Source organism: Rothia aerolata, assembly GCF_014635585.1.
Classification (GTDB): domain Bacteria; phylum Actinomycetota; class Actinomycetes; order Actinomycetales; family Micrococcaceae; genus Rothia; species Rothia aerolata.
In genome coordinates this window covers 937,838-993,832 of sequence record NZ_BMDC01000001.1, presented here as the reverse complement: position 1 = coordinate 993,832, position 55,995 = coordinate 937,838, and the positions used below count along the sequence as shown (strand labels likewise).

Annotated in this window: 62 protein-coding genes (2 of these 62 only partly in view); 53 read left to right on the top strand and 9 right to left on the bottom strand. The window is 58.2% G+C overall.

What is annotated here, in order from left to right; translation table 11 throughout:
- Positions 1-2,339, bottom strand: the 5' portion of a protein-coding gene (locus tag IEV00_RS04465; protein ID WP_188359087.1) for a hypothetical protein. Its footprint begins 841 nt before the window's first position; the window shows 2,339 of its 3,180 coding nt (coding positions 1-2,339); it begins with the start codon at positions 2,337-2,339; the stop codon falls past the left edge of the window.
- Between the two features lie 479 nt (positions 2,340-2,818).
- On the opposite strand from IEV00_RS04465, the gene rpsJ reads away from it, so the two are divergent.
- From rpsJ to glmM, 35 genes are all read left to right on the top strand, one after another.
- Positions 2,819-3,127: a 30S ribosomal protein S10 gene (rpsJ, locus tag IEV00_RS04460; RefSeq protein WP_188359086.1), complete on the top strand. Its 309-nt coding sequence runs from the start codon at positions 2,819-2,821 to the stop codon at positions 3,125-3,127.
- Between the two features lie 14 nt (positions 3,128-3,141).
- Positions 3,142-3,798, top strand: coding sequence for a 50S ribosomal protein L3 (rplC, locus tag IEV00_RS04455; protein WP_188359085.1), 657 nt, complete (start codon positions 3,142-3,144; stop codon positions 3,796-3,798).
- 5 nt (positions 3,799-3,803) lie between these two features.
- Entirely contained in the window at positions 3,804-4,427 is a 624-nt protein-coding gene (gene rplD, locus IEV00_RS04450) for a 50S ribosomal protein L4 (RefSeq protein ID WP_188359084.1), read from the top strand.
- Entirely contained in the window at positions 4,427-4,732 is a 306-nt protein-coding gene (gene rplW, locus IEV00_RS04445; protein WP_188359083.1) for a 50S ribosomal protein L23, read from the top strand. Before rplD ends, rplW begins: the two co-directional genes overlap by 1 nt.
- 39 nt (positions 4,733-4,771) lie before the next feature.
- Complete coding sequence (rplB, locus tag IEV00_RS04440; protein WP_188359082.1) at positions 4,772-5,608, top strand: 50S ribosomal protein L2; 837 nt, start codon at positions 4,772-4,774, stop codon at positions 5,606-5,608.
- Positions 5,609-5,620: 12 nt separating this feature from the next.
- Positions 5,621-5,902: a 30S ribosomal protein S19 gene (gene rpsS / locus IEV00_RS04435; protein WP_168614572.1), complete on the top strand. Its 282-nt coding sequence runs from the start codon at positions 5,621-5,623 to the stop codon at positions 5,900-5,902.
- 63 nt (positions 5,903-5,965) lie between these two features.
- The gene (gene rplV / locus IEV00_RS04430; RefSeq protein ID WP_188359081.1) at positions 5,966-6,331 is read left to right on the top strand and encodes a 50S ribosomal protein L22; all 366 of its coding nucleotides are present in this window, start codon (positions 5,966-5,968) and stop codon (positions 6,329-6,331) included.
- A complete protein-coding gene (rpsC, locus tag IEV00_RS04425) occupies positions 6,332-7,123 on the top strand; it encodes a 30S ribosomal protein S3 (protein ID WP_188359080.1) in 792 nt (263 codons plus the stop codon).
- Positions 7,124-7,540, top strand: a complete 417-nt coding sequence (rplP, locus tag IEV00_RS04420) for a 50S ribosomal protein L16 (protein WP_188359079.1) — start codon at positions 7,124-7,126, stop codon at positions 7,538-7,540.
- 5 nt (positions 7,541-7,545) lie between these two features.
- On the top strand, positions 7,546-7,788 hold the full coding sequence (gene rpmC, locus IEV00_RS04415; RefSeq protein WP_188359078.1) for a 50S ribosomal protein L29: 243 nt from the start codon (positions 7,546-7,548) through the stop codon (positions 7,786-7,788).
- A complete protein-coding gene (gene rpsQ / locus IEV00_RS04410) occupies positions 7,785-8,057 on the top strand; it encodes a 30S ribosomal protein S17 (RefSeq protein WP_188359077.1) in 273 nt (90 codons plus the stop codon). Before rpmC ends, rpsQ begins: the two co-directional genes overlap by 4 nt.
- A 383-nt stretch (positions 8,058-8,440) precedes the next feature.
- Positions 8,441-8,812, top strand: a complete 372-nt coding sequence (gene rplN, locus IEV00_RS04405; protein ID WP_188359076.1) for a 50S ribosomal protein L14 — start codon at positions 8,441-8,443, stop codon at positions 8,810-8,812.
- Between the two features lie 3 nt (positions 8,813-8,815).
- Positions 8,816-9,151 (top strand): 50S ribosomal protein L24, encoded by a 336-nt coding sequence (gene rplX / locus IEV00_RS04400; RefSeq protein ID WP_188359075.1) that lies wholly within the window; start codon positions 8,816-8,818, stop codon positions 9,149-9,151.
- Positions 9,151-9,711 (top strand): 50S ribosomal protein L5, encoded by a 561-nt coding sequence (gene rplE / locus IEV00_RS04395; protein WP_188359074.1) that lies wholly within the window; start codon positions 9,151-9,153, stop codon positions 9,709-9,711. The genes rplX and rplE overlap by 1 nt, the downstream gene beginning before the upstream one ends.
- Positions 9,712-9,788: 77 nt before the next feature.
- On the top strand, positions 9,789-10,187 hold the full coding sequence (gene rpsH / locus IEV00_RS04390; RefSeq protein WP_188359073.1) for a 30S ribosomal protein S8: 399 nt from the start codon (positions 9,789-9,791) through the stop codon (positions 10,185-10,187).
- Between the two features lie 25 nt (positions 10,188-10,212).
- Positions 10,213-10,749, top strand: a complete 537-nt coding sequence (gene rplF / locus IEV00_RS04385) for a 50S ribosomal protein L6 (protein ID WP_188359072.1) — start codon at positions 10,213-10,215, stop codon at positions 10,747-10,749.
- 2 nt (positions 10,750-10,751) lie between these two features.
- Complete coding sequence (gene rplR, locus IEV00_RS04380; protein WP_188359071.1) at positions 10,752-11,111, top strand: 50S ribosomal protein L18; 360 nt, start codon at positions 10,752-10,754, stop codon at positions 11,109-11,111.
- Positions 11,111-11,797 carry a 30S ribosomal protein S5 gene (gene rpsE, locus IEV00_RS04375; protein WP_188359070.1) on the top strand — a complete coding sequence of 229 codons (687 nt, stop codon included), beginning with the start codon at positions 11,111-11,113 and terminating at the stop codon, positions 11,795-11,797. Before rplR ends, rpsE begins: the two co-directional genes overlap by 1 nt.
- A 3-nt stretch (positions 11,798-11,800) precedes the next feature.
- Positions 11,801-12,007: a 50S ribosomal protein L30 gene (gene rpmD / locus IEV00_RS04370; RefSeq protein WP_188359069.1), complete on the top strand. Its 207-nt coding sequence runs from the start codon at positions 11,801-11,803 to the stop codon at positions 12,005-12,007.
- Positions 12,008-12,009: 2 nt separating this feature from the next.
- Entirely contained in the window at positions 12,010-12,465 is a 456-nt protein-coding gene (gene rplO / locus IEV00_RS04365; protein WP_188359068.1) for a 50S ribosomal protein L15, read from the top strand.
- A gap of 228 nt (positions 12,466-12,693) precedes the next feature.
- Positions 12,694-14,004 carry a preprotein translocase subunit SecY gene (gene secY / locus IEV00_RS04360; protein ID WP_188359067.1) on the top strand — a complete coding sequence of 437 codons (1,311 nt, stop codon included), beginning with the start codon at positions 12,694-12,696 and terminating at the stop codon, positions 14,002-14,004.
- Positions 14,001-14,564, top strand: coding sequence for an adenylate kinase (locus IEV00_RS04355; protein WP_188359066.1), 564 nt, complete (start codon positions 14,001-14,003; stop codon positions 14,562-14,564). Before secY ends, IEV00_RS04355 begins: the two co-directional genes overlap by 4 nt.
- A 91-nt stretch (positions 14,565-14,655) precedes the next feature.
- Complete coding sequence (map, locus tag IEV00_RS04350; RefSeq protein WP_188359065.1) at positions 14,656-15,492, top strand: type I methionyl aminopeptidase; 837 nt, start codon at positions 14,656-14,658, stop codon at positions 15,490-15,492.
- Between the two features lie 70 nt (positions 15,493-15,562).
- Positions 15,563-16,744: a 23S rRNA (adenine(2503)-C(2))-methyltransferase RlmN gene (gene rlmN / locus IEV00_RS04345; protein ID WP_188359064.1), complete on the top strand. Its 1,182-nt coding sequence runs from the start codon at positions 15,563-15,565 to the stop codon at positions 16,742-16,744.
- Between the two features lie 182 nt (positions 16,745-16,926).
- Positions 16,927-17,148 carry a translation initiation factor IF-1 gene (gene infA / locus IEV00_RS04340; RefSeq protein WP_188359063.1) on the top strand — a complete coding sequence of 74 codons (222 nt, stop codon included), beginning with the start codon at positions 16,927-16,929 and terminating at the stop codon, positions 17,146-17,148.
- 148 nt (positions 17,149-17,296) lie between these two features.
- Positions 17,297-17,410 carry a 50S ribosomal protein L36 gene (gene rpmJ, locus IEV00_RS04335; protein ID WP_188359062.1) on the top strand — a complete coding sequence of 38 codons (114 nt, stop codon included), beginning with the start codon at positions 17,297-17,299 and terminating at the stop codon, positions 17,408-17,410.
- A gap of 169 nt (positions 17,411-17,579) precedes the next feature.
- A complete protein-coding gene (rpsM, locus tag IEV00_RS04330) occupies positions 17,580-17,948 on the top strand; it encodes a 30S ribosomal protein S13 (RefSeq protein WP_188359061.1) in 369 nt (122 codons plus the stop codon).
- Between the two features lie 72 nt (positions 17,949-18,020).
- Positions 18,021-18,425, top strand: coding sequence for a 30S ribosomal protein S11 (gene rpsK / locus IEV00_RS04325; protein WP_188359060.1), 405 nt, complete (start codon positions 18,021-18,023; stop codon positions 18,423-18,425).
- Positions 18,426-18,570: 145 nt separating this feature from the next.
- Positions 18,571-19,566 (top strand): DNA-directed RNA polymerase subunit alpha, encoded by a 996-nt coding sequence (locus IEV00_RS04320; protein WP_188359059.1) that lies wholly within the window; start codon positions 18,571-18,573, stop codon positions 19,564-19,566.
- Positions 19,567-19,668: 102 nt separating this feature from the next.
- On the top strand, positions 19,669-20,352 hold the full coding sequence (gene rplQ / locus IEV00_RS04315) for a 50S ribosomal protein L17, sunset domain variant (RefSeq protein WP_188359058.1): 684 nt from the start codon (positions 19,669-19,671) through the stop codon (positions 20,350-20,352).
- Between the two features lie 93 nt (positions 20,353-20,445).
- The gene (truA, locus tag IEV00_RS04310) at positions 20,446-21,402 is read left to right on the top strand and encodes a tRNA pseudouridine(38-40) synthase TruA (RefSeq protein ID WP_229723055.1); all 957 of its coding nucleotides are present in this window, start codon (positions 20,446-20,448) and stop codon (positions 21,400-21,402) included.
- A gap of 279 nt (positions 21,403-21,681) precedes the next feature.
- Complete coding sequence (gene rplM / locus IEV00_RS04305) at positions 21,682-22,125, top strand: 50S ribosomal protein L13 (RefSeq protein WP_188359057.1); 444 nt, start codon at positions 21,682-21,684, stop codon at positions 22,123-22,125.
- Between the two features lie 32 nt (positions 22,126-22,157).
- Positions 22,158-22,655, top strand: a complete 498-nt coding sequence (rpsI, locus tag IEV00_RS04300; RefSeq protein WP_188359056.1) for a 30S ribosomal protein S9 — start codon at positions 22,158-22,160, stop codon at positions 22,653-22,655.
- A 541-nt stretch (positions 22,656-23,196) separates the two neighbouring features.
- Positions 23,197-24,234, top strand: coding sequence for a polyphosphate kinase 2 (gene ppk2, locus IEV00_RS04295; RefSeq protein ID WP_188359055.1), 1,038 nt, complete (start codon positions 23,197-23,199; stop codon positions 24,232-24,234).
- 24 nt (positions 24,235-24,258) lie between these two features.
- Positions 24,259-25,620 carry a phosphoglucosamine mutase gene (gene glmM, locus IEV00_RS04290; protein ID WP_188359054.1) on the top strand — a complete coding sequence of 454 codons (1,362 nt, stop codon included), beginning with the start codon at positions 24,259-24,261 and terminating at the stop codon, positions 25,618-25,620.
- Between the two features lie 85 nt (positions 25,621-25,705).
- Here the strand turns inward: glmM and mscL are convergent, their stop codons facing one another.
- The 3 genes from mscL to coaA all read right to left on the bottom strand — a co-directional run bounded on the left by mscL (position 25,706) and on the right by coaA (position 27,991).
- Positions 25,706-26,095, bottom strand: a complete 390-nt coding sequence (gene mscL / locus IEV00_RS04285; protein WP_188359053.1) for a large conductance mechanosensitive channel protein MscL — start codon at positions 26,093-26,095, stop codon at positions 25,706-25,708.
- A 139-nt stretch (positions 26,096-26,234) separates the two neighbouring features.
- The gene (locus tag IEV00_RS04280; protein WP_188359052.1) at positions 26,235-27,017 is read right to left on the bottom strand and encodes a M15 family metallopeptidase; all 783 of its coding nucleotides are present in this window, start codon (positions 27,015-27,017) and stop codon (positions 26,235-26,237) included.
- 23 nt (positions 27,018-27,040) lie between these two features.
- A complete protein-coding gene (gene coaA / locus IEV00_RS04275) occupies positions 27,041-27,991 on the bottom strand; it encodes a type I pantothenate kinase (RefSeq protein WP_188359051.1) in 951 nt (316 codons plus the stop codon).
- Positions 27,992-28,110: 119 nt separating this feature from the next.
- On the opposite strand from coaA, the gene glmS reads away from it, so the two are divergent.
- The 3 genes from glmS to IEV00_RS04260 all read left to right on the top strand — a co-directional run bounded on the left by glmS (position 28,111) and on the right by IEV00_RS04260 (position 31,473).
- Positions 28,111-29,994, top strand: a complete 1,884-nt coding sequence (gene glmS / locus IEV00_RS04270; RefSeq protein ID WP_188359050.1) for a glutamine--fructose-6-phosphate transaminase (isomerizing) — start codon at positions 28,111-28,113, stop codon at positions 29,992-29,994.
- 69 nt (positions 29,995-30,063) lie between these two features.
- On the top strand, positions 30,064-30,507 hold the full coding sequence (locus tag IEV00_RS04265; protein ID WP_188359049.1) for a holo-ACP synthase: 444 nt from the start codon (positions 30,064-30,066) through the stop codon (positions 30,505-30,507).
- 24 nt (positions 30,508-30,531) lie between these two features.
- Positions 30,532-31,473, top strand: a complete 942-nt coding sequence (locus IEV00_RS04260; RefSeq protein WP_188359048.1) for an ADP-dependent NAD(P)H-hydrate dehydratase — start codon at positions 30,532-30,534, stop codon at positions 31,471-31,473.
- Here the strand turns inward: IEV00_RS04260 and IEV00_RS04255 are convergent.
- The 3 genes from IEV00_RS04255 to IEV00_RS04245 form a co-directional block, all read right to left on the bottom strand.
- Positions 31,470-32,960: a sugar transferase gene (locus IEV00_RS04255; RefSeq protein ID WP_188359047.1), complete on the bottom strand. Its 1,491-nt coding sequence runs from the start codon at positions 32,958-32,960 to the stop codon at positions 31,470-31,472. The two genes, IEV00_RS04260 and IEV00_RS04255, sit on opposite strands and share 4 nt — an antisense overlap.
- A gap of 224 nt (positions 32,961-33,184) precedes the next feature.
- On the bottom strand, positions 33,185-33,946 hold the full coding sequence (locus tag IEV00_RS04250; RefSeq protein WP_188359456.1) for a phosphatase: 762 nt from the start codon (positions 33,944-33,946) through the stop codon (positions 33,185-33,187).
- Between the two features lie 24 nt (positions 33,947-33,970).
- Positions 33,971-35,188: a glycosyltransferase gene (locus IEV00_RS04245; RefSeq protein WP_188359046.1), complete on the bottom strand. Its 1,218-nt coding sequence runs from the start codon at positions 35,186-35,188 to the stop codon at positions 33,971-33,973.
- A gap of 132 nt (positions 35,189-35,320) precedes the next feature.
- Between IEV00_RS04245 and alr the strand changes: the two genes are divergently transcribed.
- The 5 genes from alr to tsaD are packed head-to-tail and all read left to right on the top strand — an operon-like array spanning position 35,321 to position 39,378.
- Positions 35,321-36,472, top strand: a complete 1,152-nt coding sequence (alr, locus tag IEV00_RS04240; RefSeq protein ID WP_188359455.1) for an alanine racemase — start codon at positions 35,321-35,323, stop codon at positions 36,470-36,472.
- 1 nt (position 36,473) lies between these two features.
- Positions 36,474-37,079: a tRNA (adenosine(37)-N6)-threonylcarbamoyltransferase complex ATPase subunit type 1 TsaE gene (tsaE, locus tag IEV00_RS04235; protein WP_188359045.1), complete on the top strand. Its 606-nt coding sequence runs from the start codon at positions 36,474-36,476 to the stop codon at positions 37,077-37,079.
- A 37-nt stretch (positions 37,080-37,116) separates the two neighbouring features.
- Positions 37,117-37,794 carry a tRNA (adenosine(37)-N6)-threonylcarbamoyltransferase complex dimerization subunit type 1 TsaB gene (gene tsaB, locus IEV00_RS04230; RefSeq protein ID WP_188359044.1) on the top strand — a complete coding sequence of 226 codons (678 nt, stop codon included), beginning with the start codon at positions 37,117-37,119 and terminating at the stop codon, positions 37,792-37,794.
- Entirely contained in the window at positions 37,794-38,285 is a 492-nt protein-coding gene (gene rimI / locus IEV00_RS04225) for a ribosomal protein S18-alanine N-acetyltransferase (protein ID WP_188359043.1), read from the top strand. The genes tsaB and rimI overlap by 1 nt, the downstream gene beginning before the upstream one ends.
- Positions 38,278-39,378, top strand: coding sequence for a tRNA (adenosine(37)-N6)-threonylcarbamoyltransferase complex transferase subunit TsaD (tsaD, locus tag IEV00_RS04220; protein ID WP_188359042.1), 1,101 nt, complete (start codon positions 38,278-38,280; stop codon positions 39,376-39,378). The genes rimI and tsaD overlap by 8 nt, the downstream gene beginning before the upstream one ends.
- 26 nt (positions 39,379-39,404) lie before the next feature.
- On the opposite strand, the gene IEV00_RS04215 is transcribed toward tsaD, so the two are convergent.
- Together IEV00_RS04215 and IEV00_RS04210 are read right to left on the bottom strand one after the other, a co-directional pair.
- Positions 39,405-40,550, bottom strand: coding sequence for a glutamate--cysteine ligase (locus tag IEV00_RS04215; protein ID WP_188359041.1), 1,146 nt, complete (start codon positions 40,548-40,550; stop codon positions 39,405-39,407).
- Between the two features lie 103 nt (positions 40,551-40,653).
- A complete protein-coding gene (locus IEV00_RS04210; RefSeq protein WP_188359040.1) occupies positions 40,654-41,892 on the bottom strand; it encodes a class I SAM-dependent methyltransferase in 1,239 nt (412 codons plus the stop codon).
- A 208-nt stretch (positions 41,893-42,100) separates the two neighbouring features.
- Here IEV00_RS04210 and groES point away from each other — a divergent pair, with 208 nt between their 5' ends.
- The 10 genes from groES to guaA form a co-directional block, all read left to right on the top strand.
- Positions 42,101-42,394, top strand: a complete 294-nt coding sequence (gene groES, locus IEV00_RS04205) for a co-chaperone GroES (RefSeq protein WP_188359039.1) — start codon at positions 42,101-42,103, stop codon at positions 42,392-42,394.
- A gap of 35 nt (positions 42,395-42,429) precedes the next feature.
- Positions 42,430-44,019, top strand: a complete 1,590-nt coding sequence (gene groL, locus IEV00_RS04200; protein ID WP_188359038.1) for a chaperonin GroEL — start codon at positions 42,430-42,432, stop codon at positions 44,017-44,019.
- A gap of 178 nt (positions 44,020-44,197) precedes the next feature.
- Complete coding sequence (locus IEV00_RS04195) at positions 44,198-46,276, top strand: acyltransferase family protein (protein WP_188359037.1); 2,079 nt, start codon at positions 44,198-44,200, stop codon at positions 46,274-46,276.
- A 56-nt stretch (positions 46,277-46,332) separates the two neighbouring features.
- The gene (locus IEV00_RS04190) at positions 46,333-48,450 is read left to right on the top strand and encodes an acyltransferase family protein (RefSeq protein WP_188359036.1); all 2,118 of its coding nucleotides are present in this window, start codon (positions 46,333-46,335) and stop codon (positions 48,448-48,450) included.
- A 6-nt stretch (positions 48,451-48,456) separates the two neighbouring features.
- Positions 48,457-50,556, top strand: coding sequence for an acyltransferase family protein (locus IEV00_RS04185; protein WP_188359035.1), 2,100 nt, complete (start codon positions 48,457-48,459; stop codon positions 50,554-50,556).
- 80 nt (positions 50,557-50,636) lie between these two features.
- Positions 50,637-52,151 carry an IMP dehydrogenase gene (gene guaB, locus IEV00_RS04180; RefSeq protein ID WP_188359034.1) on the top strand — a complete coding sequence of 505 codons (1,515 nt, stop codon included), beginning with the start codon at positions 50,637-50,639 and terminating at the stop codon, positions 52,149-52,151.
- 75 nt (positions 52,152-52,226) lie between these two features.
- On the top strand, positions 52,227-53,360 hold the full coding sequence (locus IEV00_RS04175; RefSeq protein WP_188359033.1) for a GuaB3 family IMP dehydrogenase-related protein: 1,134 nt from the start codon (positions 52,227-52,229) through the stop codon (positions 53,358-53,360).
- A 98-nt stretch (positions 53,361-53,458) separates the two neighbouring features.
- On the top strand, positions 53,459-54,409 hold the full coding sequence (locus IEV00_RS04170) for an SURF1 family protein (RefSeq protein WP_188359032.1): 951 nt from the start codon (positions 53,459-53,461) through the stop codon (positions 54,407-54,409).
- A gap of 40 nt (positions 54,410-54,449) precedes the next feature.
- Positions 54,450-55,013, top strand: a complete 564-nt coding sequence (locus tag IEV00_RS04165; RefSeq protein ID WP_188359031.1) for a DUF3817 domain-containing protein — start codon at positions 54,450-54,452, stop codon at positions 55,011-55,013.
- An 87-nt stretch (positions 55,014-55,100) separates the two neighbouring features.
- Positions 55,101-55,995, top strand: the 5' portion of a protein-coding gene (gene guaA, locus IEV00_RS04160; RefSeq protein ID WP_188359030.1) for a glutamine-hydrolyzing GMP synthase. 692 nt of this gene lie beyond the right edge of the window; only the first 895 of its 1,587 coding nucleotides appear in the window; its start codon is at positions 55,101-55,103; its stop codon lies off the right edge, out of view.

Below are 55,995 nucleotides of genomic sequence, written 5' to 3'. Positions count from 1 at the left end.
GCAAGAAGTTTGGCTAGCACAAAAGCTATGAGCCCCATCTCGAAATTAAACAGGAAGGTGGGTTCTGCCTCTGCTGCTCGTAGAAGATAGGGCACCCCCAGCATAAAGGCATTTGCTAATGCAAGGCCCAGAAACGCATCACAGGCCCCTTTTTTACGTTTCCACCAGAGGAGTGCAGGTAGCAGGGGAGTGACTGCAATGTAGAGGGTGGAAACCACCGAAAGGTCAGCTTCAACGGTAAAGGATCCAATCGAGATTAATAATGAGGAACCGAGGAAAACCAGACCGAGAATAGTTTCGATGAGGGGGAACCGTGATGAGGCAGAGCCCCGATCATACATGAACCAAGAAGCGAGCGAGAGCACAATACCGATAGTGAGCAAAGCATCGATGAGTACTTCTTCTGAAAAATCCTGCTGAACCAGAATGTCAAGGGCTGCAATAACAAACAGTACCCGGGCACAGACGCTGCAGAAAATCAGCGGAATATCGGGGATGAGGCGGGGGAGAACCACATGAAGGACTGCCAAAAGACCGATAATAACCAGGCTGAGTAGGAGGTTAAAGCCAAAGACAAAACTCAGCACCACCGCCACTAGCCAGCTACCGTGGGCGACAAAGATATTGCTCAGTCGTTCTGCCGGGGTCTGAGCAAAAGGCTTTTGAGGGTGCTCGCTCACCTCTGTTTGCACGAGTGCCTGGGCAAGAAGAAAGACCGCAATCATGGTCAGCGACAGGTAAATGGCAACGGCCAGTGTCAGCGCAGCGGAGATTAGCGTGAATTCGAAGGTCTCAAGAGCACCCACCATATTTTCCCGCCGAGAGGCGATCAGCATGGTGGAAAAACCGGTCACCGTGACAAGGATCCAGACTAGCGTCTGGGGAAATAGGGTATTGCCGACAGAGTGTACCCGCGAAAGAACCACAGCTTGCCACAGGCCGAGGGCAGAAACGCAGATGGCGAAGATAAGGGCTATGTAGCCACTGTCTAGAGCTGGAACACTCAACCACACCGCTATTAAGCAGGCTAGAACGGCCAGAGAAATTGAAAGAACTCGGAGGACTGCGCGGAGGGCAGCGCTCTTCTGAGAGAGCACCCAAAAGGCCAGAGCTGCGCTGAGGAGAACAAACGGTAGACCTGCGTAGAGAAGCGGTAGGCCGGTGAGCACAGTTGCTGTAGAAATCAGTATGAGGGCCGTCTTGAAAGGTAGCTTACCGGCTACACAGGCCAAAACAAGGATGAGCACCACAGGAATAATCCAGGCAGGTAACAGTAAGCCCTCCCCGTTTTTAGGCAGTGCCCAGAAGTAGGAGAAACTGCCCCGGGCAGAAGTCTCAGGTGTTGCGTACCTGCCCAGGAAGAATAGATGCCCAAAAATTCCGCAGCAGGTAGCGACCAGAGATCCTGCCAGTGTCACCCCGGTGTCTTGAAGATAACTGATGGGTTCAATCGACAGCTTGAAAAAGAGAATGGCAAGGGCAGAGAGGGCCAGAACCACAGCAATCGCATCAAAGACCACGAAGGAAAGGTGCTCGTACCTAGAGGTTTCAAATACATACAGGGCAGCAAAAGAAACGGCTAAGAGCGGGTACAGCCTAAACTGCAGGTAGATCCAGAGATCAACCGGTTTGCGCAAAAAGACACAGCTATAGATGCTGGCAAGGGCAAAAATAACTGCCAGCTCCCAGAGCTCAAAGCGGGCGTTCAAGGTCAGCGCGGCGATGGAGGTTACCGGTACAAAAATCCGAGAGGCATCGAGAAAGCCCCGTGTGATGGGAGTAGGAAGATAGCGGGGGAAAGCCCTCAAAAACAGTCCCAGCACAGTAGCCAGCGCCAAGAGCGCAATGAAATACCAGATCAGGGGTAAATTAAGTACTTTGGTGGCAGAGAGCGTATCAGAAACCAAAAACGTGATTACGAGGTAGGCCATCGCGCGTACCCGCATGAGCGCCGTCCCCAACAATATCGCACCGGTTCCTACCAGCGAGGTCATTAACCAGATCACCGGGCCGTCGTGGTAGACCATCCGGTAGACGGCTAAGCCGGTGAGAGGAATCAGCGCAATACCCGTTGCGGTAAACGAGTACGAAGCGAGCCTAAGCTTCGGAACCCACAGGTAGGTGGAAATACCCGAAGCATAAAAAAGGATGGTTCCCAAGAGCAAAGCAGCCAAACTGAGAACAGGCGAAGAAGCAGTTGCCACCAGTAGAGCGGCTGCACCTACCAGGAGCAGGGCACCGACATAGAGAAGAACATTGAGAGCAAAATTCTCAAATGACCTTTTGCGTGTGGGCGCTTTCGGAGTTTTAACAGCGTTATTGGGGCTGGGAATACTCATCCTCGAAATACTCTCACAATAAATTTTTAGGGGAACCATAAAAGCTGATCTTTACCTCTCAAATCTAGCCCATCGAGAAGCAAAAAATACCTCAATGAGGACTCAACCTGTGAAACCAGGCACTTTGAGAAAATAAAGGTTGCGTGCAGGTAAGGCGTCTGTAAGAATAGAACACGTTGTTCAAGCGTTTTTGTCTCCAAATTCCCGGCTTCAACACCCGGTTGATCAAGCAGACAGAAACCCAAATATGACCCGGTTCCGACAGATCAAGGGATAATTGCGCTTATTAAGCGCGACACGCCCGAGTTCGGGGGTCGGTGCTTGGGCGGGTTGAGGAACCCGGAAAAATCCGGATTCAGCTCGTTACAGGCGGCGCGAAAGCAGTAGCACCACACAGTGCGAAAACTTTACCTTAAGCGCCACACAAAGGGGGCAAAAGCCCCGTTACAGGGAAGTAGACAAGAAAGAGAGTCCGACAGATGGCGGGACAGAAAATCCGCATCCGTCTGAAGTCATACGACCACGAGGTCATTGATTCTTCAGCTCGGAAAATCGTTGAGACAGTTACGCGTGCAGGCGCGACGGTAGTTGGCCCGGTGCCGCTGCCCACCGAAAAGAACGTTTACTGTGTTATCCGTTCGCCTCACAAGGACAAGGACAGCCGCGAGCATTTCGAAATGCGTACGCACAAGCGTCTGATCGACGTCGTTGATCCGACCCCTAAGGCTGTTGATGCCCTCATGCGTCTTGACCTTCCGGCAGACGTGAACATCGAAATCAAGCTGTAGAGGATCGCATCTAAATGACTAACAAAAATGAGCGCCAGGTGAAGGGCCTGCTGGGCACCAAGCTCGGCATGACTCAGATCTGGGACGAGAACGGCAAGTTTGTGCCCGTTACCGTTGTCAAGGCTGATTCAAACGTCGTCACCCAGCTGCGCAACAATGAAACCGATGGCTACGAAGCTATCCAGATCGGTTTCGGTTCCATTGAAGCTCGTAAGGTAACCAAGCCCCTGGCTGGTCACTTCGAGAAGGCTGGTGTAACCCCCCGCCGTCACCTCGTCGAAATTCGCACTTCTGATGCTGCAGAGTACTCCCTCGGTCAGGAACTGAGCGTAGAGCTCTTCGAAGAAGGCCAGAAGGTCGACGTAGTTGGTAAGACCAAGGGTAAGGGCTTCGCAGGTGTAATGAAGCGTCACGGCTTCGCAGGTGTTGGCGCATCACACGGTCAGCACAAGAACCACCGTAAGCCCGGTTCCATCGGTGGCGCATCCTACCCCGCACGTGTGTTCAAGGGTATGCGTATGGCTGGCCGTATGGGCGCAGCTCGTCACACCACTTTGAACCTGACTATCCAGGGTGTAGATACCGAAAACAACGTTCTTCTGATCAAGGGTGCAATCCCCGGTTCTAAGGGCGGCGTTGTTCTGGTTCGCACCGCTGTGAAGGGAGCCTAATCACAATGGCTGTCAAGACTGTCAAGGTAGACCTGCCTGCTGACCTGTTCGATGCACAGGCATCCGTGCCTCTGCTGCACCAGGTCGTTGTAGCTCAGCTCGCTGCAGCACGCCAGGGTACCCACAAGACCAAGAACCGCGGCGAAGTTTCCGGCGCAGGTCGTAAGCCTTTCAAGCAGAAGGGCACCGGCCGCGCACGTCAGGGCTCCATCCGCGCCCCCCACATGACCGGTGGTGGCGTCGTCCACGGCCCGACCCCGCGTAACTACGCTCAGCGTACCCCCAAGAAGATGATTGCAGCTGCACTGCGCGGCGCTCTCTCTGACCGCGCCCGTAACGGTCGCGTTCACGTTGTAGAGAACCTGGTTGAGGGCACCAAGCCTTCCACCAAGGCAGTAAAGGCATCACTTGCTTCGCTGACCGACCGCAAGAACGTTCTGATTGTTATCGATCGCAAGGAAGACGTTGTTGCACTGTCAGCACGCAACCTGGTAAACACCCACGTTATCTACGCAGATCAGCTGAACACCTACGATGTTCTGGTTTCCGATGACGTTGTTTTCACCAAGGATGCATACGACGTATTCGTCGCAGTTGCTTCTAAGGCTAAGAAGGAGGCCGCTAAGTAATGAGCGTCTCTATCAACAAGGATCCCCGCGACGTGATTATCGCTCCCGTCGTGTCGGAAAAGAGCTACGGTCAGCTCGACGAGGGTAAGTACACCTTCATCGTTGACCCCCGCTCCAACAAGCTGGAAATCAAGCAGGCTATCGAAAGCATTTTCGATGTCAAGGTTGCTTCCGTCAACACCGCAAACCGCGTGGGCAAGCGCAAGCGCACCCGCTTCGGTTGGGGTGCTCGTAAGAACACCAAGCGCGCGATTGTGACCCTCAAAGAAGGCACCATCGACCTCTTCGGCGGTCCGGCAGCATAAGCAGCCGGAGACCACTTTAGCGAAGGAAAGAAATACTAAATGGGTATTCGTAAACACAAGCCGACGACCCCGGGTCGCCGCGGTTCGAGCGTTTCCGACTTCACCGAAGTCACTCGTTCAACCCCGGAGAAGTCCCTGCTTCGTCCGCTGCACAAGACCGGTGGCCGTAACAACACCGGCCGCATCACCACTCGTCACAAGGGTGGTGGCCACAAGCGCCAGTACCGTCTGATCGACTTCCGTCGTCACGACAAGGACGGCGTCAACGCACGCGTTGCACACATCGAGTACGATCCCAACCGTACCGCTCGTATTGCACTGCTGCACTATGTTGATGGCACCAAGCGTTACATCATCGCTCCCAACAAGCTGAACCAGGGCGACATCGTCGAGTCAGGTCCTTCCGCGGATATCAAGCCCGGCAACAACCTGCCCCTGCGTAACATCCCTGTTGGTACCGTGATTCACGCTGTAGAGCTTCGCCCCGGCGGCGGCGCTAAGATGGGTCGCTCCGCAGGCGCTTCCATCCAGCTCGTTGCTAAGGAAGGCAAGTACGCTCAGCTGCGTCTGCCCTCCGGCGAAATCCGCAACGTTGACGTTCGTTGCCGCGCAACCGTCGGTTCCGTTGGCAACGCAGAGCAGTCCAACATCAACTGGGGTAAGGCTGGTCGCAACCGCTGGAAGGGCATCCGCCCGACCGTTCGCGGTGTCGTCATGAACCCCGTTGATCACCCCCACGGTGGTGGTGAAGGTAAGACCTCCGGTGGTCGCCACCCGGTTAACCCCAACGGTAAGCCCGAGGGTCGTACCCGTCGCCCCAACAAGGAAAGCGACAAGCTCATTGTTCGTCGCCGTCGTACTGGCAAGAAGCGCTAAGGAGCCTGAAACATGCCTCGTAGTTTGAAGAAGGGCCCTTTCGTTGATCAGCACCTTTTCCTGAAGGTTGCAGCTCAGAACGAGAAGGGCACCAAGAACGTAATCAAGACTTGGTCCCGCCGCTCGATGATTATCCCCGACATGCTCGGACACACCATCGCAGTGCACGACGGACGCAAGCACGTACCCGTGTTCATCACTGAGTCGATGGTCGGCCACAAGCTCGGCGAGTTTGCACCGACCCGCACTTTCCGTGGCCACGTGAAGGACGACCGTAAGGGTAAGCGTCGCTAATATCGGGTTACCGATATTAAGCAACGTTTAACCTTTCGGCACAAGACGAAAGAAAGTTAGGCAATGGAAGCTAAGGCATCAGCGCGCTATGTACGCGTAACGCCTATGAAGGCACGCCGCGTCGTCAACCTGATCCGTGGTAAGCAGGCGGAAGAGGCTCTGGCGATTCTGAAGTTCGCTCCTCAGGGCGCTTCAGAACCGGTATTCAAGATTGTTGCATCGGCTGTTGCAAACGCTCGCCAGAAGGCAAACACCGAGGGTGTTTCCTTCAAGGAAGAAGAGCTTTTCATCAGCGAAGCATATGTGGATGAAGGCCCCACCATGAAGCGTTTTCAGCCTCGTGCACAGGGTCGCGCATACCGCATCAACAAGCGCACCAGCCACATCACTGTGGTAGTCGCTACCCCGGAGAAGGAGGAGGGCCGATAAATGGGTCAGAAAATTAACCCCAACGGTTTCCGACTTGGCATCACTACCGGACACGTCTCCAAGTGGTTCGCAGATTCCAACAAGGAAGGCGAGCGCTACGCTGACTTCGTTCGCGAAGACGTCAAGATTCGCGAGCTCCTCTCAGAGGGTATGGAGCGCGCAGGTATCGCTAAGGTAGAGATCGAGCGTACCCGTGACCGTGTACGTGTGGACATCCACACCGCACGCCCCGGTATCGTCATCGGTCGCCGCGGCGCAGAAGCTGACCGCATTCGCGGTGAGCTGGAGAAGCTGACCGGCAAGCAGATTCAGCTGAACATCCTCGAGGTTGCTCAGCCCGATCTCTCCGCTCAGCTGGTTGCACAGGGTATTGCCGAGCAGTTGGCATCCCGTGTTGCATTCCGCCGCGCTATGAAGAAGGCAATCCAGTCCGCACAGCGTGCAGGCGCTAAGGGTATTCGTATCCAGTGCTCCGGCCGCCTGGGTGGCGCTGAAATGTCCCGTTCAGAGTTCTACCGCGAAGGTCGTGTGCCCCTGCACACCCTGCGTGCGAACATCGATTACGGTTTCTTCGAAGCAAAGACCACCTACGGCCGTATTGGTGTGAAGGTTTGGATCTACAAGGGCGACTTGACCGATAAGGAACTTGCTGCACAGCAGGCTACCTCAGGTAACCGTCGTGGCCGTGACGGCGATCGTCGTCGTGGCAACCGTGGTCCCCGTCGCGAACGCCGTAACGACAACGCTTCAGCAAACACTGAAGCCAAGACTACAGAAAACGGTGAGGCATAAATGCTTATTCCCCGTCGAGTAAAGTACCGCAAGCAGCACCATCCCAAGCGCACCGGCTACGCCAAGGGTGGCAACACCGTGGCATTCGGTGAGTGGGGTATTCAGGCACTGACTCCTGCATACGTCACCAACCGCCAGATTGAAGCTGCACGTATTGCAATGACCCGTCACATCAAGCGCGGCGGTAAGGTGTGGATTAACATCTTCCCCGACCGTCCCTTGACCAAGAAGCCTGCTGAAACCCGTATGGGTTCCGGTAAGGGTTCACCCGAATGGTGGGTTGCTAACGTCAAGCCCGGTCGAGTCATGTTTGAACTCTCCGGTGTATCCGAAGAAGTGGCTCGCGAGGCTATGCGCCTGGCAATCCACAAGCTCCCGATGAAGGCACGCGTAGTGCGTCGCGAAGGTGGTGAGTAAGCGAAATGGCAGTTGGATCAAAGGATCTGAGCATCGACAAGCTCGTTGAGCTGAACGATGAGGCTCTGGCAGAAGAGCTGCGTAAGTCGAAGGAGGAACTGTTCAACCTCCGTTTCCAGGCAGCCACCGGTCAGCTTGAAAATCCCGGACGTATTCGTTCCGTAAAGCGCGATATTGCACGTATTTACACCGTGCTGCGCGAGCGTGAACTCGGTATTCGTCCCTCAACCGAAGGTGAAACCAAGTGAGCGAAGTAAAGACTGAAGAGCGCGGCTACCGCAAGACTCGTCGCGGCTACGTTGTCTCCGACAAGATGGACAAGACCGTAGTCGTTGAAATCGAGGAGCGCGTTAAGCACGCACTGTACGGTAAGGTTATGCGCCGTAGCGCAAAGCTCAAGGCACACGATGAGCAGAACACCGCTGGTGTTGGCGACTTCGTGTTGCTGGCAGAGACTCGTCCGCTGTCTGCTTCCAAGCGCTGGCGCGTTGTCGAGATTCTCGAGAAGGCTAAGTAAGTCTTTCTGAGACTCTGACCAAGAGCGAAGATAAGGGGCCTCTCCTAACGAAAGTTAGGGGAGGCCCTGTGCTTTCCCTCATAAACTACTGCAATTTCGCGGAATATCGGCCAGAATTGACTCTGGTCATTCTTTATTGCTAGGCGAAAACCTGGTAGAATTTTGACTCTGTGTGGCGTCACGGCCGCATGTAATTCAGATTTTCGTGCCAAAGCATAATGTCCGCACCGCGGGTGATACCCGCTGCTCAGCGGGTTCAAATGTTCCTGGCATGGTTATCTGCGGTAAGAGGGTCTCTTCTTACCAACATCCCGTAAAAATGTTCCGCAAGGCTGGCTCACAAGATACCGTGCAGTCGGAACCGGCGAGACGACAGGAGAAATATGATTCAGCAGGAGTCACGACTCAAGGTCGCTGACAACACCGGTGCGAAGGAAATCCTGACCATCCGTGTTCTCGGTGGATCCAAGCGTCGTTACGCAGGCATTGGCGACATCATTGTCGCAACCGTCAAGGATGCAATTCCCGGCGGTACCGTAAAGAAGGGTGACGTCGTCAAGGCAGTCATCGTTCGCACCAAGAAGGAAACCCGTCGCCCCGACGGTTCCTACATCAAGTTCGATGAGAACTCAGCAGTCATCATCAAGAACACCGATGGTGACCCCCGCGGCACCCGTATCTTCGGACCCGTAGGTCGCGAACTTCGCGATAAGAAGTTCATGAAGATTATCTCTCTCGCTCCGGAGGTGCTGTAACTCATGGCTAAGATCAAGTCAGGTGACCTGGTACAGGTTATTTCCGGCGCTGACAAGGGTAAGCAGGGCAAGGTTCTGCGCGTCTTCCCCAAGACCAACCGCGTCATCGTCGAAGGTGTCAAGATCATCACCAAGCACAACAAGGCTAACCCGATGACCGGCGCTGCCGGTGGCATCGAAAAGGTTGAGGCTCCGATCCACATCTCTAACGTGGCAATCGTTGATCCCGAGACCAAGAAGCCCACCCGTGTTGGTTTCCGCCTCGAAACTGTTGAGCGCAATGGCAAGGATCGCACCGTTCGCGTACGCGTTGCCAAGAGCTCAGGTAAGGACATCTAATGACCGAAACCAAGATCACCCCTCGTTTCAAGACTAAGTTCAACGAAGAGGTTACTCCGGCACTGCAGGAGCAGTTCAACTACTCCAACGTGATGCAGGCACCGAAGATCGTCAAGGTTGTTGTTAACATGGGTGTTGGCGAAGCTGCTCGCGACGCTAAGCTCATTGACGGCGCAATCCGCGACCTCACCGCCATCACCGGTCAGAAGCCCGTTGTTAACCGTGCAAAGAAGTCAATTGCACAGTTCAAGCTTCGTGAAGGTATGCCCATCGGCGCGCACGTCACCCTCCGTGGCGACCGCATGTGGGAATTCCTCGACCGTCTGATCACCCTCGCTCTGCCCCGTATCCGCGACTTCCGCGGCCTCTCGGACCAGCAGTTCGACGGTAACGGTAACTACACCTTCGGTCTGACCGAGCAGTCCATGTTCCACGAAATCGATCAGGATTCCATCGATCGTGTTCGCGGTATGGACATCACCATTGTTACCTCCGCAAAGACCGACGAAGAAGGCCGCGCTCTCATTAAGGCGCTCGGCTTCCCGTTCAAGACTAAGTAACGACTACGTTGTAGGTCCCTCCCGCTAGAGAATAGCAAAGGGTGAGGAAACCATAACGAGGAAGGGCTCAGCCCACCATGACTATGACAGATCCTGTCGCAGATATGCTGACTCGTTTGCGCAACGCAAACTCGGCACATCACGACTCCGTATCTATGCCTTTCTCCAAGCTCAAGGGTCGCATTGCTGAGATCCTCAAGGCTGAAGGCTACATCGCTGATTTCAAGGTAGAGGACGCCAAGGTCGGTAAGACCCTGACCCTCGAACTGAAGTTCGGCCCCCAGCGTGAGCGCTCCATTGTTGGCGTTCGTCGTATTTCCAAGCCGGGTCTGCGTGTATACGCAAAGTCCACCAACCTGCCTCAGGTACACGGTGGCCTCGGTATCGCAATCCTGTCAACCTCTTCAGGTCTGCTGACTGACAAGCAGGCTGCGAAGAAGGGTGTTGGCGGCGAAGTCGTCGCTTACATCTGGTAGTCGGTAGAAGAGAAAGGAAGAGTAAATGTCACGTATTGGACGTCTCCCCATCTCGGTTCCTGCCGGCGTTGAGGTAAAGATTGACGGCAACCTGGTTTCCGTGAAGGGTCCCAAGGGCGAACTGTCCCGCGAGATCTCAGCACCGATCACCGTTGCTCAGGAAGACGGCGTTATCACCGTCTCTCGTCCGAACGACGAGCGCGAGTCCCGTGCCCTGCACGGCCTGTCCCGCTCACTGATCAACAACATGATCATCGGCGTAACCGAGGGTTACACCAAGAAGCTGGAAATCGTTGGTACCGGTTACCGCGTAATGGCAAAGGGCTCAGACCTGGAGTTCGCTCTGGGCTACTCCCACCCCATCTCCGTGAAGGCACCCGAGGGTATCACCTTCGCAGTTGAGGGCACTAACAAGCTGTCTGTTTCCGGTATCGAGAAGCAGCTGGTTGGTCAGGTTGCCGCTAACATCCGTGGTCTCCGTAAGCCCGATCCCTACAAGGGCAAGGGTGTTCGCTACGAAGGCGAGCATATCCGCCGCAAGGTCGGAAAGGCTGGTAAGTAATAATGGCTATCAAGTCAAAGGCAGCTGCACGCGCACGCCGTCACGCACGCGTTCGCAAGTACGTATCTGGCACCGCTGCACGTCCGCGTTTGAGCGTTACCCGCTCTACCCGCCACATGTTCGTTCAGGTAATCGACGACGTCAAGGGCCACACCCTGGCCTACGCTTCCACCATGGAAGCAGACCTGCGTAACGCTGACCTGGATAAGACTGCTAAGGCAAAGCGCGTTGGCGAGCTCGTAGCAGAGCGCGCTAAGGCAGCAGGCATCGAGGCTGTTGTATTCGACCGCGGTGGTAACAAGTACCACGGTCGCGTTGCAGCTGTAGCTGAAGGTGCACGCGAAGGAGGTCTGGCACTCTAATGAGCGAGCAGGCAGTAAACGAAAAGGAAACTCAGGTGACTGAAGCAACCGCAGAAGCAGTTGAAACCACCGAGAACTCCTCCGCACGCGAAGAGCGCCGCAACAACCGCGGTGAGCGTCGTGGCAACCGTGGCGAGCGTCGCAACAACCGCCGCGAAGAGGAGAAGGACAAGTTCATCGAGCGCGTTGTAACCATCAACCGCGTTTCCAAGGTCGTCAAGGGTGGTCGTCGCTTCAGCTTCACCGCGCTTGTTGTTGTTGGTGACGGTAACGGTATGGTTGGCGTTGGCTACGGTAAGGCTAAGGAAGTCCCCGCAGCTATCTCCAAGGGCGTTGAGGAAGCAAAGAAGAACTTCTTCCGCGTTCCCCGCGTTGAAGAGCGCACCATTCCCCACCGTGTTCAGGGTGAGGATGCTGCAGGCGTTGTGATGCTTCGCCCCGCAACCGCAGGTACCGGTGTTATCGCCGGTGGCCCTGTGCGCGCGGTACTTGAAGCAGCAGGTATTCACGACGTGCTCTCCAAGTCCCTCGGTTCCTCGAACCAGATCAACATCGTGCACGCAACCATTGCTGCTCTCAAGGAACTTGAAGAGCCCGCAGCTGTTGCAGCACGTCGCGGTCTGCCCAAGGACGAGGTTATCCCGAGCTTCTTGCTCAACCCCAAGTCCGAAAAGGCAGGTGCGTAAGTTATGGCTAAGCGTATTCAGCCCAGCGACGCAAAGCTTGAGATTACTCAGCTCAAGTCTTACGTCGGCGAGAAGCAGAACATGCGCGACACCCTTCGTTCCCTGGGCCTCAAGCGCCCCGGTAACAAGGTAGTTCGCACTGCAGACCCCGTCACCGTTGGCATGGTTAACACCGTTGCTCACCTGGTGAAGGTTGAGGAGGTCAAGTAAAGATGGCAGAGCACAACGACGCTATCAAGATTCACGATCTGCGCCCGGCACCGGGTGCCCACAAGGCAAAGACCCGCGTTGGCCGCGGTGAAGGCTCCAAGGGTAAGACTGCAGGTCGCGGTACCAAGGGTCAGAAGGCTCGTTACCAGGTTAAGGCTGGTTTCGAGGGCGGTCAGCTTCCGCTGCACATGCGCCTTCCGAAGCTTCGCGGCTTCCACAACCCCTTCCGTACCGAGTACCAGGTTGTTAACCTGGACCGCATTGCGGAACTCTTCCCCGAGGGTGGCGACGTCACCGTTGAGGCTCTCGTAGCGAAGGGTGCAGTTCGTAAGAACGAGCTGGTTAAGGTTCTTGGCAATGGCGAAATTTCCGTCAAGGTCAATGTAACCGTAGACAAGGCTTCCAAGTCTGCAATCGAGAAGATTGAGGCTGCTGGCGGTTCTGTAACCGTCAAGTAAGTGCTTGTGAGAACTGAATAGTTCGCATCAAACGGGTGGGCCCCGGTAGTTTTCTGCCGGGGCTCACCCGTTTTTATGTGAATTCACACCGGCCCTCTAGCTTCAGGGTATGACTGAAAAGCCCTCTTGAGGTTAGACTAGGAAAGACTGTGTACTTCACACCCTAATTTTTTCTGCCCAATCTCAGGGCGGGGGAGTGAGTCTAAACAAAATTTTTCAGGAGGACATGTGCTGAGCGCGTTCGGACGGGCGTTTAAGACCCCCGATTTGCGGCGTAAGCTGTTGTTCACCGTGAGCATTATCGTGATTTACCGCCTGGGCGTTTTCATTCCCGCCCCCGGTGTGTCATTTGAAAACGTTCAGCAGTGTCTTGCACTGGGTGGAGCAACCGGCGGAGTCTACGACATTGTCAATCTCTTCAGCGGTGGTGCTCTGCTTCAGCTGTCGATTTTTGCTCTCGGTGTGATGCCGTATATTACCGCTTCTATTATTGTGCAGCTGTTGCGCGTGGTAATTCCGCGTTTCCAGGAACTACACGAAGAGGGCGCCCAGGGCCAGACCAAGCTGACCCAGTACACCCGTTACCTGACCATCGCACTGGCTCTGCTGAACTCCACCACCGTGGTGACCATGGCTCGTTCAGGCGCGCTCTTGGGCGACTGTCCGGTGCCGATTATCCCCGACGACGGTATCTTCAATATTCTGCTGATTATCGTTGCCCTGACCGCCGGTACCGGCGTGATTATGTGGCTGGGTGAGCAGATTACCGAAAAGGGCGTGGGCAACGGTATGTCCCTGCTAATTTTCACCTCGATTGCTTCGGCCTTCCCCGGTGCTATGGGAGAGATTGGCCGCACCCAGGGCTGGACTATCTTTGCCGCCGTCTGCGCCATTGGCCTGCTGGTGATTATCGCGGTGGTCTTTGTGGAGCAGTCCCAGCGCCGCATTCCCGTGCAGTATGCCAAGCGCATGGTGGGCCGCCGCACCATTGGCGGTACCTCCACCTATATCCCGCTGAAGGTCAACATGGCGGGCGTGATTCCGCTGATCTTCGCGTCGTCCTTGCTCATGCTGCCCGGTCTGATCGCCAACTTCAACACCCCGCAGGACGGCTCACTGCCCCCGAACTGGGTGCTGTGGATTAACCAGTATCTGGTGACCGGCGACCACCCGCTCTACATGCTTCTCTACTTCCTGCTCATTCTGGGCTTCGCCTACTTCTACGTATCGATTACCTTCAACACCGAAGAAGTTGCCGGCAACATGAAGAAGTACGGCGGCTTTATTCCCGGTGTTCGCGCGGGCCGACCCACCGAGCAGTACCTCTCCTACGTGTTGAACCGTATTACCTTACCCGGCGCTCTCTATCTGGCCGTCATCGCTATGATTCCGCTGATCGCCCTGGTAATGTTCAACGCTAACCAGAACTTCCCGTTCGGCGGCTCATCGCTGCTGATCGTGGTCGGCGTTGGTCTTGACACCGTCAAGCAGATCGACGCTCAGCTACAACAACGTAACTACGAAGGATTGCTGCGATGAATCGTTTGCTCATTATTGGCCCTCCCGGTGCAGGCAAGGGAACTCAGGCTGTCAAGATTGCCGAGAACCTGTCTATTCCCGCTATTTCAACCGGCGATATCTTCCGTAAGAACATCAAGGAAGAAACCGAGCTGGGTAAGGAAGCCAAGTCTTACATCGACTCCGGTAACCTGGTGCCCGATTCGGTGACCAACAAGATGGTGCGTTCGCGTTTGAGCGAGGACGACGCCGCGAACGGCTTCCTGCTGGACGGCTACCCTCGCAACACCGCCCAGGTTCACGAGCTGGACTCCATTCTCTCTGACCTGTCTCAGGAGATTGACCGGGTACTGTTGCTAGTTGCCGATAACGACGAGCTGGTGCAGCGCCTGCTCAACCGCGCAGCCGAGCAGGGCCGCAGCGATGACAACGAAGAGGTCATCCGCCACCGCCTGAAGGTCTACGAAAAAGAAACCGAGCCCCTGCTGGCTATCTACCGCGAACGCGGTTTGGTCAAGGAGGTCAACGGTCTGGGCGAGATCGATGAGGTCACCCAGCGAATTCTTGAGGCCCTCAAGTAAATGAGATGTTTGTGCCCCCGGTCATTGCGGGGGCACTGCTCTTTTAAGCATGATTGATAAGTTTGCCCCTGTTGCGCGTGATGAGGAGAGTATGCGACGCATTGAACTAAAGACTGATGCCCAGCTGGCCTGGATGGCTCGGGCGGGTGTAATTACCTCGCGTGCCCTGGACGCCGCCGTGGCGGCGGTTGCCCCCGGCAAGACCACCGCTGAGCTCGATGCGGCTTTTCGCGAAGTGATCGCAGAGAACGGTGCGACCTCTAACTTCCTCGGCTACTACGACTATCCGGCAATGATCTGTGCCTCGGTCAATGATGAAGTGGTGCACGGTATCCCCGGTGAGCGCGTGCTTCAAGACGGTGACATGATCTCCATTGACGGCGGCGCTGTGGTGACTGACCCGGCAACGGGCAAGACCTGGAACGGCGATTCCGCCCGCACCGCTATGGTGGGCCAAGCCAGCGCCGAGCGCCGGGAGCTCTCCGAAATTACCCGGGCCGCTATGTGGCACGGTATCGCTGCCGCCGCCTCTGCCAAGAAGGTGGGGGAGATCGGCGTGGCTATCGAAGATTTTGTGCGCAGCGAAACCGGCGAGAAGTACGGCATTATTGAGGACTTCGTGGGTCACGGTATCGGCACCCAGATGCACATGGCCCCCGACGTGCTCAACTACGCCGCCCGAGATTTGGGCCCGCGCATTAAGAAGGGCATGGCTTTGGCCATCGAACCCATGCTGGTAACGGGCTCCATTGAGACCCACGTTCTTGACGACGACTGGACCATCAAAACCAACGACGGTGGAGACGCCTGCCAGTGGGAGCACTCGGTAGCCTTCCACTCCGAGGGCATCTGGGTGCTCACCGCCGAAGACGGCGGCGCATCCGAGCTCTCCAAACTCGGCGTGACCGTCAAGCCCATTCCTGCCTAAACCAAGAGAGTCTTTGCATCCCCGCCCAGACCTCCGCCGCTCAGCCCACCTTTCGACGAAAGGAAAACCCATGACCGAGACAACCACCAAGGTTCCGGTTGAAATTTCCAGTATTCGCCCCGAACCCGGCAAGATTGCGCTGAAAGCTCCCCGCCGGGAACAGCCGCCCAAGCACATTGCTGACTTCGACATGGCAGGCCGCAAGGCCTTTCTTGAGGAGCTGGGCTACAAGGGCTTCCGCGCCTCCCAGCTTTCAAAACACTACTTTGAACGTCTGGTCACCGACCCCGCGCAGATGACAGACCTGCCCGCGGCCGAACGCGAAGAGATGGTTTCCCGAGCTATGCCCCAGCTGCTGACCCCGGTGCGTACTTTGGAGGCGGACGGCGGCGACACCCTGAAGGTGGTTCACCGCCTCTTTGACGGCGCGCTGATTGAGTCGGTAATTATGCGCTATGACAACCGCGTGACCATGTGTATCTCTTCGCAGGCAGGCTGCGGTATGAACTGCCCCTTCTGCGCCACCGGCCAGCAGGGCCTCACCCGCAACCTCTCCACCGCTGAAATCGTGGAGCAGGTGGTTGCCGGTGCCCGCTACCTGAAGCAGATGAAGAACCTACAGCAGGCAGAAGACGGCCCCGAAGACACCCGGCCCCTGCGCGTTTCCAACATCGTCTTTATGGGTATGGGCGAGGCCCTGGCCAACTACAAGCGCACCATGGGCGCCGTTCACCGCCTGGTTGACTCCTCTCCTGAGGGCCTGGGTATTTCTGCTCGCGGTCTGACCATGTCTACCGTGGGACTGGTACCGGGCATGCGTAAGTTCGAGATGGAGGGTCTGCCCATCACCCTGGCGCTTTCCCTGCACGCCCCCGACGACGAACTGCGCGATGAGCTCATTCCCATCAACACCCATTGGAAGGTCGACGAGACCCTGGACGCCGCCTACTCCTACTACCGTAAGACCGGCCGTCGAGTCTCCATCGAGTACGCCCTGATTCGTGACATCAACGACCAGGGCTGGCGGGCCGACCTGCTGGGCAAGAAACTTGCCTCCCGCGGCCGCGGCTGGGTGCACGTGAACCCCATCCCGCTCAACCCCACCCCCGGCTCCAAGTGGACAGCCTCCCGCCCCGGCGTCGAACAGAACTTCGTGGAGCGCCTGCGCGCCCACGGAATACCGGTGACGGTGCGGGATACCCGCGGTTCCGATATTGACGGCGCCTGTGGCCAGCTGGCAGCGCAGGAGTAGAGCACAGTAGCTCGGAAAACCGTGCTTCATTGTGACGCAAAACCTGTTAACTTTTAAGGCGTTTTCCCGTACACTTATTTGTTGGTTGTCTCTGCCGTGCCTAAAAACAGGTGGAGGCTCCATCAAACATTTATGTTCATTGCCCCTCACGGATGTTTGGGGCACCGACGTTAGCGGAGGATATGGCCAAGAAAGACGGCGTCATTGAGGTTGAAGGATCTGTAGAAGAAGCCCTGCCCAACGCGATGTTCCGTGTTGAGCTGGACAACGGACACAAGGTTCTTGCACACATCTCAGGAAAGATGCGTCAGCACTACATTCGAATTCTTCCTGAGGACCGAGTGGTAGTGGAACTGTCTCCTTACGACCTTTCCCGCGGTCGTATCGTCTACCGCTACAAGTAAACACAGGCAAACGCCGCACCATGTTGCGGCGTTTACTCAGTGTAAAAGGGGATAACGTGCTCTAGCTCTGGGCTAACCAGAGTGAAGAAACCTCTATCCTCGCAAGTTAAGTCCATGCAAATAATTGCAATCAACGCAAAGGAATGCGATGAAGGTCAAGCCGAGCGTTAAGCCGATCTGCGATAAGTGCAAAGTGATCCGCCGTAACGGTGTGGTCATGGTGATCTGCGAAAACCCGCGCCACAAGCAGCGTCAGGGCTAATTAGCTTCTTTCGACTGTTGAAATTGATATAGGCACCGCTCCGGGAAATCTCCCCTGAAGAGGAGATAGACCGGATACCTCCGGACACAGAGGCCGGGGACCGGCACCAGATAAAAATAGCCGGGCAGTGATGCCACAGACCTCTGAAGAAATAAGGAGAACAGCCACTATGGCACGTCTCGCTGGAGTCGATCTTCCCCGCGAAAAGCGCGTGGAAGTAGCTCTTACTTACATCTACGGCGTGGGCAAGACCCGTGCTCACGAAGCTCTCGAAGCAACCGGTGTTAGCCCCGACATCCGCGTCAAGGATCTCACTGACCCCCAGCTCGTAGCACTTCGTGACTTCATCGAAGGTAACTACAAGGTTGAAGGTGACCTCCGCCGTGAGGTTGCAGCTGATATCCGCCGCAAGGTTGAAATCGGTAGCTACCAGGGTCTGCGTCACCGTCGCGGTCTTCCCGTACACGGTCAGCGCACCAAGACTAACGCTCGTACCCGCAAGGGTCCCAAGCGTACTGTCGCTGGTAAGAAGAAGTAATCACGCGTTGACTCTGTTCAGCATGTCTTTGCTGGGCCAACGCTTCACTAAAACTTTGTAGGAGAATCAATAATGCCTCCCAAGACTCGCGCAGCGGCACGTAAGACTGGCCGCCGCAAGGTAAGCAAGAATATTGTTGCCGGTCAGGCACACATCAAGTCAACCTTCAACAACACCATCGTGTCTGTAACCGACCCGACCGGTGCTGTTATCTCCTGGTCATCCGCAGGCGAAATGGGCTTCAAGGGCTCCCGTAAGTCCACCCCCTACGCTGCACAGATGGCTGCTGAGACCGCTGCAAAGCGCGCTCAGGAACACGGTGTTCGCAAGGTAGACGTTTTCGTTAAGGGCCCCGGCCCCGGTCGCGAAACCGCAATCCGCTCACTTCAGGCTACCGGCCTTGAGGTTGGCTCGATTTCGGACGTCACCCCCGTTGCTCACAACGGTTGCCGTCCCCCGAAGCGTCGTCACGTCTAATTGATGCCGTCTCCCGGAAGACTCCGGGCGGTTACCCAGCCTAAGGCTTGGTGATCATTGGACAGACTGCTTTGTCTGCTTCCTTATCCCTTGTTTTCCCCAACCTGTGAGCTCATATAGCGGATGCTCACTGAAAGGAAACATCGTGCTCATTGCACAGCGCCCCACTTTGAGTGAAGAGGTAGTAGCGGAAAACCGCTCTCGCTTCACCATCGAGCCCCTTGAACCGGGCTTTGGTTACACCCTGGGTAACTCGCTTCGTCGTACCCTGCTCTCCTCGATCCCCGGTGCAGCTGTTACCAGCATCCGCATCGACGGCGTGCTGCACGAATTCAGCACCGTTGAGGGCGTAACTGAAGATGTAACCGAGATTATCTTGAACATCAAGAAGCTCTCCATCTCTTCAGAGAACGACGAGCCCGTCACCGCTTACCTGCGCAAGCAGGGCGAGGGTGAACTCACCGCAGCAGATATCGAGGTACCGGCAGGTGTTGAGATCCACAACCCGGATCTGCACATTGCAACCTTGAACTCACGAGCTAACTTTGACGCTGAGCTGATTATCGAGCGTGGCCGCGGCTACGTTTCAGCAGCTCAGAACAAGACCGGCGATTCCGAGATCGGCCGTATTCCGGTTGACTCCATCTACTCACCGGTTTTGAAGGTTACCTTCCGTGTGAGCGCAACCCGTGTTGAGCAGCGCACCGACTTCGACTCCCTGACTCTGGACGTCGAAACCAAGGAAGCCATTGCTCCTCGCGATGCAGTCGCATCAGCCGGTAGCACCCTGGTTGAGCTCTTCGGTCTGGCTCGCGAACTCAATACCGCAGCTGAGGGTATTGAGGTTGGTCCGTCACCCGCTGACGAATCAATGGCCGCCGATCTGGCTCTGCCGATTGAAGATCTGGAAATGTCAGTTCGCTCCTACAACTGCCTCAAGCGCGAGGGCATCCACACCGTGGGTGAGCTCGTGACCCGCAGTGAAGCAGACCTGATGGATATCCGTAACTTCGGTGCAAAGTCCATTGACGAGGTCAAGGCTAAGCTCACCGAGCTCGGTCTGGCTCTGAAGGACTCCCCTCCCGGTTTTGAGCTCTCTGCTCGCATGCACGACGACGAAGACGGCTACAGCGATTTCTAATCGCGGTTGAACACCTCCTCGGTGTTTTCAAAAGTCTCATAAGCTTGGTTCCACCTCTCCAGGACGGAGTGTGAAGGAACTGTAATCCATGGAGAAATAACTATGCCTACTCCCACTAAGGGTCCCCGCCTCGGCGGTAGCCCGACCCACGAGCGCCTGATGCTCAACAACCTGTCACAGCAGCTGTTCGAGCACAAGCGCATTACCACCACCGTTACCAAGGCAAAGCGTATGCGCCCCGTTGCTGAGCGCCTGATTACCTTCGCTAAGAAGGGCGATCTGGCAGCTCGCCGTCGCGTTCTGCGCTCCCTGACCGACAAGTCTGTTGTGCACGAGCTCTTCACCGTAATTGCTCCTGCTATGGCTGAGCGCCCCGGTGGCTACACCCGCATCACCAAGATCGGTAACCGCAAGGGCGATAACGCTCCCATGGCTGTTATCGAGCTGGTTATGGAGCCCGTTGCTTCTGCAGCTGTTGTTGAAGAGGCAACCAAGGTTGCTGAGAAGCCAGCTCCCGCTGAAGAGACCGCAGCACCCGCTGCTGAGGCTCCCGCAGCTGCTGAGTCTTCTGATCTGCCGGCCGGTGCACACGCTGCTACCGAGAACGGCGAAGCTCCCGAGGGCTTCGAGATCAAGGGTAACTCTGACTCCATGAAGTACCACGTTCCCGGTTCCCGCTGGTACGCCAACACCCAGGCTGAAATCTGGTTCGACACCGCTGAATCAGCTAAGGCTGCAGGTTACGCACCTGCCGGTGGTGAGGCAGCTCAGCAGATTTCCGAGTAATTCGGAGCTTCTGCTAGTTTTTAGCTAAAACTGCCGCCCACAGTTAGACTGTGGGCGGCAGTTTTGTTTTAAGAAAGGACGGCGCTGGGTTTGGTGGATGAGCCGAGAGCGGCTGAGGCCGGGGAAAATGAGGCCTTGGGCAAACAGCGGGTGCGGATTGATATAGCCTATGACGGCGCTGCTTTCGCCGGCTGGGCCAAGCAGCCCGGCCTGGTGACGGTTCAGGGCGTGCTGGAAGCCGCCCTTGAGATGCTCTTTCGGGAGCCAACCTATACCACCGTAGCGGGCCGTACCGATGCCGGGGTGCACGCCCTGCACCAGGTAATCCATATTGATGTTCCGGTTGACCGCTGGGAGAAGATTCCCGGCCACTCCGGTCGGCAACCCGCCGAGTCGCTTCCGCGCAAGCTGAGGGGCGCGCTGAGCCGCCAGCTGGCTCAGGCGGAACGGGAACTGGGTATACCCAAGCGCCTGGAAGGAATGCTACAGAAAGCAATCTCGATCTATTCTGCGGCTGAAATGCCCGCTACCTTCGACGCCCGCTTCTCAGCCCTGGGGCGTTCTTACCGCTACCTGATTGAAGATGACTTTCTTGAGACCGGATCAAACCCGCTCAACCGCCACATTGCCTGGCAGGTGGATCGGCGGCTCGACCTAGAGCTAATGAACCGGGCAGCGGGGGAGCTTTTGGGCCTGCGCGACTTTCTTTCCTTCTGCAAACCCCGGGAAGGCTCTACCACTATCCGCGATTTGAGGACGGTCAGCTTTGCCCGTCGCAGCGATGGTCTGATCGAAGCCACGATTGAGGCAGACGCCTTCTGCCACAACATGGTGCGCACCCTCATTGCATCGTTAGTGATGGTGGGGGAGGGCAGTAAAACCCTCGACTGGCTCAGGGGAAGAATCGAGCACCCTGTGCGCGACTCCCAGGTGAGGCTGGCCCCGCCCCGGGGCCTGGCCCTGAGCCGCATTACCTACCCCCACGAAGAGCTCTACGCCGTGCAGGCAGCCCAAGCCCGCGCCGTCCGCACCCTTAAAACAGAAAATTAAATTACACGGCTGTAAGATGCTGGCTTAATCACGTCAAGAAGCCTGAAAACATATGGATTAAGAAGCCAACCTCATGTATAGTTTCATACGTTGTGCGTGTTCCACCCTGAACTCGTGCGCCCAAGTATGGCTCAGTTGCAGAGCAAAACATGCTTGAAGCGCCCAGGGTTGCAGAACGAGCAGATGCGTTTGGCCCTCACCCGAACCCTGCTATCGCACGTTGAAAGAGGCGCGATACCCAACTAGCGCCATATGTACATACGAGACAAAGGCGAAATTTTGCGCACTTATACTCCCAAGCCCGGCGAAGTAGAGCGCCAGTGGCACGTCATTGACGCCACCGACGTCGTTCTGGGTCGTCTAGCCAGCCAGACCGCAACACTGCTGCGCGGAAAGCACAAGCCCACCTTCGCAGCACACGTTGACACCGGTGACTCCGTCATCATCATCAACGCAGAGAAGGTAGCACTGACCGGTGCAAAGCTCGAAAAGAAGCGTGCCTACCGTCACTCAGGTTACCCCGGTGGCCTGAAGTCAGTGAACTACGCTGAACTGCTCGAGACCAACCCCGTTCGTGCCGTAGAGAAGGCTGTTAAGGGCATGCTGCCCAAGAACAAGCTGGCAGCACAGCAGCTGAAGAACCTTAAGGTTTACGCAGGTGCAGAGCACCCGCACGCTGCCCAGCAGCCCAAGACCTTCGAATTCACCCAGGTCGCCCAGTAATTCGGGTCAACGAAAGAACTTTAGGAGAAATCGTGGCTCAGAACGAAGAGCAGATTGTAAACGAAGAAGAGCTGACCAGCTACACTTCTGAATCTTCAGCTCCCGTAGCTGAAGAAGCTAAGGCACCCCGCCCCGCCCTGACCGTTTCCGGTCAGGCTGTTGGCCGCCGCAAGGAAGCCGTTGCCCGCGTACGCGTTGTACCCGGCACCGGCCAGTGGACCATCAACGGTCGCGCACTGGATAACTACTTCCCCAACAAGCTGCACCAGCAGGAAGTAAACGATCCCTTCAAGCTCCTCGAACTCGAGGGTGCTTACGACGTGATCGCTCGCATCCACGGTGGCGGCCCCTCCGGCCAGGCAGGCGCTCTGCGTCTCGGTGTTTCTCGCGCACTGAACGAGATTGACGCTGAGAACAACCGCCCCACCCTGAAGAAGGCTGGCTTCCTGACCCGCGACGCTCGCGTGATCGAGCGCAAGAAGGCTGGTCTGAAGAAGGCACGCAAGGCTTCCCAGTTCTCAAAGCGCTAAGCTATATCGCTTATCAGCTTTATATGGCAGAGCCCCAGTTTTACCGGGGCTCTGCTTTTTGCGTTATAGGCCGAATCTGAGTCCGTCTTGCTCAGGAGCCGGCTCCTTCCAATCTAATGCTCGGTTGCTTACCCCGAATGGGTCTAGGTACTGAGTCGCCGCTTCAGCAACAAATCGCCGGTAACGAACCGGCGACTCAATGAAACAGGTTAACTGCACGGGCTACTTTGATTGGCGAGTGGCCATTTTTGTACCGTTTTTCGCAGGTTTTCGGTATAAAAGTGGTCTCTCGAGGAAGCTCGATAGGTAAAGTACACGTTTCTTCTTGCTGGGCTGGCGTAGGTACACCTGTATTCCCTGGGTACACATCTAGATGTGTACCCAGGGAATACAGGTGTACTTTTGGCCTCTCAGCCGGGTTTTGTGGGTGGGAAGCGGCTTGCCACTTAGAGCGGCCGCAACTGTAACAGTAGGTGTATATACCGCCTAACTTTAGAATAGAAGTGAGGAACCACACTCGTATCTGAAGGAAAGGCAGGCTATGGCAGCTCCCCGCAAAAACACCGCCAACAAAGAGGTTGCGGAAAAGAAGAACCAGACCGCTGAGGCTCCCAACACCCATGAGGACGCCGTGAAGTCGGCTTTGAAGAAGGAGACCCGCCGGGTCTCGGTGGTGGAAGACTACTCTGCTGAGCTCGATGAAATCGCCAGCCTACAGAAGAAGCTCGGCGATAGAGAAAACAAGTCGGATGCCTGGAAGCAGGGCTACCCCTATTCTGAGAAGCTCTCCCGCAAGGACTATGAACGGGAAAAGCGCGCCCTGCAGATTGAGCTGCTCAAACTCCAGCTCTGGATCAAGGAAACGGGCCAGAAGGTACTCATTATCTTTGAGGGCCGGGACGCCGCCGGTAAGGGTGGCGCCATCAAGCGCTTTACCGAGCACCTGAACCCCCGTGGCTCGCGCGTGGTAGCGCTAGAGAAGCCCACCGAGGTAGAACAGACCCAGTGGTATTTCCAGCGCTATATCAAGCACCTGCCCGCAGGCGGCGAGATTGTGATGATGGACCGCTCCTGGTACAACCGCGCCGGGGTGGAGAGGGTCATGGGCTACTGTACCTCCCAGCAGTACTACGAGTTTATGCGTGAGGCCCCTGAGCTGGAACGGATGCTGGTGAACTCGGGAATCAAGCTGATTAAGTTCTGGTTCTCCGTCACCCGGGCGGAGCAACTGGCCCGCTTCAACTCCCGCCGTACCGACCCTGTGCGCCAGTGGAAACTTTCGCCCACCGATATTGCCTCACTGGATAAGTGGGATGACTACACCGAGGCTAAAGAAGCCATGTTCTTCTACACCGATACCGGCGATGCTCCCTGGACCGTGGTGAAATCCAACGACAAGAAACGAGCCCGCCTGGAGGCCATGCGCTATGTGCTTAGCCAGTTTGACTACCCCAATAAAGACAGCAGCGTGGTGGGCGAGGTAGACCGGCTCATCGTGGGCTCCGGCTCAGATGTCTTTGATGACGACGACCCCCAAAACCCCGAAGGATTCCCCGTTCTGAAAGACGACACTGAATAGTCTTTAAGGCGTAGAATTACTTTGATGTCTAAGAGATTATTTGGAACCGACGGTGTTCGCGGCCTCGCTAACCAGCTGATTACCCCTAAGCTGGCGCTGGAACTGGCCCAGGCGGCGTCCATCGTCCTTGGGTTCAATACGGTTGAAAAGGGAACTCGCCCCAAGGCTGTGATTGCTCACGATTCTCGCATTAGCGGTGAGTTTATTGGCTCTGCAATGATGGCCGGTTTTGCGGCATCGGGTGTGGATGTGTGGGATGCCGGCATGGTGCCGACCCCCGCTGCCGCCTACCTGGTTGCTGCAACTGACGCGGATTTTGGTGTGATGATTTCTGCATCGCACAACCCCGCTGAAGATAACGGCATTAAGTTCTTGGCCCGCGGCGGCAAGAAGCTCGATGATGCTCTGGAAGACGAGATTGAGGCTCTCTACCGCTCGGCTGACTTCCGCTTTCCCTACGGTGGGGAAGTGGGGCGGATTCGTCCGCTGGCTGACGGCGAGGATCGCTACATTACTCACCTGCTCTCAACCATGCCCGAGCACCGCCGTCTTAACGGACTCAAGGTTGTTCTGGACTGCGCTAACGGTGCGGCCTCTGGCGTTTCCCCCGACGCCTTCCGCACGCTGGGCGCTGAGGTTGTGGTGCTGGCCGCTGAGCCGGACGGCGTGAATATTAATGACGGCGTGGGTTCGACTCACCCCGAGAAGCTACAGCAGGCGGTGGTGCGCCACGGCGCTGACCTGGGTATCGCCCACGACGGCGATGCTGACCGCTGCATGGCGGTGGACGAGCAGGGCAACCTGGTAGACGGCGATAAGATCATGTCTATTCTGGCTGTGGCCATGAAGGAGGCAGGCCGTCTCAAGGACAACACCCTGGTAGCCACCGTGATGTCGTCGCTGGGCCTGGAGATTTACCTCAAGGAGCAGGGCATTAAGCTGGAGCGCACCTCGGTGGGCGACCGCTACGTGCTGGAGTCGATGAACGCTAACGGCTTTAACCTGGGCGGTGAGCAGTCGGGGCACGTGATTATGTCTGACTTTGCCACCACCGGCGACGGTGTGTTGACCGGCCTGCACTTAGCAGCCGAGGTGGCCCACACCGGTCTGCCCCTGTCTGAGCTGGCCGGCCGTATGCAGCCCACCCCGCAGACCCTCATTAATGTCAAAAACGTTGATAAGTACGGTGTGGACGGTTGCCAGACTCTGCAGAGCGCTATCGCAGATGTTGAGAAGAACCTGGGCGATACCGGCCGGGTTCTCCTGCGTCCCTCGGGCACCGAACCCGTGGTGCGGGTGATGGTTGAGGCAGAAGACCAGGAGACCGCCGATTCCGTGGCCCAGCACCTAGCAGACATTGTGAACCGGGAGCTGGCCCTCGCATAGCTCACCTCAAAGCACATGCAAAAATCCCCGCTTCCTGATGGAAGCGGGGATTTGCTTTTATCTAGAGTGATTGATGAGAGATTGATTAGAGGTTGTTGCGGTTCTGAGCAACCAGTGAGTCACGGATTTCCTTGAGGAGAACAACCTGGGGGTCTTCCTCTTCCATTTCCTCGGTGTTCAGCTTGGCTGCGCGGCGCTCGTTCATCTTGTTGATGGGCATCACAATGGTGAAGTAGAGGGCAGCTGCAACCAGCAGGAAGTTAACAACGGCAGTCAAGAAGACGCCAACCTTGACGTCACCGTACTGCAGCCAAGAATCGAAGTTGGGTGCCTGGAAAATCATAGCGATGGCGGGCATCAGGATGTTTTCTACCAGGGCGTTGACAACGGTGGTGAAGGCGGCGCCCACGATCATACCTACAGCGAGGTCGATAACGTTGCCGCGAGTGATAAAGTCTTTGAATCCACTAAGCATGGTTATAAGAATAGCCAGTACTTGACAGATTTGGTATAGGTGTAGCAAATAATTTACAGAAAAAGTAAGTGGACTTGCTCACAAGAGCGTGACGTTTTTCGTTTTACCTAGTCAGTCTGGCTAAAAATGCTCTCAGTTTTTAATTCTGATAGTCGGCAGCGGCTTCAAAACCCCAGAACGATTCGAGGTTTTCCGCCGCTGAATCTTTGTATTTCTGCGCCTGCTCGCGACCGATATAGCGAAAGTGCCAGGATTCAAAATAGTAGCCTGTGGTCTCGTGCTGCCAGTAGGGAAAGCGCAGAACAAAACCGAACTTGTGGCAGTTCTCGGCTGTCCACTGCGCCTCGGGAGTTTCGGCAAAGCAGGGCTGGAGGTTGCAACCACCGGCCGAGCCAATGTCAAAGGCCAAGCCGGTCTGGTGCTCCGAGTAACCGGGCCGGGCAGAGGCGGTATCTGCCTGTTCCTGCCCGTAGGTATTTACCCAGTTGTCGTAGGTCTGAATCTGATAGTCATAGGAGCGGAAACCGCTGAGCATAGTCAGTGCTAACCCCTGCTGCGCCGCAGCGGAGAACATCTGCTCGGCTGCCTGCGCCACCTCGGCCCGCAGCTGCACGCCGCCAAAGTCCACCAGGTCGTTCGGTGCCCAGTCCAGGGGCGAGAGCGGGTAGTGCTTATTGACCAGCACAGAGAGGGAGTCGGGTGAAGCGTGGTCGAGATTGCTCCGAGAGCTGGACGGCGCCGACTCGGCTGGCGAGGCGGGGCTAGTGTCTACCGAACCAGATTCGCTTGCGCTGGGCCCGCTCGCACTCGGGGAGCCTCCCGCGGCGTCGTCCTTCTCAGCTTCTTGGGCGGAGCAGGCCGTCAGTGCCCAGGCGGTACCGGCCGTCAGGGCGGCTCTGCGGGTAAAACGGGGTGCGGGCACTGCTGACCTCCTGGGGAATAAGGCTAGTTTTTGCGAAGTAGAACGCGCGAAATCTTATGGTCGGAATCCTTGGAGAGAATGAGCTTGGCGCGGCCTCTAGTGGGGCGCACGTTCTCTACCAGGTTGGGCTCGTTAATATTTTTCCAGATGGAGCGGGCGAGGGTAACCGCTTGGTCGTCAGAGAGGTTGGCGTAGCGGTTGAAGTAGGAATCGGGATTCTGGAAGGCAGAGTGCTTCAGGGAGAGGAAGCGGTCAACATACCACTTCTCAATATCAGAGGTGCGGGCATCGACGTAGAGGGAAAAATCGAAGAAATCGCTCAGCGCCAGAGCCGCCCTGTCGTTCCCGCCGGTTTTCGCGGGAGCCAGCACGTTGAGCCCCTCCACAATCAGAACATCGGGGGAGGTTACCTCGATGCGCTCACCCTCAATGATGTCGTAGTAGAGGTGGGAGTACTTGGGGGCGGTTACCAGGGGAGCCGCCGATTTAATATCGGCCACGAATTTCAGCAGGGCGCGGCGGTCATAGGATTCTGGGAAACCCTTGCGGTTCATAATGCCGCGCCGCTCAAGCTCAGCATTGGGATAGAGAAAACCGTCGGTGGTTACCAGCTGCACATTGGGGGTGGAGGGCCAGCGGCTCAGAAGAGCCTGAAGAATACGGGCCGTGGTGGATTTACCCGCTGCAACGGAACCGGCAACACCGATAACGAAGGGCACCCGCTGCTGGCTGACCCCCAGAAAATCGTTGGTCATGTGGTTGAGCGAGCTGGTGGCATTGACGTAGAGGTTGAGCATACGCGATAGCGGCAGGTAGACCTGCCGCACCTCATCAACATCTAGCTTTTCGCCCAGACCCCGGAGAGAATCAATTTCCTCCTCGCTCAGGGGAACCTCAATGGTATCGGCTAGACGAGACCAGGTGTGGCGGTCCAGCTCGATAAAAGGCGAGTACTTGTGCAATAGGGAGCCCATTTGCTCTATTTTATAGGAGAAAGCTCATCCCAGCCCTAACATGCCAACTTATGAAGGCGCAGGGGTCGCTATAGCGCATCACACTGCTTTCGCTAGGTCGGTCAGGTATTATTGCACCTATGTGTGGAATTGTTGGATATGTTGGTCTGGGCCCCACCCCGGACGGTAAAAAGTTCGATCATGACGCCTACGACGTGATCATCGAAGGTCTGCGCCGCCTCGAATACCGAGGCTACGACTCAGCCGGCATCGCCGTAATCGGCGATGGCGAGATTGAGTACCGTAAGAAGGCAGGCAAGCTCGTTAACCTAGAAAATGAAGTTGAAGCATCCCCCCTCTCAACTTCACAAATTGGCATCGGCCATACCCGCTGGGCAACCCACGGTGGCCCCACCGACGGTAACGCCCACCCCCACGTGGTAGACGGCGGCAAGCTGGCAGTGGTGCACAACGGTATTATCGAAAACTTTGCAGAGCTTCGGGCTGAGCTGCTGGAAGAAGGCTTTGAGTTCCGCTCCGAGACCGATACCGAGGTTTCCGGCGCTTTGATTGCCTCCATCTATAACAAGCTCGATTCGAAGAACCTCACCGAAGCGGTGCGCCTGGCCTCCCGCCGTCTGGAAGGTGCCTTCACCATCCTGGCTATGCACGTTGACCACCCCGACCGCGTGGTGGCAACCCGCCGCAACTCTCCGCTGGTGATTGGTCTGGGCGAGAACGAAAACTTCCTGGGCTCCGACGTCTCCGGCTTCATCGACTACACCAAGTCAGCTGTTGAGATGGGTCAGGACCAGCTGGTGACCATCACCGCTACCGATTACTCCATCATTGACTTTGACGGCAAGCCCGCCGAGGGCAAGCCCTACACCATTGAGTGGGATGCCGCTGCCGCTGAAAAGGGTGGCTTTGATTCCTTCATGGACAAGGAAATTCACGACCAGCCCGCCGCCGTCCGCGACACTCTGCTGGGCCGCCTCAACGAGAAGGGCGAGCTGACCCTCGACGAACTGAAGATCGACGAGTCAGTTCTGCGCTCTATCGACAAGATTATTGTGGTTGCCTGCGGTACCGCAGCCTACGCCGGTAACGTGGCGCGCTACGCTATCGAGCACTGGTGCCGTATTCCCACCGAGGTTGAGCTGGCCCACGAGTTCCGCTACCGCGACCCCATCGTCAACGAGAAGACTCTGGTGGTGGCTATCTCCCAGTCCGGTGAGACCATGGATACCCTCATGGCGGTTCGCCACGCCCAGGAGCAGGGCGCGAAGGTTATCTCTATCTGCAACACCAACGGTTCAACCCTGCCCCGTGAATCTGACGCAGCCCTCTACACCCACGCGGGCCCCGAGATTGCGGTGGCATCGACCAAGGCCTTCCTGGCGCAGATTACCGCAACCTACGTGCTTGGCCTCTACCTGGCCCAGCTGCGCGGTAACAAGTACAAGGACGAAGTCCGCGAAATCTTGCGCGAACTGGAGGCTATGCCCGATAAGATTCAGCGCGTGATTGACAACGAAGACCAGGTGAAGAACCTGGGCCGTGCCATGGCAGAGGAAGAGTCTGTGCTCTTCCTGGGTCGCCACGTGGGCTTCCCCGTGGCTATGGAAGGCGCGCTCAAGCTCAAGGAAATTGCCTACATTCACGCAGAGGGTTTTGCCGCTGGCGAGCTCAAGCACGGCCCCATCGCTCTGATTGAAGAAGACCTCCCCGTTTTTGTGGTGGTTCCTTCACCTCGCGGTCGGGATTCTCTGCACTCCAAGGTTGTTTCTAACATCCAGGAAATCCGTGCCCGCGGTGCCCGCACCATCGTGATTGCCGAAGAGGGCGATGAGGCTGTTAAGCCCTACTCCGACACCGTAATCTACGTTCCTGAGGCACCCACCCTGCTTCAGCCCCTGCTGGCCACCGTGCCCCTGCAGATCTTTGCCTGCGCTCTGGCCGGAGCTAAGGGTTATGACGTAGACCAGCCCCGTAACCTGGCGAAGTCAGTGACCGTAGAGTAATCTCTCGGGCACCTACACGGGCGGCACCCGCTTTCTGCGCGGGTGCCGCCCGTGCTTTAAACTGGCTATATGATCATCGGAACCGGAATCGACGTGGTCAATATCCCGCGGTTCGAGAAAATTATTGAACGCAACCCCGCCCTGCTCCAGAGGGTTTTTGTTGAGCACGAGCGCGGCCTGAACCTGCGCTCGCTCGCCGCCCGTTTTGCCGCGAAAGAGGCGGTTGCCAAGGCCCTGCGCGCCCCGGCGGGTATGGTCTGGCAGCACTGCTGGATTGAGAATACCGAGGACGGCGCCCCCTACGTGGTTGCGGAGGGAACCGTTGCTGAGGCGGCGGCTCGGCTGGGTATTAACCGGTGGCACCTCACCATGACCCACGATGACCCGGTAGCGATAGCCTCGGTGGTCGCCGAGCATTTGAGCGATGAAGAACTTTTGATTCTCTCCCGTATTGACCCTGAGGGCCGGGGCCTGGTGCCGCGAGACCCCTCGGCCGCTTCGCTCCAACCATAGATTCCAAGGTAGAGAAGGATTCCCATGACTGGCTCCCCAGAAATCCACGAACCCGGCGACCAAGAACTGGCCCGTGCCTACCCCCGGCCCCAGGTAGAGGACCACAAGTACACCCGCGGGGTTCTGGGCTTGATAACCGGCAGCAATGACTATCCCGGGGCAGCCTTGATGTCCTCCCGTGCTGCGGTGTATACCGGAGCGGGTATGGTTCGTTTTGTGGGGGACGAAGCGCTGAATTTCAGGGTGCAGCTTCACCAGCCCGAGGTGGTTTGCTCAACCGTGCCGCCCGAGCAACTCCATGTGCAGGCCTGGGCTGCCGGGTCCGGTGCTACGGGAGAGGCAAGGGAGCTCGCCCTCACCCACGCCGTTCAGGCGAGGGAAGCTGCGGTCTTGGACGCCGCCGCGGTAGACATTGCCGCCCGCTGGGTTGGACTTAACGGAAAACTGGGCGTGCACAAGATTTTGACTCCCCACGCCGGGGAGATGGAACAGCTCTTCCGATGGCTGGCGGTGATGCTGGAAGAGGAGTGGAAGAAAACGGTGCAACGGTCAGCACCCGACCGAGCCGACATCGAGGCAGACCCGGTCTTCTGGGCCAGTCAGGCTGCGCGCCTTACCGGGGCAACAGTGCTACTCAAGGGCGCCAGCACGCATATTGCCAGCGGTGATGCTCCGGTTCTCAAAGTGGTGGGTCAGACTCCCTGGCTTGCTACCGCCGGTAGCGGCGATACCCTCACCGGAATTCTGGGCTCTCTGCTGGTCCAGGCGATAGCGCGGCAGAACAGCCCCGAGAAACCCGAAGAGTTGGGCGCAGAATTCTACAGCCGTTTGGCGGCAACCGCCGTGCGACTCCACAACCTCGCCGCCCTGGCCGTGCACGGGGGAGAGGCTGCCGGGCCTACCCCGCCGAGCCTCGTGGCGGAAAAAATCCCCGCGGCCCTGGCGCAGCTGCTACGCTCGCTTTAGTAGGCGCCGTCCTTCGCAAAAACAGCCTTCACGGTGCGGAAAAGAATCACAAAGTCACCCACCACAGACCAGTTCTCCACGTAGTAGAGATCCAGGCGGATTGATTCCTCCCAGGAGAGGTTGGAGCGGCCTGAGACCTGCCAGAGGCCGGTGATGCCGGGCTTGACCAACAGGCGGCGGTAGGCGTCTTCCTCATACTGCGCCACCTCGGAGGTCAGCGGAGGCCTCGGGCCCACCAGGGACATATCGCCAATAAAGACATTCCAGAGCTGCGGCAGCTCGTCGATGGAGTACTTGCGAATAAAGCGACCAATCTTGGTAATACGCGGGTCATTGGCCATCTTGAAGAGCACGCCGTTGCCTTCGTTCTGCGACATGAGTTCCTTTTTCAGCTCCTCGGCGTTGGTGACCATGGAGCGGAACTTAATCATGTGGAAGGGGCGGCCGCGGTAGCCCACCCGCTCCTGCAGGAAGAAGATAGGTCCGCCGTCCAGCTTCACGATCAGACCCACCACTAACAGCAGGGGCGAGAGCATAATCAGGCCCAGGCCCGAGGCCAGAATGTCGATAGCGCGCTTGAGGAAGGCTGCAAAGCCCTCCATGCGCGGAGTTGAAACGTGAATGAGCGGGACGCCGTTGAGCGGCTGGGTATGCAGACGGGGGCCTGCGATGTCGGTGGTTGCCGGTGCCATGATGAGCTTAATGTGGGCGGCGGCAAGATCCCAGCCCAGAGCGCGGAGCTCTTTGGGGGTCAGGCGGTGGCCCGAGGAAACAGCTACCGCGTGAATGTTGTTTTCCCGGCAGGCTTCAACGATAGCGCGGGAATCGGTGGAGTAGCCCAAAACCGGCTGGTCGTAGCCGGGAATGACGGTTCCAGCGGGAAAGCCGGGAAAGTAGAAGGCCACGGGAGAAAGGCCCGAGAGCTGGGCGCCGGAGAGGGTGTCATAGAGGTGGGCACCGGAGGTATCGTCAGAGACAACCATGACGCGGGTGAGCGCCCGGCCCCGCTTGCGCCAGCTCACCAGAATCTGCCGCAGCAGCCAGCGCTCAAGCAGCAGGAAGAAGATGCCCAGAGGTAGGGTCAGCAGAATGTAGGAGCGGGCGAAATCAACCTTGGTGAGGTAGGAAAAGATCGCAATGGCGGCAAAGAAGTAGAGGGTAGACTTGAAAACCAGCCGGTATTCGTCTGAACCCTGGCCCAGATAGCGCACGTTGCGGGAGCTTGAAAGCCCTACGGCCACCCACCAGAGGGCACCGATCACAAAGCCGGTGGCGATGTAGTTCCACTCGGTATCGAAGCGCAGCACCACGTTGGCGTCGCGGAAACCGAAGCTAACCAGGTGGGCAATAATAATGCTGACGGCAATAGCTATAAAATCGCCAATATTGAGAGCGGCGAGAATCTTGGGCAACCAGGTACGGTTGGTGCGAGACTCTGCCCAGCGTTCTTCAATAATGGCTTCGTTACCCAACGAAATTTCCCCCATATAAATTAATCCCCTAATACGGAGTTTTTATGTGCGACTCTCTTGCGAGAATGGGTGATTACTCCCAGTGATGTGTTGTTCAGAGATTGGTGTCCCCACACCTCTCTGTAGTCATCAAATATAACAGACCGGTAACGGAAAATGGGCTAAAAAATGGACAAAGCATTGTCAGCTGTTATGGTTACGCGTGCCTCTGACTAGGAGATTCTCTACTGTAAGAAGGGTTACAGCAGCCCGGCCTTGGTGAGAATGAACTCGATGATCGGCTGGTAGAGATGCGGGGTAACGTTATCGTCCATGGGCACCGCCACCAGAATCTGCCCCTGCTCGGCTGAGACAAAAAGACCGGGGTCATTGCAGTCTGCAATACCGATGGTTGCTAGCCCAGCAGAGGCAGCAAAGCCTGCCATACCGTGGTCGGCAATCACCAGGTCGGGCTCTTCGCCGGTCTGAGCCAGCTGGGCCAGGGCCAGCTGCATGGGGCCGGGAAAATGGGTGTGCTGTAGGTTGCCGTACTGCTCAAACATCACCACGTCCATAATTTGGCGGATGTCGCCGTCCAGAAAGAGGTCACCTTCTTGAATTTCGAGCACGGACGCCCCGGCGGCCCGGGCAGCACGTGCCAGTTCTGCGTAGATGGGGAAGAGCCCGGCGGGGTGGCCAGTGGCAAAGAGGAGCTTTTTCTTGCCAGCCACCGCTTCGCCAAAGATACGGGCGTAGTCGTAGAGCGCCGCGATGCACTTTTCGGCACTAATGGTGTCTACCCCCTCTAAAAAGTCGGGGTCGGCGCTGGTACCTACCCGCGCTGCCATGAGGTCAAAGACCTGCTCAAAGGTCCAATCCCTGGTCCACTTCACCCCAAATTCCAGGTGCTCGTTGCCCTCAACGAACCCGTGCATGTGGCTGATATTGTTCTCGCGGGCGGTGGCAACTTCGCCGCAAATTCTGGATTCTTTGAGATAGTCGGCAAATTCCCGGTCGGTCATGGAAAATGGCTTCAGGTGCACGCGTTACTCCTTGGTTATTTCTCGGTATAGCTCCATCAGGGCGGTGGCGGTGTCTGCCCAGCGCATGGTCAGGGTGCGTTCTCGAGCGGCGGCTCTCAACCGAGAGCGTTCGGCTGGATTCCGCACCAGGGCCTCGATCGCCTCTGCCCAGGCACCCGCTGTACGCGGGGCAACCAGGTGGCCGGTAGCGCCGTCCTCAACCGCATTCATCAGACCGTCTACCTTGGAGGCGAGAACCGGGGTGCCGCAGGCCTGTGCCTCCAGCGCCACCAGGCCGAAGGTTTCTGAGGACGACGGGCAGGCGACGATATCTGCCCGCCTCAACTGGGCTGCCAGCCCGCGGGGCGGCAGGGGATCGACCAGGGAGACCTCTGAGGAAAGTCCCAGCTCCTCGGCTCTCTCCAGTAGGGAGGCCTCGTAGCCGGTGCCCGACCTACCAATCATCACCAGCTCCACGCTGAGATCGCGGGGTAGCAGGGCGAGCGCCTCAACCAGTAGATGGGGGCCCTTGAGCGGCTGGGGTCGGCCGGCGAAAACTAGCCGGGCCTGGGTTGATGACCCGCGGTGGGTAGGCGGCTGGCTGGGCAGGGGCTTGAAGATGCCGGTGTCTACCCCGGGGGTAATCACGTGGATTTTCTGCGGGTCGGCGCCGTAGTAGGCGACCATGTCGGCGGCTTCGGTCTCGGTATTGACCACCAGGGCCGTGACCGCATCAATAATTTTTTGCTCGCCTGCCAGACGAATCTCGGGTTCGGGTGGCTCATCGGCTGAGGCCCGGGCGTTCTTGCCCGCGGCGGTGGTGTGCATGGTGTGAACCAGCGGAGTCTCGGGGGCGTATTCTAGGGCCGCCATGCCCGAGAGCCAGTAGTGGGAATGGATGAGGTCGGGTTTTCTGCGGGCAGCCTGTGCCAGAGCCCGCGCAAAATCAGGAACAAAGGCCGGTAGGTCATTTTTATGGGCACCGGCGGCCTGGGGAAGGTAGATGAAATGCACCAGCGCCCGCGAAGAAATCTGCTCTACCGAGCGAGACGGCGGTGAAGTGACCAGGGTAAAGACCTCGACAGAGAGCTGCGGGTACCGGGCCAGCAGAGCCCGAAGAGAGCGGTCTATGTAGACGTTCATTCCTCCGGCATCGCCAGAACCCGGCTGTGCCAGGGGAGAGGTGTGCATGGAAATCAGGTGCACATGCAGACTGCTCTGGGGCTTCTCGAGGGTGCTCACCCTTTTACTCTAACAATCTTTTGCCACCCACCAGTGCGATACTAGAATCGAGAGACCGCCATCGTTTTGCAGAAAGGCTTCAGAGTGCCCACCGATTTTAGCCCCCAGATAGCCCCCGGTGCCTCCGAGCGAATGGCCGTGATTGACCTGGCGGCGGTGCGGGCGAACGTGGCGCGTATCCGTCAACTGGTGGGGGAACGCACCCTTATCGCGGTGGTCAAAGCCGATGCCTACGGACACGGAGCCGTGGAGGTATCCCGCGCCGCGCTCACCGCCGGTGCCGATATGCTGGGCGTCGTCCATGTGCGCGAGGCGCTGGCCCTGCGCAGGGCAGGAATCGACGCCCCCCTGCTCGCCTGGCTGCACACCCTCAACACCGATTTTTCAGCCGCCCTGGCCGCCGACATTGAGCTGGGCGCCTCGGGGCGGTGGGATCTAGAGGCTATCGCTGACGCCGCCGCTTCGGCAGGCGTGACGGCGCGGGTGCACCTGAAGGTCGATACCGGTCTGGGCCGCAACGGCTCCACCGAGGAAGACTGGCCAGCCCTGCTGGCTCGAGCCCGGGCCCTGGAAGAGGGAGGGACTATCAAAGTCGTGGGTATTTTCTCCCACCTGGCCGTGGCAGATGAACCCGAGCGGGCAGAAAACCGGGAGCAGATGAAACGCTTTGCCGCTGACGTTGCCGCAGCCCGGCAGGCGGGGCTCACCCCGAGCCTCATCCACCTGGCCAACACCCCCGCTACTCTCACTGCCGCCGATGCCGTCAGCCCCGAAGATTTGCTCTGTAGCGGGGTGCGGGTGGGCCTGGGCCTCTACGGTCTCTCGCCCCTGGCCGATGAGACCTCTGCCGATCTAGGGCTGGAACCGGTGATGACCGTGCAAACCTTCATTGCCAACGTCAAAGAGGTGCGTGCAGGCCAGGGTGTCTCCTACGGGCTCAACTACGTCTGCGAGCGACCCACCACCCTGGCTCTGGTGCCCATGGGCTATGCCGACGGCGTGCCGCGCGTAGCCACCGGAGGGCCGGTGCGGGTTTACCCCGCCGGGGGCGAGCCCGTTACCGCCCGGGTGGTGGGCCGTATCGCCATGGACCAGATGGTGCTGGACCTCGGAGAGCCAGGGCTCTCTGACCCGGCCCGAGGCTTTTTGGGGGCGCGCGCCGTCCTCTTTGGAAACGGCGAGAACCCGCCGGTGGAAGATTGGGCTGAGGCGGCAGGAACCATCAACTACGAAATCGTGACCCGAATTTCTCAGCGCGTGGAGCGCGTCTATATCGGAGCATAAAATGAGCGTTTTAGACATTGACCTCACCGGCGAAGACCACACCCGACAGGTAGCCTTGGCGCTGGCCAAGCTGCTAGAGAAAGGGGACCTGCTGATTCTCACCGGGGAACTGGGAGCCGGCAAAACCACCTTCACCCGCAGTCTGGGGGAGGGCCTGGGCGTGCGAGAGGGTGTTATCTCACCGACCTTCGTGCTCTCCCGCGTGCACCCCAACCTGCCCGATGGGCCCCGCCCCGGCGGCCCCGACCTGGTGCACGTGGATGCCTACCGGCTCAGCTCCGGCGAGGAGCTAGACGATCTCGATCTCGAATACTCCATGGACCGCTCGGTCACGGTCATCGAGTGGGGCAGGGATAAGGCCGAGCACCTGGCGGAGTCCCGTCTGGATTTGGAACTGACTCGTTTTACCGGAGCCGACCTGACCGCCGGGCTAGAGTTCACCGCCGAACGCGATCCCTGGGACGAGGAAGAAGACGAGGAAACCCCCAGTGAGCCCCGCCAGCTACGTATCATCGGCACCGGCCCCCGTTGGGAGGATGAGGCATGGGAAAAGTTATCTGCTGCCCTCACCTCGGCCTATCCTGTGACCGGTGGAACCGGGAGCTAGGTTTCTCTCGTCCTGGCAAGCCCAGTAGACTGGGAGGGTGCTTGTACTTGCAATTGATTCCTCTGCTACCGCCTCGGTAGCCCTTGCCCGCCTGCACGAGACCGGCTACGACCTGCTGGCGGTTCGCGAAACTGATGACACCCGCAGCCACGCTGAGGTTATGGCTCCCTTTGTTCGTGAGGTGCTGGACGACGCCGGGGTGGCTTCCTCTGACCTGGATGCTCTGGTGTGCGGTACCGGCCCGGGCCCTTTCACCGGCCTGCGCGCTGGAATCGTCACTGCCCGAACCCTGGGCTTTGCCTGGAATCTTCCGGTCTACGGCATGATGAGCCTCACCGCCCTGGCCGAAGAGGTCTTTGACTCTGCCCTCGCAGCCGGGCACACCGAGATTCTGGTGGCCACCGATGCCCGCCGCCGCGAAGTCTACTCTGCCCGCTACGCTCTTTCAGCCGGCGGTTACGAACTACTGGAAGGTCTCACGGTGGGCAAAGCAGAAGAACTGGCTGACCTGCCCGCCTATGGCCGCGGCGCTGGGCTCTACCCTGATGCCCTGCAGGCCGTTGAGGGCTTCTCTGACCTTCAGCCCCGCGCTCGCTTTCTGCTGGCAGCTGCCGCGCGGGCCGGAATCGAGAATCTGAGCACCGATACCTCGGCCCTCTACCTGCGGGAATCAGACGCCAAGGTGCCCGCCGCCCGCAAGAAGGCAAGTGCCTAATGCTTGAGGCCCAGCTTCCCACTGACCTGGCCGACGGCGCTATCCTGCGGGAAATGACCCTGCACGACATCGAGGCCGTGCACACTGCCGAGCTCGCGCTGTTTCCGGCAGACGCCTGGCCGGTGGAGATGTTCCTGGCCGAACTCACGCACCCGAGCCGCGCTTACGTCGTCCTTGAACTTGACGGAAAGATTATCGGCTACGCCGGCGCCATGAGCGTGGCGGATACCGCCGATATCCAAACCATAGCCGTGCTGCCGGAATATGAGGGGCGGGGTTTTGGGCGAGCCATGCTGGACTTTTTGCACCGCGAGGTGGCGGCCCGCCAGGCCGAGCGGGTGCTGCTGGAAGTGCGCGCCGACAACCCCCGCGCCCAAGACCTTTACCGGCGTTCGGGCTACGAACACATCCACACCCGGCCGCACTACTACCGCGACGGCGTAGACGCACTGATTATGCAGAAGAGACTGAAAGGCACCGAGAATGACTGAGCAGCCCCTGGTACTCGGCATCGAATCATCCTGCGACGAAACCGGTATCGGTATTGTGCGCGGAACCGAGCTCTTGACCAACACCGTCTCTTCGTCCATGGAAGAGCACGTGCGTTTCGGTGGTGTGATTCCTGAGATTGCCTCCCGCGCCCACCTGGATGCCATGGTTCCTGCCCTCCAGGCTGCCCTGGACGAGGCGGGAGTGACCCTCGACGAGGTAGATGCCCTCGCGGTGACCGCGGGCCCCGGCCTCTCCGGCGCCCTGATGGTGGGGGTCTCTGCCGCTAAGGCACTGGCGGTAGCTACCGGCAAACCGCTCTACGGTATCAACCACCTGGTAGCCCACGTGGGTGTGGGTCTGCTAGATGACAGCGGTATTGAGGGCTTCTCCGCTGATTTTCTCGACCAGCTACCGCGGGGGGGCCTCGGTGCCCTACTGGTTTCCGGCGGCCACACCGAGATTCTGGCGGTGCGCGATATTACCGGCGACGTGCAGCTTCTGGGGTCTACCCTGGACGACGCCGCCGGGGAGGCCTACGACAAGGTGGCGCGCCTGCTGGGGCTGAACTACCCCGGTGGCCCGGCCATCGACAAAGCGGCTGCCTCGGGCGACTCCAAGGCTTTTGTTTTCCCTCGCGGTCTCTCTGCCCGCAAGTTCATGGGTACCGCCGAGCAACCGGGAAAGCACCGCTACGACTTCTCTTTCTCGGGCCTGAAAACCGCTGTGGCTCGCGTGGTGGAAGGCTTTGAAGCTCGCGGTGAAGAGGTGCCGGTGGCAGATATTGCCGCTTCTTTCCAGGAGGCCGTGGTGGATGTCATCACCAAGAAAGCCATGCTGGCCTGCCAGGAACAGGGCATTAAAACCCTGCTTCTGGGCGGTGGCGTGGCTGCCAACTCCCGCCTGCGGACCCTAACGGCCCAGCGCTGCGAAGAGCACGGCATCAAGCTGGTGATTCCCAAGCTTTCGCTCTGCACCGACAACGGAGCCATGGTAGCCGCCCTGGGCGCCCGCCTGGTTACTGAGGGACGTGCCCCTTCGGGCATCGACTTCGAGGCGGACTCTTCCCTGCCGGTGACTACTATTTCTGTTTAGAGCGCAAACGGTATCAGGAATGTAGGTCAGCCCCAGGGCTTCTTGCCCTCTTCCACCAGGTGGCGCACCACTGCTCTTAAGTCGCCGTCATTCTCTGCGGCCACCCTCCTCTGCTTCTGGTAGCTGCCGCCCTCTGCCATAATGCGCTCCACCTGGGCTAGCTCCTTGGAGCAATCCAGATCCGCGGCGATAGGCTCAAACTTGTTGAGCAGGCGCTCTATATCCTCGGTAACGAGCAGCTCATCGTTGGCATTGTTCTGAATGATAATGCCATCGAGGCCGTAGCGGGCCGCCCGCCACTTGTTCTCCTGCACGTGCCAGGGCTTCAGCGCTTCGGGCCGGATTCCCTCTTCGAACTCCCGGCTCACCGACTCCACCAGGCACTGGTTGAAAGCTGCTATGGCGGCTATGTCGGCGGGGGAGGGCAGACCGTCACAGATACGCATCTCCACCGTGCCGTAGTGGGGTACGGGGCGAATATCCCAGCGGTTTTCGCTGGGGTCATCGATCACGCCGGTGGTCAGCATGTCGTTGAGGTAGTCCTCGTAGGCCTCCCAGGTTTCAAAGTTGAAGGGCAGGCCCGAGGTGGGCAGCTGCTGGAAGAGCAGGGCGCGCTGCGAGGCATAGCCGGAGTCGGTGCCCTCCCAGAAGGGTGAGGATGCCGAGAGGGCCAGTAGGTGCGGATAGTAGTTGGTCAGCGCGTCAAGCACCGGTAGCGCTTTGTCGCGGGAATCCAACCCGGTATGCACGTGCACCCCGTAGATGACCATCTGCCTGCCCCAGTACTGGGTGCGGTCTAACATCTTCTGGTAGCGCTCTTTATCGGCAACCGGCTGGTCAAGAGACTTAGAAAAGGGGTGGGTTCCAGCTGAGAAAAAATCGATGTCGAGGGAATCTGTGACAGCTCGAAGCTCGGCGGCGGTCTGCTGGAGCTGGTCAAGGCCCTCCCCCACCGTTGAAGAGACCCCGGTAACTAGTTCCACCGTGTTATCCAGGAACTCGCCGGTAATGTGGGCCCCGTCTGAGTCGTTGAGCAGGGCGGGATTCTCATCCTCGAGCCGCTTCAGAACTTCCTGGGCGCGGGAGGTGAGCTCGCCGGTTTGCCGGTCAACAAGGGCGACCTCCCATTCCAGGCCGATGGTGGACTGGGCGGATTCAGCAAAGGGGATCATGACTCTCCACGGTTGGTGACTGTGCATTAATCCTAAAGGGTTTGGCCCCTGCGGGTACACGGGAGAGCGGGCGGGTCTCACTATGTGTCTTTGGGTTGCTTTTTTACTCCAGCGGTTCGGCGTGGATTGCAACCCGCCGGGAGTCTCTTCCCTCACCCAGGCGGGTCAGAATCAGGGTGGCTGACTTCTTCCCCTTCTTCTTTCCCCCTGCTAAGAGCTTTTTCCGGAGTTCCTCGGGGGAAATATCAACCCCGCGTTTCTTAATGGTGAGCGTGCCTATGCCCTCTTCTTTGACCCAGCGCTTGAGGGTCTTCTCGTGGATGGGCATGGTCGCAAGCACACGAAAACCCGCTAGCGCCGGATGGCTGACAGGCCGGTCTGAGGTGAGGTAGGCGATGTGTTCGTCGAGCAGGTAGGTGCCGGTCAGGCTGGCCAGGTCGGCTACCAGATGCGAGCGGACGACGGCGCCGTTGGGCTCAAAGAGAAAGTCAGCTAATTCTGCGGTTTCGGCGGGGTCGGATTCTGGCTCTTCGGAAACAAGTTCACAGAGTACCTGTGGATGCAGGGGATCGGGGCCGAGAAGCAGGGCGCTGCGTTTGATACCTGGCCGGGCTAGGGCATTGAACCACAACACCACCTCCACTACCGAGCCGCCGTGGGAAACCCACTGGGCCTCGCAGTTCTCAGGAATAACCTCGTGGGGCAGGCCCGGGCCCATCTTAACAGCCAGGGGAATACCGGTGGCCGCCAGTTTGAGAACATGGGAGAAAGGCGGGGCAAAAGCCTCGGGGTCAAAGAGACGGGAGGTGGTCTTTTTTCCCTCTATCTCCCGGCGGGCAGGGTCTAGCCAAAGCGCGGCGACCGGTGCCCCGGCGTCGTCCTTAAGATCCTGCGGCGCGAGAGCCTGAGCATCGCTACAGATAACCTGCGAAGCGGGAAAGTCGCGCAGATTATAGTCGGTGAAAGCGGCGGTTTCCGGGTCAATCTCCACCGATACGGTGCTCAAGCCCGCGGCGGCAAAGGCCAGGGAATCAAAGCCCAAGCCACAGCCCAGATCAGCCACCGACCCTATTCCGGCGGCAACGAAGCGCTGAGCGTGATAGCTGGCAACCGCGGTACGGGTTGCCTGCTCAAGCCCCGCCTCGGTCAGCAGCATGGAATCGGCGCGCTCGCCAATCTTGGCGCGTGCCCGGGTGCGCAGCTTTGCCTGGTTGAGAATAAAAGAAACGGCCTCGGGCGAGTGGCCGGCGGCGCGTAAGCGGGAGGCTGAATCCAGAGCCGCGCCGGAATCATAGGGCACGAAGTCGGAGATAAGCTCGAGCGGAAAATCTTGAATAGGCATCAGGGCTATTCTAGCGGGCTGCCCCGGTGCGCTCACCGCGAAACGTTGCCCATTTCTTGACCCAGCCCAAGCCACAGTTCTAAAGTTTGTGTTAGCACTTGACCGCGTGCAGTGCTAAAAATGGGGCTCGGTTGGCACCGCGACGACAACCGACTCCCACGCTGAACCGGTCAAACAATATAAAAGACTAACTCTCAAGGGAGAAAACATGTCAGCTATTAAGCCTCTTGAAGACCGCGTTGTTGTTCAGATTGTAGAAGCGGAGCAGACCACCGCATCTGGCCTGGTAATCCCCGATACCGCTAAGGAAAAGCCCCAGGAAGCCAAGGTTATCGCTGTTGGCCCCGGCCGCACCGATGACAAGGGCAACCGTATTCCCGTTGACGTTGCCGAGGGCGACATCGTAATCTTCTCCAAGTACGGCGGAACCGAGGTTTCCTTCGACGGTCAGGACTACCTGATTCTGTCTGCCCGCGACGTTCTGGCTGTCGTTTCTAAGTAAGTTTTCACCCCTAGTAAGAAGGAGTTGATGAATTCATGGCAAAACAGCTTGAATTCAACGACGACGCTCGTAAGCACCTTCAGGCTGGTGTCGATAAGCTTGCAAACGCTGTCAAGGTAACCCTGGGGCCCCGCGGCCGCAACGTGGTGCTTGATAAGCAGTGGGGTTCTCCCATGATTACCAACGACGGTGTTTCCATCGCCCGCGAGATTGATCTGGAAGACCCCTACGAAAACCTGGGCGCCCAGCTGGCTAAGGAAGTTGCAACCCGCACCAACGACGTTGCCGGTGACGGTACCACTACCGCTACCGTGCTGGCCCAGGCTCTGGTTGCCGAGGGCCTGCGCAACGTGACCTCCGGTGCGGCACCTGGCGAGGTCAAGCGCGGTATTGAGGCTGCTGTGAAGGCCGCTTCAGACCGTCTGCTGGAAAACGCCCGCCCCGTTGAGGGCCCCGAGGTTGCCCACGTGGCTGCGATTTCCGCCCAGTCACCTGAGATTGGTGAGCTGCTGGCCCAGGCCTTCGAGAAGGTGGGTCAGGACGGCGTCATCACCATTGAAGACGGCTCCACCACCGAGATTGAGCTTGACGTTACCGAGGGTATGCAGTTCGACAAGGGCTACCTCTCACCCTCGTTCGTCACCGACGCCGAGCGTGCCGAGGCTGTTCTCGAAGACACCTTTGTGTTGATCTACCAGGGCAAGATCTCTACCGTGAACGAGATTATGCCCGTGCTGGAAAAGATCGTTCAGGCCAAGAAGCCCCTGACCATCATCGCTGAGGACGTTGAGGGCGAAGCCCTCTCCACCCTGGTGGTCAACAAGATGCGCGGCAACCTCAACGTTGTTGCGTTGAAGGCTCCCGGCTTTGGCGACCGCCGCAAGGCAATCATGGAAGACCTGGCCATTCTGACCGGCGGTACCGTGATTACCGGCGAACTGGGTATCACTCTGGATGCCGTGACTCTGGAACAGCTCGGTTCTGCCCGCCGTATCACCGTCACCAAGAACGCCACCACTATTGTGGACGGCGCCGGTTCTAAGGACGACGTAGACGGGCGCGTTGCCCAGCTGCGCCGCGAAATTGAGCGCGTGGACTCCGAGTGGGATCGCGAGAAGCTCAAGGAGCGCCTGGCAAAGCTGGCCGGCGGCGTCGGCGTCATTAAGGTGGGTGCGGCAACCGAGGTTGAGGCCAAGGAACGCAAGCACCGCATCGAAGATGCTGTCTCTTCCACCCGCGCGGCCCTGGAAGAGGGCATCGTGGCCGGTGGCGGTACCGCTCTGGTGCATTCGCTGGCTGCCCTGGATTCTCTGGACATGGAGTCTAAGGATGCCAAGACCGGCGTTGACATTGTGCGCCGTGCCCTGGTTCAGCCCCTGCGCTGGATTGCCGAGAACGCCGGTGAAGACGGCTATGTTGTCAGCGCCAAGGTAGCAGAGCTGCCCGTTGGCTCCGGCTTCAACGCCAAGACCGGCGAATACGGCGATCTGATTGCCGCCGGTGTGATCGATCCCGTGAAGGTGACCCGCTCAGCACTGGAAAACGCCGCTTCCATCGCAGCGCTGGTTCTCACCACCGAAACCCTGGTGGTAGAAAAGCCCGCTGACGAGGAAGAAGACGATTAATCTAGCCTCTTTTAAGAGGACATCCTGCCCCGTGTGATTACCCACATGGGGCAGGATTTTTTGCACAAAAGCAGGTATACATACAGGCTGGGGGAGTATTCTGTAGCTTTGGCGCAGTTAGACTCGCCGACGCACAGGACAGTGAGGCTCTCGAGCCTCTTTCAATCTTTTGAGGGTTATGGCTAACGCAGAGCAAAAGAAAATATCGCCGTGGAATTCTCAGCTAGATCAGCAGATCGAGATTATTAATAATCAGGCAACCCGTAAGTTCCGCCCTGAAATTCAGGGTCTGCGAGCTTTGGCCGTCTTGCTGGTGGCCGCCTACCATTTCTGGTTTGGTAAGGTCTCCGGCGGCGTGGATGTCTTCCTGCTGATCTCCGCTTTTCTTATGGCGGGCTCTTTTGCGCGCAAGATTGAGGGCAATACCTTCAAGGGGGTACGTGCGGTCTGGGAATACTGGATTCACGTCTTTAAGCGGATTCTGCCCCTGGCTTCACTGACCGTTGCCGGTATCTTGCTGGGCACCTACCTGGTCTTGCCCGCAGAACGCTGGTCTACCCTGATCTCTGAGGCCAAGTCGGTGGTCTTCTACTACGAGAACTGGTGGTCCATCAATAACCTGGTGGACTACTACGCCGCTGATACCGGCGCCGCCTCGCCCTTCCGCCACTTCTGGTCGCTGTCTTTGCAGGGGCAGATTTACATTCTCTGGCCGCTGATTTTCTTAGCGGTAGCGGCGGCGGTAAAGTACCTGCGCTTCAATGTGCGTGCCACCCTGGTGGCTGTTTTCGGCACTGTTTTTGCCTTGTCTCTGGCTTACTCCATTTACATCACCGCAGCGAGCCAGCAGACTGCCTACTACAACACTTTTGCCCGCCTGTGGGAGTTTGCCCTGGGTTCACTGGTGGCAATTATTCTGCCCTGGCTCAATATCCACCGCTATCTGCGGGCCGTAATGGGCTGGGCCGGTATCGCCATGATTATCAGCTGCGGCTTCATCTTCGACGTGGAGGGTGTCTTCCCCGGTTACCACGCGCTCTGGCCCACCCTGGCGGCGTCCATGATTATCATCGCCGGCGATACCCAGACCAAGTTCGGTCCCGAGAAGCTACTGACCCTGCCCCCGCTGCTGAAGCTGGGTGGCTTCTCCTACGGTCTCTACCTGGTGCACTGGCCCCTGCTGGTCTTCTACCTCTACCGCAACAACGCGGAGAAGGCCGGTTATGTCTCGGGCATTGGCCTACTGGCAATTTCTATGGTGATTGCCTACCTCATGACCAAGTGGGTGGAGACCCCGCTACGCTCCTGGAAGAAGCTGGACCGCTCGAACTGGGGCGCAATTGCCGTGATTGCCGGTTGCATTGCCGTGGCAATTGTTCCTGCCTTCGGCTGGCAGGGGCAGATGGCCTACCAGGCTTCCCAGCTTGAGAAAGAGCGTTCCCTCAATAACCCCGGCGCCGCTGCGCTGGAACCCGGCTTTGAATATCAGGGTGCACCGGACGCCGCCGTCTACCCACCTATTTCTCAAATCCAGGAGGAATGGGCGGATCTGGGTGAAAGCTGTTCCTCAGTCGAGATTGGCCTTGTTACTTCTGCATCCACCGACGAATACTGCACCGTGGCCAACATGGAAGACCAGCCCGAAAAAGTTGTGGTGGCAGTAGGTAACAGCCACATGCAGGTGTGGGCACCGGTGATAACCCGCTATGCCCAGGAGAACAACTGGACCCTCTACTACTACGTAGCGGGAGGTTGCTTCTACGCGCCTGGCGATAACCACAACCGCCCCGACTGCGATAGCTACACCGATAACGCCCACACCTTCGTGGACGACGTTGACCCCGACCTCGTCATTACCACCGGCACCATGGGCGGGGTAGACGCGCCGGACACTCTGACCGAACCCATGCGGGAAGAAATGACCCAGCTGACCGAGCACGGTCTAGAGGTGCTTTCCCTGCGCGATCATCCGCGCTTCTCTCAGAACCCCCTGGACTGTGCGACCGAACCGGACTGCGTTTTGCCCGCTAACCAGGACGTTGAGAACAATCCGCTCACCTCGCTGGAAAGTGAGCTCGACGCTTTTGGAACCGTGAACATGAACGACATGGTATGCCCCGACGGTAGCTGCCCGGCGGTTATCGGAAACGTTTATACCTACATGGACGATAACCATCTCACCAGCTCCTACATCGAAACCACCTACGACGTGTTTAAGATGCGGGCTGATGAGGCAATGGCACGTATTAACGGCTAGTTCTTAACCCACCGGCCCCTGACCAAACCGCCAGATAAGAGGGGAGAAAACTATATATGGTTAATTCGCCTTCGCACCCGCCGCAGCTCTTAGACTCTAGGTTCTTGGAGACTCGTGGCTTCAGGCCAGAAATTCAGGGCCTGCGTGCTCTCGCCCTCTTTCTGGTGGTGACCTACCACATCTGGTTTAGCAGGGTCTCCGGCGGTGTGGATGTTTTCCTCTTCATCTCCGCCTTCTTGCTCTCGCTCTCTTCTATGCGCAAGATCAACGAGGGCAAACCGCTGGCGCTGGTGAAGTACTGGCTGCACGTCTTCCAGCGTTTGCTACCGGCTGCCGCTACCGTGGTGGCGGGTACCGTGATTGCCTCTTTCATTTTCCTTCCGGCATCGCGGCTGATGAGCATCGTGCAAGATGCTCTGGCAACCCTGCTCTACTTCCTCAACTGGCGGCTGGCCTTCAACTCGGTGGACTATTATGCCCAGGACGCCGCGGGCAAGACTCCGTTACAGCACTTTTGGTCGCTCTCGCTGCAGGGGCAGATTTTTATTCTTTGGCCCCTGTTCTTTGTGCTGGTAGCTCTGATGGCCCGAAGGTTGCGTTTTAACCTCATCGGTTCGGCGATTTTGGTTTTTGGAACTATCTTTGCCCTCTCCCTGGCTTTTTCGGTGTATGAAACCTCCCATAACCAGAGCGTTGCCTACTTCGATACCCGTACCCGGCTCTGGGAGTTTGCAGCCGGTACGCTGCTGGCCTTGCTGACCTTCAAGTGGCGGCCGCCAAATTGGGCTCGGGTACCCATGGGCTGGATTGGTATTGTGGGCCTGGTTTCCTGCGGCTTTGTACTCCCGGTGGAGCAGGCCTTTCCGGGCTACCTGGCCCTGTGGCCCCTGCTCTCAGCAGCCCTGATTATTCTTGCGGGAATGACAGGTTCACCCGCCGGTGCCGATAGGATTCTTGCCTCTAAGCCGCTTCTGAAGCTGGGTGAAATTTCCTATGCCCTCTACCTGGTGCACTGGCCTGTTTTCATCATCTATTCAACGGTGACCGGCCAGAACCACCCCGGCTTTATCACCGGAACCCTAATGATCCTTGTCTGCATGGTGATTGCCTGGGCTATCCACACCTATATCGAAGAGCCCCTGCGCAAGGATGCTAGGGCTAGAACCTCCACAGCCGGCGGGCAGGCCCTTCCCTGGGCTAGGCCGAAGAGGAGCTTCGTTTTTCTTAAGCCCATTGCCGTTATTTCAGCCTGCCTGCTCATAGTGGGCGGCCCTCTGCTGGCCAGCAGGTACTACCTACAGCAGCGCGAAGTTGAGTTTGCTGAGATAGAAAATCAGGCAGGTGGCGCTCATTTCCCAGGAGCTCTTGCTCCAGAAAATGAGGACGAAGATTACGACTATCCGCCCCTTCCCGCTACCGATATCCAGAGCCAGTATGACGGTCTAGAAGCAGGCTCCTGTGTTGGGCAGGTTGAGCTGGTGAACCCCGTTCTTGAAGCTGAGTGCGGTTTCCAGGGCAGTGGGGTAGAAGATAGCCCCACCATCGCTGTGATTGGTGGCTCGCATACTGGCCAGTCCATCGCCTTTTACCGGGAGCTGGCAAGCTATAACCAGATGAATCTTCTCGATTTGCACACCGGCGGTTGCCGCTTTCCTCTTGAGGCAGAGCCCAATCCCACCGCCGAGTGCATAGACCGCAATGAGGCATGGAGCCAGCAGGTACTGGAGCAAAAGCCAGATTACGTTGCCCTGATGCTTACCCAGACCAGTTCTCAAGGTGACCGTGAGATTCTGGTGCCCGGTGTCGAAGAGAAAATCGAGCAGTTCACCCAGGCCGGTATTCGGGTGATTGGTCTGCGCGATAATCCCCGCTGGAAACAGAACGTTTATGAGTGCGCCCAAACCTCGAAGAATGATCCCAACTCGTGTAATGAACCGGTAGGAAACAGGCTAGAACCCGTCAATCCTGCCCAGGATTTGATAGATTCAAATTCGAATTTGTTCGGACTGGACTTTACTGACCAGTATTGTCCAGAGGGTCAGTGCAAGGCTGTGATTGGCAATGTCTATGTCTACATGGACAACAACCATGTCTCTAAGGCCTTTGGCCGAACCCTCTCTGACTTTGCCCAGACTCAGCTAGATGACCAGGGCTGGCTCAGCCCTACCGTGTAGACCCCTATGAAGACCCTGACCTCACCAGAACACCGTGTAGAAACAGCCCCAGCTGCCCAGCCCACCCGCAAATTCCGCCCTGAAATCCAGGGTTTGCGGGCTTTGGCTGTCTTGCTGGTGGCCGCCTACCACTTTTGGTTCGGCAGGGTCTCCGGCGGAGTGGATGTCTTTCTGCTCATCTCCGCTTTTCTCATGGCTGGTTCCTTCGCCCGCAAGATAGAAAAGGGAACCTTTGCCGGTATCAGAACGGTGCTGACCTACTGGATTCACGTTTTCAAGCGCATTCTTCCGCTGGCAACGCTGACCGTGGTCGCCACCCTGGCAGGGGCCTACTTCTGGCTACCGGCGGAGCGCTGGCTGAGCCTGCTTTCCGAAGCTCGCTCGGTGATGCTCTACCGGGAGAACTGGTGGTCTATCAAAAACACGGTGGACTACTACGCCGCCGATACCTCTAGCGCCTCGCCCTTCCGCCACTTCTGGTCGCTTTCTCTCCAGGGTCAGATTTATCTTCTTTGGCCCCTGCTCTTTCTGCTGGCCTGGGCTCTGGTTAAAACCTTTAGGTTCAAGGCCCTGCCCACCCTGCTGGTGATTTTTGGCGCGGTCTTTGCCTACTCGCTGAACTTCTCCATCAAGCTCACTGCCTCTGACCAGCAGATTGCCTACTTCCACACCGAGGCCCGACTGTGGGAGTTTGCCCTGGGTACCCTGGTTGCCCTAGCCCTGCCGCTGTTTAGGCTCAAAAATATCACCCGCGCCATCATGGGCTGGGCGGGTATTGCCATGATTATTAGCTGCGGTTTCATCTTCGATGTGGAGGGTGCTTTCCCCGGCTACGCGGCACTCTGGCCGACCCTGGCGGCATCCTTCATCATCATCGCCGGAGACACCCAGACTAAATTCGGCCCCGAAAAGCTGCTTACGATCAAGCCGCTGCTGAAGCTGGGCGGCTTCTCCTACGCGCTCTACCTGGTGCACTGGCCCCTGCTGGTTTTCTATCTCTACCGGGTAGACCAGGAAAAGGCGGGCTTCGGCGCGGGGCTGGTTCTTCTGGCTATCTCTATCGTGATTGCCTGGGCAATCACCAAGTTCATTGAGACCCCGCTGCGCACCTGGAAGTGGAGCGAGGCCAAACCGATTCGTGCCCTGGGCGTGGTGGCGGTTTGCGTGCTGCTGGGGCTGATTCCCATTGCATCCTGGAACAAGGCTATTGCCACCACCACTCTGCAGGCGCAGGCCAATCGCGGGCTCAACAACGAGGGAGCTAAAACTCTTGAAGCCGGTTTTGTCTACGAGGGGGAGGAGAACCCCACCGTGATTCCGGTGCGAACCTCGGGCAAGGACTGGGCAGACCGCGGCCCGCTGTGCGTAGAAACCAATCCCGACTGGGACTTAGATGAGGCCCAGGCCCGGGACTGCCACCACACCGTCGTCAATGATCAGCCCAGCAAAACCGTGGTTGCGGTGGGCAACAGCCACATGCAGATGTGGGCGCCGGTTCTGCGCCAGCTGGCTGAAGACCAGGACTGGGATCTGACCATGATGACCACCGGCGGTTGCTTCTACGGTACTGAAGATATCAAGGACGACGAGCTCTTTGAGGACTGCCTGGAAAGCTCCGCCTCCATGCACGATCTCATCTCCGACTTAGACCCGGACCTGGTGTTTATGACCGCCACCCGGTCGGCTCCTGACGAGGACGACGAGCTGTTGGCGGGTGCCGAAAATCGGGTTGACCAGCTGCTGGCTGACGGCCGCACGGTGGTGGGCATTCGCGACACCCCCCGCCTTGCCACCATGCACAAGGACTGCCTGGATCGCGGTGGCAACGAGGAGACCTGCGCGATGGACCCTGGCCAGGATGTTTACTCCGACCCCCAGCTTGAGATTGAGGTGGAGAAGCCCGGCTTTGGTGCGGTCAATATGTCAGATGTGGTCTGCCCCGAGAACTCCTGCCCGGTCACCATCGGCAATATCTACGTCTATCAGGATTACGACCACATCAACGCCACCTACGCAGAGACCACCTATGACTTCTTCGCGCAGAGGGCTCTGGACGCTATTTCGCGTGCCGAAACCAACAGTGGTAAGTCCGCGCAAACGAGTTAGAATAATGGAGGAAGTCGACCCGGCGGTAAGACCGGGTCACATATTTTTCCCGCTTTGCCAACCGAAAGGTTTTACGGTCCATGACTGTTCCCACAGCTCTGCAAGATGATCCCTTTGGCTTTACCGGCCTGACTTACGATGACGTGCTGCTTTTGCCCGGTAACACCAACGTGAATCCGGCTGATGCTGATACCAAAACCAAGCTCTCCAAGCGTATTGAGCTGAATACCCCCATTATTTCTGCGGCGATGGATACCGTCACCGAGTCGGAGCTGGCCATTGCTATGGCCCGTTTGGGCGGTATGGGCGTGCTGCACCGTAACCTCTCGATTGAAGACCAGGCCAGCCACGTTGACCGCGTGAAGCGTTCTGAGTCTGGCATGATTACCAACCCCGTGATTATCACCCCCGATGCCACCATTGAGGAGCTGGATCAGGTCTGCGGCCACTTCAAGGTCTCCGGGCTGCCGGTGGTTGAGGACGACGTTCTGGTGGGTATTATCACCAACCGCGACATCCGCTACCTGCCCGAGGCTGACTACCCCAACCGCACTGTTCGCGAGATTATGACCCCCATGCCTCTCATCGTGGGTAAAGAGGGTATTAGCAAGGACGAAGCCTTCAAGCTCCTGTCTGAGAATAAGATTGAGAAGCTGCCCCTGGTGGATGGTTCGGGCAAGCTGACCGGTCTGATTACCGTCAAGGACTTCACCAAGACCGAGCAGTACCCCAATGCGACTAAAGATGCCGAGGGCCGCCTGCGCGTGGGCGCGGCTGTTGGCTTCTTCGGCGACGGCTACGAGCGCGCTATGTCTCTGATTGAGGCCGGCGTGGACGCTCTCTTCATCGACACCGCTAACGGCCACTCCCAGGGCGTGCTCGATATGATTGCCCGCCTGAAGAAGGATTCCGCCGCCGACCACGTTGATATTATCGGTGGCCAGGCAGCAACCCGCGCCGGTGCCCAGGCGATTATTGACGCCGGTGCAGACGCCGTGAAGGTGGGCGTTGGCCCCGGTTCTATCTGCACCACCCGCATTATTGCCGGTGTGGGCGTGCCCCAGATTACCGCCGTCAACGAGGCAGCCAAGGCTGCAATTCCCGCCGGTGTGCCGGTTATTGCCGACGGCGGTATGCAGCACTCCGGCGAAATCGGCAAGGCTCTGGTGGCCGGTGCTGACTCGGTGATGATGGGATCTATGCTGGCGGGTACCGCTGAGGCCCCCGGCGATCTGATTTTCGTCAACGGTAAGCAGTTCAAGGCCTACCGCGGCATGGGCTCCCTGGGCGCTATGGTCACCCGAGGCCGCCACAAGTCCTACTCCAAGGATCGCTACTTCCAGGCTGATGTGAAGGGCGAAGATAAGCTGATTCCCGAGGGCATTGAGGGCCAGGTCCCCTTCCGCGGGCCCCTGGCATCGGTCATGCACCAGCTTGAGGGCGGCCTGCGCCAGACCATGTTCTACACCGGCGCCCGCACCATTGAAGAGCTGAAGAACAACGGCAAGTTCGTGCGTATTACCCCGGCAGGTCTGAAGGAATCTCACCCCCACGACATCATGATGACCGTTGAAGCGCCCAACTACAAGCGCTAAAAACTAACTCCCGTACCGCGCGCTGGCGGTGATTGAGCCGCCGGCGCGCCGTCCTGAATCAAAGGAATACATCCCGTGACCGAAATCGAAATCGGCCTTTCAAAACGCGCCCGTCGCACCTACTCCCTGGACGACGTAGCGCTGGTTCCCTCGCGCCGTACCCGCGACGCCGAAGACGTTGATACCTCCTGGAAGATTGACGCTTTCACCTTTGACACCCCGCTGATTGCCGCCCCCATGGACTCGGTGATGAGCCCGGCTACTGCCATTGCCCTGGGCAAGCTGGGTGGCCTGGGCGTGTTGAACCTGGAAGGTCTGTGGACCCGCTACGAGGATCCCCAGCCCCTGCTGGATGAGATTACCTCCATCAAGATAACCGACCCGGTCGCGGCAACCCGCCGGATGCAGGAGATTTACGCCGAGCCCATCAAGGCCGAGCTGATTACCAAGCGCCTGTCTGAGATTCGTGAATCCGGCGTGATTGTGGCCGGTTCGCTGACTCCTCAGAACACCCAGGAGTTCTACGAAACCGTGGTCTCAGCCGGCGTTGACTTCTTTGTAATTCGCGGAACCACCGTCTCTGCCGAGCACGTCTCTGGCAACCGCGAGCCCCTGGATCTCAAGAAGTTCATCTACGAGCTGGACGTTCCGGTGATTGTGGGTGGCGTTGCTGGCTTCACCCCCGCCCTGCACCTGATGCGCACCGGTGCCGCCGGTGTGCTGGTGGGCTTTGGCGGTGGCTCTTCCAAGACCAACCGCCGCGGCCTGGGTATTCAGGCTGCCATGGCAACTGCTATTGCCGATGTCGCTGAGGCGCGTTCGCGCTACCTGGATGAATCCGGTGGCCGCTACGTGCAGGTGATTGCTGACGGCGAGCTGGGCCGCTCCGGCGACCTGGTGAAGGCTCTGGCCCTGGGTGCCGACGCCCTGATGATCGGTGCTCCGCTGGCCCGTGCCGAAGAGGCACCCGGCAAGGGGCTCTACTGGGGCAACGAGGCTCACTCGAAGGACTTCCCCCGCGGAATCCGCACCGATTTGGGCACCGTCGGCTCCCTGGAAGAGGTGCTCTACGGCCCCTCTCACCACACCGACGGTACCTCAAACATCGTGGGCGCTATCAAGCGTTCGATGGCTACCTGCGGCTTCACCGATCTGAAGTCTTTCCAGCGCAGCGAAGTGGTGCTCTCGGGCTACCACAACAGCCTCTAAAAACCTGACTTTGCTCCGCCTGAAAGGCCCGTGTGACTTGCTAGATTCCACCGGCTGCGGCGGGGCAAAGTTCTTTAAAAAACGATAGGGTAGATGGTGTGTTCAAGTTAGCCCTCAAGCCTCAGTGGATTGCCTTCTTTTTGCTTGCCCTTCTGCTGGCAACCATGTTTGTTTTTCTGAGTCGCTGGCAGATTTCTTCATCGATTTCTGCCCGCACCGAGGCAGACCCGGCCAAGAATGTGGTGCGGCCCTACACCGAGGTGATGCAGGAACACACCGCTCTTGATACCGCCAGGGCAGATACCGTGGTGTCGGCAACCGGCCACTACGTTGCCGGTTCCTCTTATCTGGTGGAGAACAAACTCAATGACGGCGAAGAGGGCTTTTGGGTGGTCTCGGAGTTTGTGCCGAGCGACTCCGGTTCGGTGACCTATGAGGACGGCGCTTCCTCCCCGCGCGCGATTGCGGTGGCTCGTGCCTGGAGCAGCTCGAACGAGATTCCTGCTGAACCCACCGGCGAGGTTACCGTGGCGGGCCGCGTGGTGGGTAATGACACCCCCTACTATTCCAACCGTATTGAAGAAGAACACCGTGGGCAGAACCGCGTGATTGGCTCTGCGGCGGCTGCCCAGCTGAGCAACCTCTGGGAGGCCCCCCTCTACTCGGGCATTCTCACCGCTGACGCCGAGGTTCCGGCGGGGGAGCAGCTTCCCCTCACCGAGACCGGAGAACTTGACCTGGCGGCGTCCCTCATCGACCCCAGCGGCGAGCTGAAGCCGGTCAGGGCAGAACAGGTGACCAACGATTCGGTGAACTGGCTCAATATCTTCTACGGTATCGAGTGGATTGTCTTTGCCGGGTTTGCGCTCTACCTCTGGTGGCGGATGCTCAAGGACGCCTATGAGAAAGAGCAGAATCCCTCGCAGTTCTTCGAATACGAGGGTGAGTACTGGCTCGATGAGGCCACCGGCAAGTATTACTACTGGGATCCGGCAGATCGCCAGTACTACTTCTTCGATGAGCTACCGCAGCAGGGCAAGCCCTCCTAAAATCGTTTTTCTTCCCCAGACCCCAAGGAAATGAGTTCTGATGAGCACTGACAAAAACCAGCGCCCGGCCAACCCGCGCCCGGTTGAACGCACCGACGGCAAGAAAGTAACCCTCACAGAGGGCGGTCGAGCAGACGGCAAAGGCGGTTTTACCGTGCGCAAGAAGTTCGGCGGCACCGAATCGCAGATTCGCGGTGCCCTGACCTTCTACAAGTGGTGCGCCTGGATTTCAGGTACCTTCCTGCTGCTGCTGGTAGCAGAGATGATTACCCGCTACGGCTTCGGCTATGACCTGATTGCCGGCGGCACCAACGCCCGCACCGGGGAAACCGTGGCCCTGGGCTGGCTCAACCTTGAGACCCAAAACCTGACCGGCGGCGTCAATATCTCCACCTGGATTCTGATTATTCACGGCTGGTTCTACGTGGTCTACCTGATTGCCTGCTTCCGCCTCTGGCTGCTGATGCGCTGGGGACTGCCGCAGATTATTGTGATGGCCCTGGGCGGCGTGGTGCCCTTCCTCTCCTTCATCGTGGAGAAGAGGATTCACCGCGAAACCTTAGAGCTGCTGGCGGCAAACCCGCAGTCCACTAAACGCTACTAAGCGCGGGCTTTTGTTTTAGAATAGCCATGAAACTTCTTTCCCCTCCGCTTCTCTGGGGAGGGGAACCAATCCAACCAAAGGTGACTCGTGACTGATAACCATACCGAGCTCGAAGAGCGCCCGGTTCTGGTAGTCGACTACGGCGCACAGTACGCGCAGCTGATTGCCCGCCGCGTGCGTGAGGCCGGAGTCTACTCCGAAATCGTCCCGCATACTATGGCAACCGAGAAGATCCTGGCCAAGAACCCGGCCGCGATTGTGCTCTCCGGTGGCCCGTCTTCTGTCTACGCTGACGGCGCTCCCGCTGGCGACCCTGCCCTGTTCTCCGCTGGCGTGCCGATTTTCGGTATCTGCTACGGATTCCAGCTGATGACCCAGACTCTGGGCGGTACCGTGGCCAATACCGGCCGCCGTGAATACGGTGCAACCGATGCCACCGTCTGCGCTGAGAACTCTTCCTTCTTGACCGGCACCCCCAAGCACCAGAACGTTTGGATGTCCCACGGCGACTCCGTGTCCCAGGCTCCCGAGGGTTTCACCGTGCTGGCAACCACCCCCGGTGCCGACGTGGCCGCGATGGTCGATGAGTCCCGTAAGCTCGGCGGTGTGCAGTGGCACCCCGAGGTTAAGCACTCTGACTACGGTCAGGCTGCCCTGGAGAACTTCCTCTTCAACGTGGCCGGTGTTGAAAAGACCTGGTCTACCGGCAACATTATTGAAGAGCAGGTTGCCAAGATTCGCGATCAGGTGGGCGATGCCCGCGTAATCTGCGCGCTGTCCGGCGGCGTTGATTCTTCTGTTGCTGCGGCTCTGGTGCACAAGGCGGTGGGTGATCAGCTGACCTGCTTCTTCATCGACCACGGTCTGCTGCGCCAGGACGAGCGCCACCAGGTGGAAAGCGACTACGCCTCCACCATGGGTATCAAGGTGGTCACCATTGACGAGTCCGAGCGTTTCCTCTCGGCCCTGGCAGGTACCACCG

Excerpts from the sequence above, each read along its gene's own strand:
- rpsJ (WP_188359086.1), top strand. The coding sequence starts at position 2,819 with ATGGCGGGACAGAAAATCCGCATCCGTCTGAAGTCATACGACCACGAG.
- rplC (WP_188359085.1), top strand. The coding sequence starts at position 3,142 with ATGACTAACAAAAATGAGCGCCAGGTGAAGGGCCTGCTGGGCACCAAG.
- rplD (WP_188359084.1), top strand. The coding sequence starts at position 3,804 with ATGGCTGTCAAGACTGTCAAGGTAGACCTGCCTGCTGACCTGTTCGAT.
- rplW (WP_188359083.1), top strand. The coding sequence starts at position 4,427 with ATGAGCGTCTCTATCAACAAGGATCCCCGCGACGTGATTATCGCTCCC.
- rplB (WP_188359082.1), top strand. The coding sequence starts at position 4,772 with ATGGGTATTCGTAAACACAAGCCGACGACCCCGGGTCGCCGCGGTTCG.
- rpsS (WP_168614572.1), top strand. The coding sequence starts at position 5,621 with ATGCCTCGTAGTTTGAAGAAGGGCCCTTTCGTTGATCAGCACCTTTTC.
- rplV (WP_188359081.1), top strand. The coding sequence starts at position 5,966 with ATGGAAGCTAAGGCATCAGCGCGCTATGTACGCGTAACGCCTATGAAG.
- rpsC (WP_188359080.1), top strand. The coding sequence starts at position 6,332 with ATGGGTCAGAAAATTAACCCCAACGGTTTCCGACTTGGCATCACTACC.
- rplP (WP_188359079.1), top strand. The coding sequence starts at position 7,124 with ATGCTTATTCCCCGTCGAGTAAAGTACCGCAAGCAGCACCATCCCAAG.
- rpmC (WP_188359078.1), top strand. The coding sequence starts at position 7,546 with ATGGCAGTTGGATCAAAGGATCTGAGCATCGACAAGCTCGTTGAGCTG.
- rplN (WP_188359076.1), top strand. The coding sequence starts at position 8,441 with ATGATTCAGCAGGAGTCACGACTCAAGGTCGCTGACAACACCGGTGCG.
- rplX (WP_188359075.1), top strand. The coding sequence starts at position 8,816 with ATGGCTAAGATCAAGTCAGGTGACCTGGTACAGGTTATTTCCGGCGCT.
- rplE (WP_188359074.1), top strand. The coding sequence starts at position 9,151 with ATGACCGAAACCAAGATCACCCCTCGTTTCAAGACTAAGTTCAACGAA.
- rpsH (WP_188359073.1), top strand. The coding sequence starts at position 9,789 with ATGACTATGACAGATCCTGTCGCAGATATGCTGACTCGTTTGCGCAAC.
- rplF (WP_188359072.1), top strand. The coding sequence starts at position 10,213 with ATGTCACGTATTGGACGTCTCCCCATCTCGGTTCCTGCCGGCGTTGAG.
- rplR (WP_188359071.1), top strand. The coding sequence starts at position 10,752 with ATGGCTATCAAGTCAAAGGCAGCTGCACGCGCACGCCGTCACGCACGC.
- rpsE (WP_188359070.1), top strand. The coding sequence starts at position 11,111 with ATGAGCGAGCAGGCAGTAAACGAAAAGGAAACTCAGGTGACTGAAGCA.
- rpmD (WP_188359069.1), top strand. The coding sequence starts at position 11,801 with ATGGCTAAGCGTATTCAGCCCAGCGACGCAAAGCTTGAGATTACTCAG.
- rplO (WP_188359068.1), top strand. The coding sequence starts at position 12,010 with ATGGCAGAGCACAACGACGCTATCAAGATTCACGATCTGCGCCCGGCA.
- IEV00_RS04355 (WP_188359066.1), top strand. The coding sequence starts at position 14,001 with ATGAATCGTTTGCTCATTATTGGCCCTCCCGGTGCAGGCAAGGGAACT.
- map (WP_188359065.1), top strand. The coding sequence starts at position 14,656 with ATGCGACGCATTGAACTAAAGACTGATGCCCAGCTGGCCTGGATGGCT.
- rlmN (WP_188359064.1), top strand. The coding sequence starts at position 15,563 with ATGACCGAGACAACCACCAAGGTTCCGGTTGAAATTTCCAGTATTCGC.
- infA (WP_188359063.1), top strand. The coding sequence starts at position 16,927 with ATGGCCAAGAAAGACGGCGTCATTGAGGTTGAAGGATCTGTAGAAGAA.
- rpmJ (WP_188359062.1), top strand. The coding sequence starts at position 17,297 with ATGAAGGTCAAGCCGAGCGTTAAGCCGATCTGCGATAAGTGCAAAGTG.
- rpsM (WP_188359061.1), top strand. The coding sequence starts at position 17,580 with ATGGCACGTCTCGCTGGAGTCGATCTTCCCCGCGAAAAGCGCGTGGAA.
- rpsK (WP_188359060.1), top strand. The coding sequence starts at position 18,021 with ATGCCTCCCAAGACTCGCGCAGCGGCACGTAAGACTGGCCGCCGCAAG.
- rplQ (WP_188359058.1), top strand. The coding sequence starts at position 19,669 with ATGCCTACTCCCACTAAGGGTCCCCGCCTCGGCGGTAGCCCGACCCAC.
- ppk2 (WP_188359055.1), top strand. The coding sequence starts at position 23,197 with ATGGCAGCTCCCCGCAAAAACACCGCCAACAAAGAGGTTGCGGAAAAG.
- glmM (WP_188359054.1), top strand. The coding sequence starts at position 24,259 with ATGTCTAAGAGATTATTTGGAACCGACGGTGTTCGCGGCCTCGCTAAC.
- mscL (WP_188359053.1), bottom strand. The coding sequence starts at position 26,095 with ATGCTTAGTGGATTCAAAGACTTTATCACTCGCGGCAACGTTATCGAC.
- coaA (WP_188359051.1), bottom strand. The coding sequence starts at position 27,991 with ATGGGCTCCCTATTGCACAAGTACTCGCCTTTTATCGAGCTGGACCGC.
- glmS (WP_188359050.1), top strand. The coding sequence starts at position 28,111 with ATGTGTGGAATTGTTGGATATGTTGGTCTGGGCCCCACCCCGGACGGT.
- IEV00_RS04265 (WP_188359049.1), top strand. The coding sequence starts at position 30,064 with ATGATCATCGGAACCGGAATCGACGTGGTCAATATCCCGCGGTTCGAG.
- IEV00_RS04260 (WP_188359048.1), top strand. The coding sequence starts at position 30,532 with ATGACTGGCTCCCCAGAAATCCACGAACCCGGCGACCAAGAACTGGCC.
- IEV00_RS04255 (WP_188359047.1), bottom strand. The coding sequence starts at position 32,960 with ATGGGGGAAATTTCGTTGGGTAACGAAGCCATTATTGAAGAACGCTGG.
- IEV00_RS04250 (WP_188359456.1), bottom strand. The coding sequence starts at position 33,946 with ATGACCGACCGGGAATTTGCCGACTATCTCAAAGAATCCAGAATTTGC.
- alr (WP_188359455.1), top strand. The coding sequence starts at position 35,321 with ATGGCCGTGATTGACCTGGCGGCGGTGCGGGCGAACGTGGCGCGTATC.
- tsaE (WP_188359045.1), top strand. The coding sequence starts at position 36,474 with ATGAGCGTTTTAGACATTGACCTCACCGGCGAAGACCACACCCGACAG.
- rimI (WP_188359043.1), top strand. The coding sequence starts at position 37,794 with ATGCTTGAGGCCCAGCTTCCCACTGACCTGGCCGACGGCGCTATCCTG.
- tsaD (WP_188359042.1), top strand. The coding sequence starts at position 38,278 with ATGACTGAGCAGCCCCTGGTACTCGGCATCGAATCATCCTGCGACGAA.
- IEV00_RS04215 (WP_188359041.1), bottom strand. The coding sequence starts at position 40,550 with ATGATCCCCTTTGCTGAATCCGCCCAGTCCACCATCGGCCTGGAATGG.
- IEV00_RS04210 (WP_188359040.1), bottom strand. The coding sequence starts at position 41,892 with ATGCCTATTCAAGATTTTCCGCTCGAGCTTATCTCCGACTTCGTGCCC.
- groES (WP_188359039.1), top strand. The coding sequence starts at position 42,101 with ATGTCAGCTATTAAGCCTCTTGAAGACCGCGTTGTTGTTCAGATTGTA.
- groL (WP_188359038.1), top strand. The coding sequence starts at position 42,430 with ATGGCAAAACAGCTTGAATTCAACGACGACGCTCGTAAGCACCTTCAG.
- IEV00_RS04195 (WP_188359037.1), top strand. The coding sequence starts at position 44,198 with ATGGCTAACGCAGAGCAAAAGAAAATATCGCCGTGGAATTCTCAGCTA.
- IEV00_RS04190 (WP_188359036.1), top strand. The coding sequence starts at position 46,333 with ATGGTTAATTCGCCTTCGCACCCGCCGCAGCTCTTAGACTCTAGGTTC.
- IEV00_RS04185 (WP_188359035.1), top strand. The coding sequence starts at position 48,457 with ATGAAGACCCTGACCTCACCAGAACACCGTGTAGAAACAGCCCCAGCT.
- guaB (WP_188359034.1), top strand. The coding sequence starts at position 50,637 with ATGACTGTTCCCACAGCTCTGCAAGATGATCCCTTTGGCTTTACCGGC.
- IEV00_RS04165 (WP_188359031.1), top strand. The coding sequence starts at position 54,450 with ATGAGCACTGACAAAAACCAGCGCCCGGCCAACCCGCGCCCGGTTGAA.